The 55,133-nt window shown below is 31.4% G+C and carries 49 protein-coding genes; 35 read left to right on the forward strand and 14 right to left on the reverse strand.

The annotated features are described in order from the left end of the window. Window positions 1-94 precede the first annotated feature (94 nt). The 3 genes from ACIQZ1_RS03275 to ACIQZ1_RS03285 are packed head-to-tail and all read right to left on the reverse strand — an operon-like array spanning window position 95 to window position 2,877. Window positions 95-802, reverse strand: a complete 708-nt coding sequence (locus ACIQZ1_RS03275; RefSeq protein ID WP_396159035.1) for a head GIN domain-containing protein — start codon at window positions 800-802, stop codon at window positions 95-97. 5 nt (window positions 803-807) lie between these two features. Next, complete coding sequence (locus tag ACIQZ1_RS03280; protein ID WP_396159039.1) at window positions 808-2,541, reverse strand: PspC domain-containing protein; 1,734 nt, start codon at window positions 2,539-2,541, stop codon at window positions 808-810. 6 nt (window positions 2,542-2,547) lie between these two features. After that, complete coding sequence (locus ACIQZ1_RS03285) at window positions 2,548-2,877, reverse strand: PadR family transcriptional regulator (protein WP_396150416.1); 330 nt, start codon at window positions 2,875-2,877, stop codon at window positions 2,548-2,550. Window positions 2,878-3,076: 199 nt separating this feature from the next. Between ACIQZ1_RS03285 and ACIQZ1_RS03290 the strand changes: the two genes are divergently transcribed. From ACIQZ1_RS03290 to ACIQZ1_RS03325, 8 genes are all read left to right on the forward strand, one after another. Then, complete coding sequence (locus ACIQZ1_RS03290; protein ID WP_396159042.1) at window positions 3,077-3,532, forward strand: DUF4442 domain-containing protein; 456 nt, start codon at window positions 3,077-3,079, stop codon at window positions 3,530-3,532. A gap of 79 nt (window positions 3,533-3,611) precedes the next feature. Beyond that, a complete protein-coding gene (locus ACIQZ1_RS03295) occupies window positions 3,612-4,517 on the forward strand; it encodes a TIGR01777 family oxidoreductase (protein WP_396159044.1) in 906 nt (301 codons plus the stop codon). Between the two features lie 145 nt (window positions 4,518-4,662). Continuing rightward, window positions 4,663-5,199: a nucleotide exchange factor GrpE gene (locus ACIQZ1_RS03300; protein ID WP_353149431.1), complete on the forward strand. Its 537-nt coding sequence runs from the start codon at window positions 4,663-4,665 to the stop codon at window positions 5,197-5,199. Window positions 5,200-5,241: 42 nt separating this feature from the next. Further along, a complete protein-coding gene (dnaJ, locus tag ACIQZ1_RS03305; protein WP_396159046.1) occupies window positions 5,242-6,354 on the forward strand; it encodes a molecular chaperone DnaJ in 1,113 nt (370 codons plus the stop codon). Between the two features lie 163 nt (window positions 6,355-6,517). Then, window positions 6,518-7,438: an ABC transporter ATP-binding protein gene (locus tag ACIQZ1_RS03310; RefSeq protein WP_396159048.1), complete on the forward strand. Its 921-nt coding sequence runs from the start codon at window positions 6,518-6,520 to the stop codon at window positions 7,436-7,438. Between the two features lie 113 nt (window positions 7,439-7,551). Then, the gene (locus ACIQZ1_RS03315) at window positions 7,552-8,856 is read left to right on the forward strand and encodes an ABC transporter permease (protein WP_396159050.1); all 1,305 of its coding nucleotides are present in this window, start codon (window positions 7,552-7,554) and stop codon (window positions 8,854-8,856) included. An 81-nt stretch (window positions 8,857-8,937) separates the two neighbouring features. Beyond that, on the forward strand, window positions 8,938-10,101 hold the full coding sequence (locus ACIQZ1_RS03320; protein ID WP_396159052.1) for a sigma-54-dependent transcriptional regulator: 1,164 nt from the start codon (window positions 8,938-8,940) through the stop codon (window positions 10,099-10,101). A 42-nt stretch (window positions 10,102-10,143) separates the two neighbouring features. Next, window positions 10,144-10,752, forward strand: a complete 609-nt coding sequence (locus ACIQZ1_RS03325; protein WP_396159053.1) for a DEAD/DEAH box helicase — start codon at window positions 10,144-10,146, stop codon at window positions 10,750-10,752. A 42-nt stretch (window positions 10,753-10,794) separates the two neighbouring features. Here the strand turns inward: ACIQZ1_RS03325 and ACIQZ1_RS03330 are convergent, their stop codons facing one another. From ACIQZ1_RS03330 to ACIQZ1_RS03340, 3 genes are all read right to left on the reverse strand, one after another. Next, complete coding sequence (locus ACIQZ1_RS03330; RefSeq protein WP_396159055.1) at window positions 10,795-11,853, reverse strand: nucleoid-associated protein; 1,059 nt, start codon at window positions 11,851-11,853, stop codon at window positions 10,795-10,797. Window positions 11,854-11,901: 48 nt separating this feature from the next. After that, the gene (locus ACIQZ1_RS03335) at window positions 11,902-12,249 is read right to left on the reverse strand and encodes a four helix bundle protein (RefSeq protein ID WP_396159057.1); all 348 of its coding nucleotides are present in this window, start codon (window positions 12,247-12,249) and stop codon (window positions 11,902-11,904) included. 107 nt (window positions 12,250-12,356) lie between these two features. After that, complete coding sequence (locus ACIQZ1_RS03340) at window positions 12,357-12,908, reverse strand: hypothetical protein (protein ID WP_396159059.1); 552 nt, start codon at window positions 12,906-12,908, stop codon at window positions 12,357-12,359. 152 nt (window positions 12,909-13,060) lie between these two features. Here ACIQZ1_RS03340 and trxB point away from each other — a divergent pair, with 152 nt between their 5' ends. The 9 genes from trxB to priA all read left to right on the forward strand — a co-directional run bounded on the left by trxB (window position 13,061) and on the right by priA (window position 22,734). Continuing rightward, on the forward strand, window positions 13,061-14,008 hold the full coding sequence (gene trxB / locus ACIQZ1_RS03345; protein WP_396159061.1) for a thioredoxin-disulfide reductase: 948 nt from the start codon (window positions 13,061-13,063) through the stop codon (window positions 14,006-14,008). Window positions 14,009-14,148: 140 nt separating this feature from the next. Beyond that, complete coding sequence (locus ACIQZ1_RS03350) at window positions 14,149-14,505, forward strand: arsenate reductase family protein (protein WP_396159063.1); 357 nt, start codon at window positions 14,149-14,151, stop codon at window positions 14,503-14,505. After that, a complete protein-coding gene (locus ACIQZ1_RS03355) occupies window positions 14,498-15,394 on the forward strand; it encodes a DMT family transporter (protein WP_396159065.1) in 897 nt (298 codons plus the stop codon). The genes ACIQZ1_RS03350 and ACIQZ1_RS03355 overlap by 8 nt, the downstream gene beginning before the upstream one ends. A gap of 56 nt (window positions 15,395-15,450) precedes the next feature. Then, window positions 15,451-16,311 carry a YicC/YloC family endoribonuclease gene (locus ACIQZ1_RS03360; RefSeq protein WP_396159067.1) on the forward strand — a complete coding sequence of 287 codons (861 nt, stop codon included), beginning with the start codon at window positions 15,451-15,453 and terminating at the stop codon, window positions 16,309-16,311. Window positions 16,312-16,402: 91 nt separating this feature from the next. Continuing rightward, entirely contained in the window at window positions 16,403-16,975 is a 573-nt protein-coding gene (gene gmk / locus ACIQZ1_RS03365; protein ID WP_396159069.1) for a guanylate kinase, read from the forward strand. Window positions 16,976-17,058: 83 nt separating this feature from the next. Then, window positions 17,059-17,640, forward strand: coding sequence for a nicotinate (nicotinamide) nucleotide adenylyltransferase (gene nadD, locus ACIQZ1_RS03370; RefSeq protein ID WP_396159071.1), 582 nt, complete (start codon window positions 17,059-17,061; stop codon window positions 17,638-17,640). An 87-nt stretch (window positions 17,641-17,727) separates the two neighbouring features. After that, entirely contained in the window at window positions 17,728-18,894 is a 1,167-nt protein-coding gene (locus ACIQZ1_RS03375) for an iron-containing alcohol dehydrogenase (RefSeq protein WP_396159073.1), read from the forward strand. Window positions 18,895-19,189: 295 nt separating this feature from the next. After that, complete coding sequence (locus ACIQZ1_RS03380) at window positions 19,190-20,185, forward strand: NAD(P)H-dependent glycerol-3-phosphate dehydrogenase (RefSeq protein ID WP_396159075.1); 996 nt, start codon at window positions 19,190-19,192, stop codon at window positions 20,183-20,185. Between the two features lie 107 nt (window positions 20,186-20,292). Further along, entirely contained in the window at window positions 20,293-22,734 is a 2,442-nt protein-coding gene (gene priA, locus ACIQZ1_RS03385) for a primosomal protein N' (protein ID WP_396159077.1), read from the forward strand. Here the strand turns inward: priA and ACIQZ1_RS03390 are convergent. Beyond that, window positions 22,731-23,429, reverse strand: coding sequence for a LytR/AlgR family response regulator transcription factor (locus ACIQZ1_RS03390; protein ID WP_396159079.1), 699 nt, complete (start codon window positions 23,427-23,429; stop codon window positions 22,731-22,733). The genes priA and ACIQZ1_RS03390 overlap by 4 nt on opposite strands. 202 nt (window positions 23,430-23,631) lie before the next feature. Here ACIQZ1_RS03390 and rpsF point away from each other — a divergent pair, with 202 nt between their 5' ends. The 5 genes from rpsF to ligA all read left to right on the forward strand — a co-directional run bounded on the left by rpsF (window position 23,632) and on the right by ligA (window position 27,331). After that, window positions 23,632-23,973 carry a 30S ribosomal protein S6 gene (gene rpsF, locus ACIQZ1_RS03395; protein WP_353149381.1) on the forward strand — a complete coding sequence of 114 codons (342 nt, stop codon included), beginning with the start codon at window positions 23,632-23,634 and terminating at the stop codon, window positions 23,971-23,973. A gap of 2 nt (window positions 23,974-23,975) precedes the next feature. Beyond that, a complete protein-coding gene (rpsR, locus tag ACIQZ1_RS03400) occupies window positions 23,976-24,263 on the forward strand; it encodes a 30S ribosomal protein S18 (RefSeq protein ID WP_091312528.1) in 288 nt (95 codons plus the stop codon). Window positions 24,264-24,324: 61 nt separating this feature from the next. Next, entirely contained in the window at window positions 24,325-24,768 is a 444-nt protein-coding gene (gene rplI, locus ACIQZ1_RS03405) for a 50S ribosomal protein L9 (protein ID WP_396159081.1), read from the forward strand. A 93-nt stretch (window positions 24,769-24,861) separates the two neighbouring features. Continuing rightward, complete coding sequence (locus ACIQZ1_RS03410) at window positions 24,862-25,338, forward strand: DUF6495 family protein (RefSeq protein ID WP_396159083.1); 477 nt, start codon at window positions 24,862-24,864, stop codon at window positions 25,336-25,338. A 1-nt stretch (window position 25,339) separates the two neighbouring features. Further along, window positions 25,340-27,331, forward strand: coding sequence for an NAD-dependent DNA ligase LigA (gene ligA, locus ACIQZ1_RS03415; protein WP_396159085.1), 1,992 nt, complete (start codon window positions 25,340-25,342; stop codon window positions 27,329-27,331). Window positions 27,332-27,334: 3 nt separating this feature from the next. Here the strand turns inward: ligA and ACIQZ1_RS03420 are convergent, their stop codons facing one another. Both ACIQZ1_RS03420 and ACIQZ1_RS03425 read right to left on the reverse strand, forming a co-directional pair. Next, the gene (locus ACIQZ1_RS03420; RefSeq protein WP_396159087.1) at window positions 27,335-28,252 is read right to left on the reverse strand and encodes a bifunctional metallophosphatase/5'-nucleotidase; all 918 of its coding nucleotides are present in this window, start codon (window positions 28,250-28,252) and stop codon (window positions 27,335-27,337) included. Between the two features lie 5 nt (window positions 28,253-28,257). Beyond that, the gene (locus ACIQZ1_RS03425; protein ID WP_396159089.1) at window positions 28,258-29,019 is read right to left on the reverse strand and encodes a 5'-nucleotidase C-terminal domain-containing protein; all 762 of its coding nucleotides are present in this window, start codon (window positions 29,017-29,019) and stop codon (window positions 28,258-28,260) included. A gap of 138 nt (window positions 29,020-29,157) precedes the next feature. Here ACIQZ1_RS03425 and dapA point away from each other — a divergent pair, with 138 nt between their 5' ends. The 13 genes from dapA to ACIQZ1_RS03490 all read left to right on the forward strand — a co-directional run bounded on the left by dapA (window position 29,158) and on the right by ACIQZ1_RS03490 (window position 50,560). Continuing rightward, entirely contained in the window at window positions 29,158-30,036 is an 879-nt protein-coding gene (gene dapA / locus ACIQZ1_RS03430; protein ID WP_396159091.1) for a 4-hydroxy-tetrahydrodipicolinate synthase, read from the forward strand. Window positions 30,037-30,121: 85 nt separating this feature from the next. Continuing rightward, window positions 30,122-30,928, forward strand: a complete 807-nt coding sequence (locus ACIQZ1_RS03435) for an outer membrane protein assembly factor BamD (protein WP_396159093.1) — start codon at window positions 30,122-30,124, stop codon at window positions 30,926-30,928. Between the two features lie 8 nt (window positions 30,929-30,936). Next, a complete protein-coding gene (locus tag ACIQZ1_RS03440; protein ID WP_353078717.1) occupies window positions 30,937-31,251 on the forward strand; it encodes a DNA-directed RNA polymerase subunit omega in 315 nt (104 codons plus the stop codon). 15 nt (window positions 31,252-31,266) lie between these two features. Next, the gene (coaBC, locus tag ACIQZ1_RS03445; protein WP_396159095.1) at window positions 31,267-32,478 is read left to right on the forward strand and encodes a bifunctional phosphopantothenoylcysteine decarboxylase/phosphopantothenate--cysteine ligase CoaBC; all 1,212 of its coding nucleotides are present in this window, start codon (window positions 31,267-31,269) and stop codon (window positions 32,476-32,478) included. Next, a complete protein-coding gene (locus ACIQZ1_RS03450) occupies window positions 32,468-33,352 on the forward strand; it encodes a DUF4835 family protein (RefSeq protein WP_396159097.1) in 885 nt (294 codons plus the stop codon). The genes coaBC and ACIQZ1_RS03450 overlap by 11 nt, the downstream gene beginning before the upstream one ends. Window position 33,353: 1 nt before the next feature. After that, on the forward strand, window positions 33,354-35,006 hold the full coding sequence (gene recN / locus ACIQZ1_RS03455; RefSeq protein ID WP_396159099.1) for a DNA repair protein RecN: 1,653 nt from the start codon (window positions 33,354-33,356) through the stop codon (window positions 35,004-35,006). Between the two features lie 55 nt (window positions 35,007-35,061). Further along, on the forward strand, window positions 35,062-36,255 hold the full coding sequence (fabV, locus tag ACIQZ1_RS03460) for an enoyl-ACP reductase FabV (protein WP_396159101.1): 1,194 nt from the start codon (window positions 35,062-35,064) through the stop codon (window positions 36,253-36,255). Between the two features lie 155 nt (window positions 36,256-36,410). Beyond that, window positions 36,411-40,322 (forward strand): fibronectin type III domain-containing protein, encoded by a 3,912-nt coding sequence (locus ACIQZ1_RS03465; protein WP_396159103.1) that lies wholly within the window; start codon window positions 36,411-36,413, stop codon window positions 40,320-40,322. 221 nt (window positions 40,323-40,543) lie between these two features. Next, on the forward strand, window positions 40,544-46,531 hold the full coding sequence (locus ACIQZ1_RS03470; protein ID WP_396159105.1) for a fibronectin type III domain-containing protein: 5,988 nt from the start codon (window positions 40,544-40,546) through the stop codon (window positions 46,529-46,531). An 88-nt stretch (window positions 46,532-46,619) separates the two neighbouring features. After that, the gene (locus ACIQZ1_RS03475) at window positions 46,620-47,615 is read left to right on the forward strand and encodes a glycosyltransferase (RefSeq protein ID WP_396159113.1); all 996 of its coding nucleotides are present in this window, start codon (window positions 46,620-46,622) and stop codon (window positions 47,613-47,615) included. 1 nt (window position 47,616) lies between these two features. After that, the gene (gene coaE, locus ACIQZ1_RS03480; protein WP_396159107.1) at window positions 47,617-48,204 is read left to right on the forward strand and encodes a dephospho-CoA kinase; all 588 of its coding nucleotides are present in this window, start codon (window positions 47,617-47,619) and stop codon (window positions 48,202-48,204) included. 70 nt (window positions 48,205-48,274) lie between these two features. Continuing rightward, window positions 48,275-49,858, forward strand: coding sequence for a sensor histidine kinase (locus tag ACIQZ1_RS03485; protein ID WP_396159115.1), 1,584 nt, complete (start codon window positions 48,275-48,277; stop codon window positions 49,856-49,858). 3 nt (window positions 49,859-49,861) lie between these two features. After that, on the forward strand, window positions 49,862-50,560 hold the full coding sequence (locus tag ACIQZ1_RS03490; protein WP_291241586.1) for a response regulator transcription factor: 699 nt from the start codon (window positions 49,862-49,864) through the stop codon (window positions 50,558-50,560). Window positions 50,561-50,593: 33 nt separating this feature from the next. Here ACIQZ1_RS03490 and rlmF read toward each other — a convergent pair whose 3' ends face one another. From rlmF to thrS, 5 genes are all read right to left on the reverse strand, one after another. Further along, window positions 50,594-51,508 carry a 23S rRNA (adenine(1618)-N(6))-methyltransferase RlmF gene (gene rlmF, locus ACIQZ1_RS03495; protein WP_396159109.1) on the reverse strand — a complete coding sequence of 305 codons (915 nt, stop codon included), beginning with the start codon at window positions 51,506-51,508 and terminating at the stop codon, window positions 50,594-50,596. A 124-nt stretch (window positions 51,509-51,632) separates the two neighbouring features. Next, complete coding sequence (rplT, locus tag ACIQZ1_RS03500; protein WP_091312626.1) at window positions 51,633-51,977, reverse strand: 50S ribosomal protein L20; 345 nt, start codon at window positions 51,975-51,977, stop codon at window positions 51,633-51,635. 121 nt (window positions 51,978-52,098) lie between these two features. After that, a complete protein-coding gene (gene rpmI, locus ACIQZ1_RS03505; protein WP_140964640.1) occupies window positions 52,099-52,296 on the reverse strand; it encodes a 50S ribosomal protein L35 in 198 nt (65 codons plus the stop codon). Window positions 52,297-52,408: 112 nt separating this feature from the next. Then, window positions 52,409-52,897 (reverse strand): translation initiation factor IF-3, encoded by a 489-nt coding sequence (gene infC / locus ACIQZ1_RS03510; RefSeq protein ID WP_396159117.1) that lies wholly within the window; start codon window positions 52,895-52,897, stop codon window positions 52,409-52,411. 98 nt (window positions 52,898-52,995) lie between these two features. Beyond that, a complete protein-coding gene (gene thrS, locus ACIQZ1_RS03515) occupies window positions 52,996-54,936 on the reverse strand; it encodes a threonine--tRNA ligase (protein ID WP_396159111.1) in 1,941 nt (646 codons plus the stop codon). Window positions 54,937-55,133 lie beyond the last annotated feature (197 nt).

Raw genomic sequence — 55,133 nt, forward strand, 5'->3', positions numbered from 1 at the left:
TTACAAATTGTATCATGATATGTTGGGGTTATAGATTATTTTCTGGTGTAAAATTAAGTATAAATTATGAAATGAATGTTAAAAATAAATTAAATTATTCTACAGATATTTCACCACCGCTTGTTTCTTTACCTCGAAACTCTCTTGGTCTTTTTACCGATGAAATTGTTCCCGCACTTTCTGCTTTTGCATCTAATTTTACAATGGCATGTACTTTGATATTGCTTGCGCTTGACGCCTCAGCAAATACTTCATTTGACATTAATTCAGATGCATCTATGGAACTAGCACTTGAAGCATTTGTTTCTAATTTTAATGTTTTTCCTTTTATTGTAACATCTCCAGTACTTGAGGCATCAATTGTAATGGTTTCATATTCAGCTTCCAAATCTATTTCACTTGCACTGATAGCGTTAATATTTAAACTGTTACCTTTTATAGTATTTACTGATTTGATACTCGAAGCACTTGTTGTTTCTATTCCATTTAATTGTTTTATTTTAACTCGCACAATTAGTTCTTCACATTCTATCATATTTTTATCTAAACTTATTTTCAAAACACCATTTGAAATAGTCGTTTTAACATGATTTTGTAAATTAGAATCCGTTTCAACTTCAATATTGTTGTTTTCAGCTTGTTCAATTTCAACAGCAATTGCTTCGCTGGTTTCAATTTTTGTAAAATTCTCGGTTACCTCTCTTTTAGTTGTTGTAACCTGTCCATTTCCTTTTGTTTGATTCACAAATTCTTGACAAGAAAAAAGTGAAATAATTATGAATGTATATAATATATTTTTCATTTATGTTATTTTATAGTGATTCCATTCTTGTTGATTTTAATGCTTTCTGCATTTTCTTTTTCAACAGTTTTATTCCCTTTTTTTATAAGAATACCATCTTCATTTAAAATGATTTCTGAATTTTCTTCTAAATTTGAAAGGGTATCATTTTCAACATCATTATATTCGTTTTCTTCAATTGGACAATTAATACACAACACTTTGTTTTCTGAAACGATATACGTATAAGTATCTGAACTATGATGTAAGTTGAAATAATCATTTTCGGATCTGTCAAAGTGTTTGAAGTTTTTATCAACTTTAAAAATGGTTCCTTTAGGTAAATATAAAAACAATTCTACTTCTTGGTCATGTTTTTTATTGGCTAAATCTGTAATCCAATAATTATCTAAAATTAAGTTGTTATTTTCAATTTTAACATTGTATTTTATTTTTTCAGCTGTTTCTTTGGCTTTTTTTATACTACTTCCTTCGTCAGTTTTTTCAATTTGAAGAAAAGCAATTGGTTCGTTAGTTTCTACTATTTTTATAGATACATTATTTGAAAATATTATTTCTTTATCTGTATCATCATGAATAACTTCAAAATTTTCATGTTCGTAAATATCTTTACTATATAAATTATTTGAAACGAATTTTATATTTAAAGTATCTGAAGGTTTTAAATTAATAGCTACTTTTTTGATATCTTTTCCAGTATATGCATTTTGACTAATTTCTTTTATAGTTAAAAACAACACGGACGCCAAACCTATAATCCAAATGGCTAATAACGAATAATTTATAGTATTTCCTATTGATTTTATCCTTGAAGTTAGTAATTTTAACCCTAAGATTAATAAGTAAAATAAAGGAATTCCTACTACTATAATTAATAATAAACCTTGAATCCAAATAGGCGTTTCGAAACTAAAAGGTGTGTGAATGTGATTGTATAGGAAATTATCTGGCATAGATGAGAAAAATATCATAGCGATTCCTCCACTAATCACACTAATCAATGTAATAGAGGTAAATAGCACTATAAAAACACCAATTATCTTAGAAATTACATTAAAAATAGATGTAACAATTTCACTTATTGTGTTTCCAATTCTTTCGGCACCATTTTTTGCATTTTTTGCCATTTTATCATGGTCTAAATTTGAGAATTTTTCTGAAATTTCATTAAATCCTTCTTTTACTTTTTTCTCAATATTTGAAATGTTTATTGGTTCGCCTTTCATTTCTAGTTTTTGTGAAGTAGTTACTGCTTCTGGAATTAAAATCCATAATATAATGTATAATACTAACCCAGTACCAAATCCAAAAAATAAAATTACCATTATGATTCTAAGCCATAAAGGATCAACTCCTAAATAATGCCCTAAACCTGATAAAACACCTCCTAAAAATGAGTTATCTTTATCTCTATATAATTTTTTTATGCTACCAGTTGAGGTGTAATTGGATTGAAAATCATTTTTTGGTGATTCATCTTCAATTTTATAATCTTCAGGTTGCCCCATTATCGTTATAATATCATCTACTTCTTTCAAGCCAATAACTTGTTTAGTAGAACCTAATTTTTCTGTAAAAAGTTCAGAAATTCTACTTTCAATATCATTAATAATTTCTTCTCTACCATCTGGCGATAATGAACGTTTAACCGCATCAAAGTAGTTGCTTAATTTTCTAAAGGCATCTTCATCAATGTGAAAGAAATAACCTCCTAAATTTATACTTGTTGTTTTGTTCATGACCTATTATTTTTGATTAGTTATTGTGTTTACAGCACCTGATAATTCACTCCAAGTGTTGTTTAATTCTTTTAAAAATTCTTTTCCTTCATCCGTTAAACCGTAATATTTTCTTGGTGGCCCCGATGTAGATTCTTCCCAGCGATAGCTTAATAAATTATCGTTTTTTAGTCTTGTTAATAAAGGATATACCGTGCCCTCTACAACAAGTAATTTTGCGGTTTTTAAAGTGTCTAAAATTTCAGAAGTGTAGGCGTCTTTCTCTTTTAATACAGATAAGATACAAAACTCTAAAACACCTTTTCGCATTTGAGCTTTTGTGTTTTCAATATTCATTTGAATTTGTTTTTTTAATCATGTTAAAACGATTTAAAATTTAGTACATTACTTAGTACATTATTTTCTTATGCAAATATATATCTAAAAACAGATACCTTGTTTCGCATAGTACTAATATTTAACGTAATTTTAACATTTATATTAAGTGTTACATGCAACAATTTTTTTCTTATTTTTACATAAAATATAAATAAATATGGAGTTTACACCTTTTAAATTAAATGCATATACCTTTTTTAAATTGCCTTCCGCATTTTGGAGTGGGGTTCGAGTAAAACAAATTACAACTGATACTTGTAAGGTAAATGTAAAACACAGTTGGTTCAATCAAAATCCGTTTAAATCTATGTATTTTGCAGTCCAAGCAATGGCTGCCGAATTTACTACTGGTGCTTTAGTGATGTTTCATATCAAATTAAGTGGAAAAAATATTTCAATGCTTGTGGCTCAAAATAAAGCTGTCTTTACAAAAAAGGCTACAGGTAAAATCACTTTTACCTGTAATCAAGGAAAGGAAATTGCAGAATGTATTGATAAAGCAATACAAACAAATGAAGGACAAACTATTTGGTTAACGTCAATAGGAATAAATGAAATTGGCGAACAAGTTTCAGAAATGCAATTTCAATGGACTATAAAATCAAGAATATAATTTTTAGACATTTGTTAATCTTAGTTAATGTTTAATCTTAAAGCCTAACTTAATGTAAATTTGTGATAAAATAATATAAATGAACATTTTAATAACAGGAGCAACTGGTTTAATAGGGAAAAAAATGGTGACTTTACTTAAAAAAGACAACCACATTATTCACTATTTATCAACTTCAAAAAGTAAAATAGAACACACGTCAAATTATAAAGGATTTTATTGGAATCCAGGTAAAGGGGAAATTGATCTTGCTGCGTTTGAAGATGTTTCAGTTATTATACATTTAGCAGGTGCTTCAGTGTCAAAAAAATGGACAAAAGCTTATAAAAATGAAATAATACAAAGTAGGGTTCAAACGGCTAATTTGCTTTTAAATACGTTGAAAGCACATCCAAATAAAGTGAAACAATTTGTTGCCGCATCTGCTATAGGTATATATCCAGACGATTTAACTGCCATTTATCACGAAGATGATTCAAAAATTGATGATTCTTTTTTAGGCGAAGTAACGCAACTTTGGGAAGAAAGCACCAATTTATTTAAATCCTTACCGCTTTTGGTAACCACAATTAGAATTGGAGTGGTTTTAGCTAAAGAGTCGGGTGCATTAGTTGAAATGACTAAGCCTATAAAATATGGTTTTGGAGCTGTTTTGGCATCTGGCAAACAATATGTATCTTGGATTCATATTGACGATTTAGTTGCTATTTTTAAATATGTCATAGATCATAATTTAGAAGGTATTTACAATGCGGTTTCACCTTATCCCACAACTAATGAAGAACTAACAAAAGCAATTGCGAAAACCATACATAAGCCTTTGTTTTTACCGAATGTGCCAAAATTTATGTTGCGATTCCTTTTAGGAGAAATGCATCAAATTGTAACCAGTAGTCAACACGTAAGCTCTAGAAAAATTCTTGATTCAGGGTTTCAATTTCAATTTGCTTCGCTTAGTAAATCGTTGCAAAATCTATTAAAATAATACTTAAATTTTTTACTTTTTTATAAGAGTATTCCTATTTATCTTTTTTGGATAGATTATATTGTGCTTTTTATACTGACAATGTGTCATAAAATAAAGTATGGCAACACTTTTGCAATCTCAATTTGAAAATAAATATATAATCATGAGTCAAGAAAATACTGAAAACATCGAAAAAGAGATCCTTCAGGATGAAAATGCTATAGAAAATCAAGATGTTCAAGAAAATAATGAGCCAGAAGTGTCAGTTGAAGATCAATTGCAAGAACAAAAAGATAAATTCATAAGATTATATGCCGAATTTGAAAATTACAAAAAAAGAACTTCAAAAGAACGTATAGACTTATTCAAAACTGCTGGACAAGAAATTTTACAATCGATGTTACCCGTTTTAGATGATTTTGATAGAGCTTGGGCACAAATTTCACAATCTGAAGATGAAGCTTTAGTAAAAGGGGTAGAATTAATTCATGAAAAATTAAAATCAACATTAGTTTCTAAAGGTCTGGAAGTTGTTGAAATTAAAGCAGGTGATGCATTCGACGCTGATTTTGCAGAAGCCATTACTCAAATTCCAGCTCCAACTCCTAAATTAAAAGGAAAAATTGTTGACGTAATCGAAAAAGGGTACAAATTGGGTGATAAAATTATCCGTTTTCCAAAAGTAATTTTAGGTAACTAATATTTCTATAATCATTCTTTTAGAATGTATTAATAAAATAAAATGAAAAAAGATTTTTACGAAGTTTTAGGTATTAGCAAAAATGCTTCTCCTGAAGAAATAAAAAAAGCATATCGAAAAAAAGCCATTCAATATCATCCAGATAAAAACCCTGGAGATGCTGCTGCAGAAGAAAATTTTAAAACTTGTGCTGAAGCATATGAGGTGTTAAGTGACGCAAACAAAAAAGCGAAGTACGACCAATATGGGCATCAAGCCTTTGATGGAAATGGTGGCTTTGGTGGCGGACACGGCGGTATGAACATGGATGACATCTTTAGTCAATTTGGAGATATTTTTGGTGGTGGTTTTGGTGGTTTTGGCGGCGGAGGCGGAGGCCAACGTAGAATGAAAGGAAGCAATTTACGTATTAAAGTAAAACTTACTTTGGAAGAAATTGCCAATGGAGTAGAGAAAAAAGTAAAAGTAAAAAGAAAAGTTCAAGCTGCTGGTGTAACGTACAAAACGTGTTCTACTTGTAATGGGCAAGGACAAGTAATGCGAGTTACAAATACCATTTTAGGCCGTATGCAAACTGCTGCAACGTGTCCTAATTGTGGTGGAGCGGGGCAAATGATAGATAGTAAACCTGCCAATGCAGATAGTCAAGGTTTTATTACTGATGACGATACGGTTTCAATTAAAATCCCTGCAGGTGTTGTAGATGGTATGCAATTAAAAGTAGCTGGAAAAGGAAATGATGCCCCTGGGAAAAACAGTATTCCTGGAGATTTAATTGTAGCTATCGAGGAGATTGAGCACGAATTTTTAAAGCGTGAAGGCGAAAATTTACATTACGATTTATATATCAGTTTTCCAGAAGCAGCATTAGGAATTTCAAAAGAAATTGAAACGGTTTCAGGAAAAGTTCGTATTAAGTTAGAAGAAGGCATCCAATCAGGTAAAATTCTTCGTTTGAAAGGAAAAGGAATACCAAGTTTAAATAGTTACGGAAATGGCGATTTGCTTGTTCACGTAAATGTGTGGACACCAAAAACGTTAAATAAAGAACAAAAACAATTTTTTGAAAGTATGATTTCGGATGAAAATTTTGTGCCTAAGCCTGAAAAATCAGATAAATCGTTTTTTGAAAAAGTAAAAGATATGTTTTCGTAATTGAAAAAATAAATACATTTTAAAAATCTCAATCTAACAGATTGAGATTTTTTTTGTCCTAAATTTTAAAGTAAACTATTTATGAAAAAAATGTAATTAAATTCATAATAAGATGTAACAAAATCCCTATATTACACACTAATTCAGAAAAGAAATACTGCAAATGAATACTATTTTAGAAGTTAAAAACGTAGTGAAACAATATGGCGATTATACCGCATTAAATTCCGTTTCATTAAGTGTTCCTGAAGGAAGCATATATGGTTTATTAGGTCCAAATGGCGCTGGAAAAACCTCATTAATTCGTATCATTAATCAAATTACTTTGCCTGATGCTGGTGAAATAATTTTAAATGGTGAAAAACTAAATCCCAATCACATTTCTATGATTGGCTACATGCCGGAAGAACGTGGTTTGTATAAATCTATGAAAGTTGGTGAGCAATGTTTGTATTTGGCTCAATTAAAAGGCATGAGCAAACAAGAAGCCAAAAAACAATTAAAATATTGGTTTGAAAAGTTTGAAATAGAAACGTGGTGGGATAAAAAGCTTCAAGAACTTTCTAAAGGAATGGCTCAAAAAGTACAATTTATTGTAACGGTACTTCACAACCCAAAATTATTAATTTTAGACGAACCATTTTCTGGTTTTGATCCTGTAAATGCCAATTTAATTAAGGATGAAATTATCGAATTAAATAAAAAAGGAACTTCGATTATTTTTTCAACGCATCGAATGGAAAGTGTAGAAGAAATGTGTGATTACATTGCTTTAATTCATAAATCAAACAAGCTAATTGAAGGAAAACTGGAAGATGTAAAACGTAAATTTAGAACCAATACCTTTCAAGTTGGCGTTATGACACAAAATGTGGAAGCGTTAATGTATCAATTAACTCAAAAGTTTACTATCGGACAAACCGATTTCAAATCGTTAAACGATGATTTAAAATTGGAAGTTCAATTAGGAAATCATTCTACAAATGAATTATTGTCTATTTTATCACAAAACGGACAAGTAACCCATTTTGCAGAGAAAATTCCAAGTGTAAATGATATTTTTATTCAAACAGTAACAGAATAGATATGTTAGATTATTAGAATTTTAGAAGGTTAGATACTCTAAATTTTAATACACTTAAATATCAAATAAAACTAAAAATCTAAGAAGTCTAATCTTCTAAAAATCTTAAAATAATGAACAAATTATTATTAATCGTACAAAGAGAATTTATTGCGAAAGTGCGCAACAAATCTTTTATAGTGATGACTTTTTTAAGTCCGCTAATTTTCTTAGGGATGTCTTTTTTAATAGGCTATTTATCAAGTATCAATAAAGATGAAGCTACTAAAATTGCCATTTACGACCAAGGAAATATATTAAAAAGCAGTTTAAAATCCGATAAAGAAACGGCATTTACAGATTTGTCTTCGATGCCATTTAAAGTGGCAAAAGACACAGCAAGTAAAAGCTATGAGGGATTTTTGTTTATTCCAAAAACGGCAACTATTCAAGATTTAAAGTCTAAAGTTCAATATATTTCTGATGAAAGTGCCAGTGCGGAATTTATCTCAAACATAGAAAACGTGGTGGATTCTATCTTAACTCAAGATAATTTTAAAACTAATAATTTAGATATTTCTAAAATTGAAAAGGCTAAAGTAGAATCGACTTTGCAATTAAGTAAATATTCTGGTGATGCCAGTTTAAAAGGAATCAATGAAATTAAAATTGGATTAGGTTTTCTTTTTGGTTATTTAATTATGATGTTTATTATCATTTACGGAAACTTTGTGATGCGAAGTGTGATTGAAGAAAAAACCAATCGAATTATAGAAATTGTAATTTCATCCGTAAAACCATTTCAGTTAATGATGGGAAAAATTATTGGAAATTCATTAGCAGGAATTTTGCAATTTACCATTTGGGCTATAGTTGGAACGTCTATTTTCTTTATTGTTTCTACATTTTTTGGTGCTGAAACAGCTGCAACTGCCAATCCAGGAGCGGTAAAATTAGCTGCTGAAAATAGTGGATTAATGTCGAAATTGCCTTTGTATTTAGATGAATTAGGAAATTTACCAATTGCTACAATTATTATTTCGTTTATTTTTTATTTTATTGGAGGGTATTTCTTATATAGTTCATTGTACGCTGCCATTGGTGCCGCTGTTGATAACGAAACCGATTCACAACAATTTTTATTGCCTATTATAATGCCTTTAATGTTAGGTGTGTATATCGGATTTTTTACGGTTGCCAACGATCCTCACGGAAATATTGCTACGATTTTTTCTATGATTCCGTTTACATCACCAATTGTAATGCTAATGCGTATTCCGTTTGGCGTGCCTACTTGGCAAATTATTGTATCTTTAGTGTTATTATTTGCTACATTTGTAGGAGTGGTTTGGTTTGCGAGCAAAATTTACCGTGTAGGAATTTTAATGTACGGAAAAAAACCAACTTGGAAAGAATTATATAGATGGTTGAAATATTAGTAATAAAGCAAATAAGTTACTAAGTAGCTAAGCTTTTAATACTTTATAGCTAAGCCACTAAGAAACTTTGAAATTTAAAAAATGAGTAAAATACTTATCATAGAAGACGAAGCGCCAATTAGACGCGTTTTAAATAAAATTTTATCGGAAGAAAATGATACGTATTTGGTGCAAGAAGCTGAAGACGGTTTACAAGGAATTGAATTGGTAAAAAACGAAGATTTCGATTTGATTTTATGCGATATTAAAATGCCAAAAATGGATGGCGTTGAGGTGTTGGAAGCCATAAAAAAAATAAAATCTGAAATTCCAATTGTAATGATTTCTGGTCACGGCGATTTAGAAACTGCCATTCAAACGATGCGTTTAGGCGCTTTTGATTATATTTCGAAGCCACCCGATTTAAACCGTTTATTAAATACGGTAAGAAATGCTTTAGATAAAAAGCAATTGGTTGTAGAAAATAAAATACTTAAGAAAAAAGTATCCAAAAACTACGAAATGATTGGTGAAAGTGACGCCATTTCTCATATTAAAACCATGATTGATAAAGTAGCTCAAACCGACGCAAGAGTTTTAATTACGGGTCCAAACGGAACAGGTAAAGAATTAGTGGCACATCAATTACACGAAAAAAGCAATCGTGCACAACAAGCAATTATTGAAGTAAATTGTGCAGCCATACCTTCAGAATTAATTGAAAGTGAATTATTCGGACATGTAAAAGGCGCATTTACATCTGCTGTAAAAGACAGAGCTGGAAAATTTGAAGCAGCAAACGGCGGCACTATTTTCTTAGATGAAATTGGCGACATGAGTTTGTCAGCACAAGCAAAGGTTTTACGTGCTTTGCAAGAAAATTTGATTCAAAGAGTAGGCGCGGATAAAGATATAAAAGTAGATGTTCGTGTGATTGCGGCTACCAATAAAGATTTAAAAACAGAAATAGCCGAAGGTCGTTTTAGAGAAGATTTATATCATAGATTGGCTGTAATTTTATTAAAAGTACCAGCACTGAATGATAGACGTGAGGATATTCCCGCGTTAATTGAGCACTTCACAACTAAAATTTCTGAAGAACAAGGAACAACCAAAAAAATATTTTCAAAACAAGCAATAAAATTATTACAAGAATACGATTGGACAGGGAATATTCGTGAACTTAGAAATGTAGTGGAACGTTTAATTATCTTAGGGGGAAACGAAATCTCTGAAAATGATGTAACTTTGTTCGCTTCTAAATAAATCAGCTTTAAGCTTTAAGCTTAAAGCAAAATGCTAAATAAAATGCAATTAAAAAAAATAAACCCACTTTTACAGGAAGCATTAATTGAAAACGGCTTAACCGAAGCAAATGAAATGCAACAAGAAACGTTTTCTACTATAAAAAGTGGTGCAGATGCTGTAATTCAATCAGAGAAAAAATCTGGTAAATCAACAACAATTGTATTAAATGTAATTCAAAGATTGGAAAAACCATTTATGGAATCGCCAAGAGCTTTAATTGTTGTGGAAACAAAAGAGAAAGTTTTGGAAATGGTTGACATGTTTAAAATATACAATCGATATACACAATTACGAGTTTATGGCGCCCACGATAAAGGCGATATGGATTGGGATAAAAATCAAATTTCTTTAGGTATTGATGTATTAATTGGTACGCCAAATCGCTTAGATTTAATGTTTGCTACTGCAGGTTTTGATGTAAATAGATTGCTTATGTATGTGGTTGATGATGCCGATATTTTGTTTAAACTTCGGTTAGATGCCAAAACAAATCGAATGTCAGAAAGCATTTCAAAATCGCAACGATTGATTTTTTGTAATAAAATTTCAGATCGAGTAGAAGCAGTTGCCGATAGAACGATGATAGAACCTTTGTTTTTTGAAATGTAAAAAAAATCCTCAATTAAAATTTAATTGAGGATTTTTTTATAATTATGATTTACTTTCTTTGTTAAAGTAAACTAAGTAATAATACATTTGCTTTTCTTCGTCCCAACCTTTTTCTACAAATTTTTCTGCACTTTCTGGGTTTATGAAATCTAATTTAATTTGAATGTTGGTGTCTAATTCAATTACGTTTTTAAGTTTTCTACGAACATCTGTTACTGCAGCATTGGCAATTGGAAAATTAGAAACATCTTCAATGCTGTATTTCGCACCTTTATCAACTTTATAATTTCTGAATTCAGGAATCAAATCAGGGTTGTTTATTACATCATTTAAGAATGCGGTTTCTTCAAATTCGTCATTTTTTGCAAAATGGTTTACCGCACGATTCATAAACAACACTTCTTCTTTCTTGTCTTCAGCTGGTAAAACAACTTCTTTAGCAAAATCTTTACAAAATTGTAAGTATTTTTTAGTCATAAATGTTTCATCTTGAAAAACATCTACACTTAAAAAATGTTCTAACCAATAACGTGCATCATATCTGTTGCTATCAACAGTTAATATTTTGTACCCTTCTTCTTTTTTGTAATTAAAGATAAGACAACCTTTATCTAATTTATTTAAGTTAATCCCATCTTGTAAAATCATTTCTAAGTTACTTCCGTTTTCTTGAAATTGTAAGAAGTCGGTCTTAATTTCACTTTTAAAAACTCCAATGGCATCTACTACATTATTATCAATAGAAACATTGGTTAGATATGCGATGTATACTTCACCACTTTTAATATGGGGATGGTTGGATTGTTCAAATAAATGTTGCGTGATTTTTTTTGAAATGTTATGAATTTCACCTGGATTATTGAATACTTCAGTAGCCAAATTGAACATTTCATTGTATTCTAAATCTACCTCATGAGCAAATTGATAGTAATTTTCTTCTTTTTCACGAAAAGCTTTAAAAAAATACTCTTTTAAAATCGGCATAATTTCATCATTCAACGTATACGGATTTTCAGAAAGAAAAATTTGTTCTTCTTTGTTTTTATTGCCAACTCGGTGTATAGAAAGGTTTTCTACGTGTGTATTAAATAGGTTTATCATTTTTTATAAGTTGCTAAGTAGCTGAGATGCTAAGTTTCTTAGTTGTTTTTAATTTTCTTTGTAAATGCGACTATCATTACTTTCTAACTCTCTGGTATCTTCATACAAGTTTTTAAAAGTTTCTTCGTCTAAATAAATTATGTTTTTTGCTATTTCTAATTGTGTTTGTAATTCAAATAATGAACCAATTGATATTTTTAGAAAACGCAAAAACTCTTTGCTACTTTCTCTTCCTAATCCTTCAGCAATATTACTTGGAATTGAAATTGCACTTCTTTTTATTTGTGATGTTAATCCAAAAACTTCTTCTTTTGGAAAGTTATTTGTTACTGAGTATATTTTAGTAACCAAAACCATTGATTTTTGCCAAATTAGAAGATTTCTAAAGTTGCTCATTTTGTTTTAAATTTTATATGGCGTATATTTTTATTGGATTAAATGTTTTTTCGAGTGTTTTTCTTAGTTACCAAGAAACTTAGCTTCTTAGCAACTTAAAAAAAAAGCTAATTCCAGTTTTCTTCAAAGCCTTGATCTTCGTAAGATTCAGAATCACCATAGGCATCTAAATCATCTTCGTCTAAATCATCTTCAAACTCATTAAACAAATCTTCGTTTTCTAAATCGCCGCCTCTAAAGCCACTTGTTGTAGCTTCGTCTGGTAAAATTCCGTGAGAAAACAATAATGCAGGATAATTTACATCTTCTTTGTTTTCTTCAATAGCAGCTAATTCAACAAAAAATGTCCACATAGAGAATAAATCGTATACATACACTAATTTAGTATTTTGTTCGTGAACTAAATCGTCTAATTTATATTCGGCCATTGTTTTTATTTCACCAGGAATATCTCCTGTGTCAAACATAGGAATGCCATCTTCTTCATGCCAAGCCCAATCGTCACCACAAGTATAAAACGCACCTACTTCGGTTCCATCAAAACCAAATGCATTTACTAAAGCATTGTGTAAATCTTCTAAGCTATCTTTTGAATCAATAGCAATATCTCTAAAAATATCTTCTTCATTGTCTAAAATGGCTCTAAACTTATAAATCATAATGTGAGTTTTTAAAAAACAAAAGTAATCAATATTTAAAACTTTTATTATTGAAAATTACGATTGTTGATAAATAGTTTATTGAATTAAACGATAAAGGAAAAATTGTTTTTTGAATTTACTATTTTTGCTTAGAATTAAATTACATTATCATGTCAAACGAAATAGAAAAAGTAAAATGCCTAATTATAGGTTCTGGTCCAGCAGGATATACTGCAGCAATTTATGCCGCTAGGGCTAATATGAATCCTGTTTTATATCAAGGAACTCAACCAGGAGGTCAATTAACAACCACAAATGAAGTTGAAAACTGGCCGGGAAATCCAGAAGGAATTACAGGTCCTGAAATGATGATTGGTTTACAAAAGCAAGCACAACGTTTTGGAACAGATGTTCGAGATGGTTGGGCAACAAAAGTCGATTTTAGTTCAGAACCACATAAAGTTTGGATAAATGATTCAAAAGAAATTCATGCTGATACGGTTATTATTTCAACTGGTGCCACAGCTAAATATTTAGGATTACCTTCAGAACAACATTATTTACAAACAGGTGGTGGCGTTTCTGCTTGCGCAGTTTGTGATGGTTTTTTCTATAGAAATCAAGAAGTGGTAATTGTTGGAGCAGGTGATAGTGCTTGTGAAGAAGCACATTATTTATCTAAATTATGTAAAAAAGTTACTATGTTAGTTAGAAGTGAAAAATTTAGAGCTTCTAAAATTATGGAACAACGTGTAAAAAACACCGAAAATATTACCATTTTAATGAATCATGATACGGTGGAAGTTTTAGGTGACGGACAAGTGGTTACAGGTGTTAAAGTTAAAAACAAAACTACAAATGAAGATTTTGAAATTCCAGCAACTGGATTTTTCGTAGCAATAGGTCATAAACCAAATACCGATATTTTTGCAGAGTATATAACTTTAGACGAAACAGGCTATATCGTCAATGTACCAGGTTCATCAAAAACAAACATACCCGGCGTTTTTGTTGGTGGTGATGCTGCAGATCATGTATATAGACAAGCCATTACAGCTGCGGGAACAGGTTGTATGGCAGCCTTAGATGCGGAAAGATACTTGGCAAGTAAACACTAATATTATTAGGATATATTCATACAAAAATCGGATTTTATATCCGATTTTTTGTTATTAAATTTAAATGCGAAACATTACAACAAAAATAACTTTCATACCTTTGTGTTTTAAATTTCTTTATAGAAACTAATTTAGCACACATGCGAAAAATATATTACCTAGCTTCTTGCGATACTTGTAGAAAAATAATTAAATCATTGCCTTTAACAGCAAATTTAGAGTTTCACGATATTCGTCAAAATCCTATTACCATAGCAGAATTAGAATTTATGTACCAACTTTCAGGAAGTTATGAAGCACTTTTTAGTAAAAAAGCCCAATTATATAAAGAAAAAGGACTAAAAAACATAATGCTAACAGAAGACGATTATAAAAAATATATTCTGGAACATTATACTTTTTTGAGTCGCCCAGTAGTGATTTTAGAAAATGAAATTTTCATAGGAAATAGTCAACCAAATATATTAAAATTGCAAAAAGCTTTAAGCGATGAATAGTCGTTTTTGGGCGTTGATTTGCGCTTGGATTGTAGCTATCATTTATGGAGTAACTTTTACAGTTGCCAAAGATGTAATGCCTAAGTATATTGATGCTTATGGTTTTATTGTTATGCGAGTTGCCGGTGCTACTATATTGTTTTGGTTAGTTTCATTTCTTGGACCAAAAGAAAAAATTGCTAAAAATGATTTTCTTCGCATTGCCGCTTGTGCTTTTTTTGGTGTTGCTTTTAATATGTTAACTTTTTTTAAAGGATTAAGTTATACCTCACCAATTATGTGTGCCGTTTTAATGGTAACTACTCCTATGATTGTTTTAATTCTCTCATCGTTACTTATGAAAGAAAAAATGCAATCGAAAAAAGTCATTGGTATACTTTTAGGATTAGCAGGTACAATAACCTTAATTTTATATGGTAAAGATTTAAATAATGCACCAAATGCCACTTTAGGAAATTTATTAGTATTTGTAAATGCCGTTTCATATGCTTTTTATTTAATTTTTGTTAAGAAGTTAATGGACAAATACAACGCATTTACGTTTGTAAAATATATTTATTTGTTTGGTTTTTTTATGGTGTTACCTTTTGGATATCAAGAGCTACAAGAGGTAAGCTGGCACGAAATCCCTATAGATATTAGTCTAAAAATTGGTTTTGTAGTTATTTTTTCTACCTTTTTTACGTATTTACTAAACTTAATTTCGATGCGAAATTTGAAACCAACAACTGTTGCTGTTTTTATTTATTTGCAACCTTTTTTTGCTACGATTTTTGCCATTGGTTTAGGAAAAGACAATTTGAATCTGGTGAAACTAGTTTCAGCAATATTAATATTTGTTGGAGTTTATTTGGTGATTCTGAAAAAGAAGGAGACTCGTTACGACTAATCACTTTTTAAAAATCACTAAAAAAACTTATCTTTACACTTTATTAGAAAAAATATATGATATTATCAATGACCGGTTTTGGTAAAGCAAGTTTGCAATTAGCTACCAAAAAAATTACAGTCGAAGTTAAATCTTTAAATAGCAAAGGACTCGATTTAAATACCCGTATGCCTTCTGTTTATAGAGAAAATGAATTAGCATTAAGAAATCTTTTAGCTCAAAAGTTAGAGCGAGGAAAAGTAGATTTTTCATTATATGTTGAGGTAACTGGAGAAGAAACATCTTCAAAAATCAATGCACCTATTGTAAAAGCATATATGGCGCAAATGAAAGCTATTTTACCAGATGCGAACGAAACAGAATTAATGAAAATGGCTGTAAGAATGCCAGATACCATGAAAACGGAACGTGAAGAAATTGATCCAAATGAATGGAAACAAATTCAAACCGTAATTGATGAAGCTATCGAAAATATGTTGTCTTTCAGAACTTCTGAAGGTGCTTCTTTAGAGAAAGAATTTACTTTACGTATCGAAAATATAAGAAATTATATGAATCAGGCATTGGCTTTAGATCCAGAAAGAGTAACCGCTATAAAAGAACGTTTACAAACCGCAATTGACGAGTTAAAAGTGAATGTAGATACAAATCGTTTTGAACAAGAATTGATTTATTATTTAGAAAAATTAGATATTACGGAGGAAAAAGTTCGTTTAACCAATCATTTAGATTATTTCTTACAAACGTTAAACGGAAGTGAAGCCAACGGAAGAAAATTAGGATTCATCACACAAGAAATGGGTCGAGAAATCAATACTATGGGATCCAAATCAAACCACGCCGAAATGCAAAAATTGGTAGTAATGATGAAAGACGAATTAGAAAAAATTAAAGAGCAAGTTTTAAACGTTTTGTAATTTTTTTGTCATTCTGAACTTGTTTCAGAATCTAAAAAAAATGCGACTCTGAATCAAATTCAGAGTGACAACACATCATATATAAAACACAATGAATCAAGGTAAATTATTAGTATTCTCTGCTCCTTCAGGATCAGGAAAAACAACAATAGTAAGACATTTATTAGAACAAGAAGATTTAAATTTAGAATTTTCTATTTCATGCACCACACGTGAACCAAGAGGTGAAGAAGTACACGGCAAAGATTATTATTTTATTTCTTTAGAAGAATTTAAAAAACATATTAAAGCGGAAGATTTCGTGGAATGGGAAGAAGTGTACCGAGATAATTTTTACGGAACTTTAAAAAGCGAAGTGGAACGTATTTGGGCGAAAGGTAAAAATGTAATTTTTGATATTGATGTAGCGGGCGGACTTCGAATAAAATCGAAATTTAAACAAGAAACATTAGCGGTATTTGTAAAACCACCAAGTATCGACGAGTTAAAAATTAGACTAAAAAAACGTTCTACAGAAAGTGAGGATAAAATTAATATGCGTATTGCAAAAGCTTCTGTAGAATTAGCCACAGCGCCGCAATTTGATACCATCATAAAAAATTACGATTTAGATGTCGCTAAAGTTGATGCGTATAATTTAGTTAAGGAATTTGTGAATAAATAGGTAAAAGGTAATGGGTATATGGTAAAAGGTATTTAATACTAATTAGCCCAACACCCAACACCCAACACCCAACACCAAAAAAAATGAAAATAGGTTTATATTTCGGAACGTTTAATCCAATTCATATTGGGCATTTAATTATTGCCAATCATATGGCGGAGCATTCTGATTTAGATCAAATTTGGTTGGTGGTAACTCCGCACAATCCACACAAACAAAAAAACACCTTGTTAGACGACTATCATCGTTTGCATATGGTGCATTTGGCAACGGAAGATTTTCCAAAAATTAAACCTTCGGATATTGAGTTTAAATTGCCACAGCCAAATTATACAATAAACACTTTGGTACATTTGCAAGAGAAACATCCTAATTACGAATTTTCTTTAATTATGGGTGAAGACAATTTAAATTCCCTTCATAAATGGAAAAACTACGAAGCCATTTTAAAACATCATCACATTTATGTGTATCCTCGATTAAATTCTGGTGAAATAGAGAAGCAATTTGTCAATAGTTCCAAAATTCACAGAATTGATGCACCAGTTGTCGAATTATCATCAACATTCATCCGTGAAAATATTAAAAATGATAAAAACGTAATTCCAATGTTACCTCATAAAGTTTGGGAATATGTAGAACATAATTTGTTTTATAAGAAGTAATGGAATTAATTTGCCAAATCTCTTAACATTCCTTTACCATTTGTACTTTGCTTTAAGTAGTATCTTTGTTAACTAAATTAATAGATCATGTTAAACTTCGAGTTATACAATCCTACCAATTATATTTTTGGTAAAAATCAAATAGAAAAATTAGCAAATTTAATTCCAGCTAAGGCAAGAGTACTTTTAGCGTATGGCGGGGGTAGTATTTTTAAAAATGGCATTCATACGCAAGTTACGGAACACTTAAAAGGTTTTGAAGTTATTGAATTTGGTGGTATTGAACCCAATCCACGTTTTGAAACACTAATGAAAGCAGTTGAAATTATTCGTACTGAAAAAATCACTTTTATTTTAGCTGTTGGTGGTGGAAGTGTTATTGATGGGGTGAAATTTATTTCAGGTGCTGTTAATTATGAAGGAAATGCAGTTGATATTCTTAAAAACAGAATTTTATTTAAAGATATTTCAAAAGTAATTCCATTCGGAACGGTATTGACATTACCTGCTACGGGTTCTGAAATGAATTCGGGTGCTGTAATTACGATAGATGCCACACAAGAAAAACTAACTTTAGGCGGAAGTGCTTTGTTTCCTCAATTTTCTATTTGTGATCCAACGGTAATTCAATCGTTACCCAAAAGACAACTTCAAAACGGAGTGGTAGATGCTTTTACACATGTTTTAGAGCAATATTTAACCTATCCACAAGAGGCAATGTTACAAGACCGAATTTCAGAAGGTATATTACAAACATTAGTTGAAATAGGTCCAAAAGTAGTTGAAAATCCTAACGATTATAAATTAGCGTCTAACTTTATGTGGTGTGCTACAATGGCTTTAAATGGTTTAATTCAAAAAGGAGTAGCATCAGATTGGGCAACACATATGATTGGTCATGAATTAACCGCTTTATACGAAATTGACCATGCAAGAACATTAGCGATTATTGGTCCGAACTTATATCGAGTGATGTTTGATTCTAAAAAAGAAAAATTAGCACAATTTGGTGAAAGAGTGTTTAATATAAAAGGAAATTCAACGGAAGAAATTGCTGAAAAAGCTATAGAGAAATTGGTATCGTTCTTACAAGAAATGGGAATGGAAACCAAACTTTCTCAAGCAACTAAAAATTATTCCGACACCGCTAATTTTATTGTAAATCGCTTTGAAGAAAGAGGTTGGAAAGCCTTAGGTGAAAAACAAAATATTACTTTAGAAAAAGTAAAAGAAATTGTTGAAATGAGTTATTAATGAAAGTGAAAAGTAGCAAAGTAGCAAAGTAACAAAGTGAAAAGTAAAAAAAAGCGTCCAAGAAATTTATCTTGAGACGCTTTTTACAAACAAAAAACTACTAACTAAACTACTTTTATTATTTTTTAATCGATATAATATCATTTTCAATAGTCGTGCCAGAAAATACATATTCACAAATAATTAACATTATTTAAGGTTTTTTAATATAGATTTTGTTATACATATTCAAATTGATATTACTATTGCATATTGACATCCAAAAGTGTATTTTTGGAGTTCATAATTTTAGAACATGGAAAGCAACAAAAAATTTGCAGTTATTGGAGGCGGAAGTTGGGCTACAGCAATTGCCAAGATGTTATGTGAAAATCAAGAAAAAATTGCTTGGTATATGCGTAGTACTTATGCTTTGGAGCATTTGAAACAGCAAAAACACAATCCAAATTATTTAAGTTCAGTAGCTTTTGATACTAATAAATTATTACTTACAAACGATATTAATGAAGCCATACAATTTGCGGATGTAGTAATTTTTGCTATTCCATCTGCTTTTTTAAGTGCCGAATTAGAAAAAATGACAATATCTTTAGATGGCAAAATAATTTTTTCTGCTATAAAAGGAATCGTTCCAGAAACAAGTTTAATTGTAGGCGAACATTTTCATAATATATTTTCTATTCCATACGATAATATTGGAGTCATCACCGGACCTTGTCATGCAGAAGAGGTAGCTTTAGAACGTTTATCGTATTTAACCATTGCTTGTTCTGATGAAAAAAAGGCGAAATATGTAGCTAAAAATTTGGCTTCGTATTATATAAAAACTAAAACGTCTGATGATATTGTAGGCACCGAATATGCAGCAGTTTTAAAGAATATTTATTCTATTGCAGCCGGTATTGCTCATGGTTTAGGTTATGGAGATAACTTTCAAGCGGTTTTAATGAGTAACGCCATTCGTGAAATGAAAAAATTCATCAGAAAAGTGCATAAAATGAAACGTAATATTAACGACTCTGCCTATTTAGGTGATTTGTTAGTAACAGGTTATTCCGTTTTTTCAAGAAACCGAATGTTTGGAAACATGATAGGGAAGGGCTATACCGTAAAATCTGCTCAAATGGAAATGAGTATGGTGGCAGAAGGGTATTACGCTGTAAAAAGTGCTTATACTCTTAATCAAGAATACAAAGCTAAAACGCCAATTATTGACGCAGTTTATCAAATTTTGTATGAAGGTAAAAACGCTAAAAATATTTTTAGTAAATTAACCGAGAAGTTGGATTAGTTAAAAGATTTAAGGGAAAAGGCAAAAGTTTCGTTTAACTTATTTTATCCTTAAATCCAATGCCTAATACCTTAAACCCTTCACCCAAAACCCAATACCTTTAATAAATGTACTTCATCAATGTCATTCTTCCTTTAAATCTTGATAAAACGTTTACGTATTCCGTAAATGTGGAAGAATACAAGTTTTTGCAACCAGGAATGCGCGTTACGGTTCCGTTTGGAAAAACAAAAGTGTATACGGCTTTAGTTGTAGAAAAGCATACCAATCCTCCTGTTTTGTATGAAGCTAAAGAAATTAGCCAAATTATTGATGAGGTTCCAATTGTAAATGAAATTCAACTAAAACATTGGCATTGGATTGCCTCGTATTATATGTGTTCGATTGGCGAAGTTTTTAAATCAGCTTTACCTTCTGGATTGATTTTAGAAAGCGAAACGATGATTTCTTCTTCGCATACAGAATCGGACAAAACGCTTGCCACAGATGAAGAATTTTTAGTTTTAAACGCTTTAGAAAATAAATCATCCATAACGATTTCAGAAATTTCTCAGATTTTAAATAAGAAAAATGTAATTCCAATTGTTCAAAGCTTGTTAGTTAAAGGATTATTGTCAATGCAAGATGAGGTTCAAGATACTTACAAACCCAAATTGGTAAAATATATTAAACTTCAAGAAGAATTTTTACGACAAGAAAAATTACAAGAATTACTTGAGATATTAGGGAATGCAAAAAAGCAAAAAGAAATTGTTTTAACGTATTTTCAATTGCAAGCGACAGAGAAAAAGCCAATCGCAGCAAAATTATTAATTGAAACATCTGGCGTTAGCTCTGCGGTTATTAAATCATTAGTCGACAAACAAATTTTTGAAGAATATTATATCAATACAGATCGTGTTTCCTTCGAAAAAGAAGCCGATTACGATATTCATTTAAGTGAATCTCAAACTACAGTTTTAGAAAGTATTCAGGATAAATTTACTCAATTTGATGTCAATTTATTTCACGGAGTAACCGCTTCTGGTAAAACGGAAGTATACATAAAACTAATTGAAGCATTTTTACAACAAGACAAGCAAGTATTATTTTTATTGCCAGAAATCGCTTTAACTACGCAATTAGTGCAACGATTATCCGCTTATTTTGGAAATCAAATTGCGGTTTTTCACTCTAAATATAATTCAAATGAACGTGTTGAGGTGTACAATCACGTGTTGCAAAACTCTGAAAAAGCAAAAGTCGTTTTAGGTGTTCGAAGTGCCTTGTTTTTGCCGTTTTCTAATTTAGGTTTAATTGTGGTGGATGAAGAACATGAAGCAACATATAAGCAACAAGACCCAGCGCCACGATATCATGCCCGAGATGCTGCTATTGTTTTAGCGAAATTTCATAATGCGAAAGTTTTATTAGGAAGTGCAACGCCAAGCTTAGAATCGTATCATAATGCTAAAACCAATAAATATGGTTTAATTGAATTGTTTACCCGATTTAATAATGTGGTGTTACCTGAAATTCATTTAATCGATTTAAAAGATAAATATTTCCGCAAACGAATGGATGGTCATTTTTCTGATGAATTATTGGAAAGAATGAACGAAACATTAGCAAATGATGGACAAATAATGCTATTTCAAAATCGCAGGGGTTATTCGCCTTATATAGAATGTACTACTTGCGGACACGTGCCTCAATGTCCAAGTTGCGATGTAAGTTTAACCTATTACAAGTATAAAAATCATTTAAAATGTCATTATTGTGGACATAACATGGCAAAACCAACGCATTGTCACGCTTGTAATTCCTTAGATATTTCTGCAAAAGGCTTTGGCACCGAACAAGTCGAATTAGAATTAGTGAAATTATTTCCTAATAAGAGAATTGCGCGAATGGATCAAGACACCACTCGTGGAAAATTTGCTTTTGAAAAAATGATTGATGCTTTTAAAAATCAGGAAATTGATATTTTAGTTGGCACTCAAATGTTAGCCAAAGGGTTAGATTTTGAAAACGTAACTTTAGTGGGGATTTTAAATGCAGATAATTTATTAAATCAGCCGTATTATCGTGCCTATGAACGAGCGTATCAAATGATGGTACAAGTAGCAGGGCGTTCGGGAAGAAAAGCCAAAAAGGGGAGTGTGGTGATTCAGACTTATAATCCTATGCACAATACCATTCAGCAAGTGGTAAATAATAATTATACAGCGATGTTTAATGAGCAATTATATGAAAGACGTAATTTTCAATATCCACCTTACTTTCGTTTGTTGCAAATAAAATTAAAGCATAGAGATTATGAAAAACTTCGAGAAGGATCAACTTGGTTATATAATGTGCTAAAACAGCATGTGGCAGTTCCTATATTAGGACCAGAAGAACCAGCAATTAATAGGATTAGGAATGAATATATTCGAACTATTCTTATTAAAATTCCAAATAATGCTAATCTTATTGGAACTAAAAATATAATTAAAAAAGCATTGGTAAGTTTTGAAGCTACATCGCAATATCGAGCAATCAAAACAACTATAAATGTAGATTATTAATAATTTTCTAAAATAGAAATAATTTCTTCTTTTTTATTTCTACTTAACGGGATTTTTTCTACGCCAATTTCTACTTGTTTGCTATTAAATCGATCGACTTTATCTAAATTAATAATGTACGATTTATGAATTCTAAGAAAATTCTCTTTTGGAAGCTCTATTTCAAAAGATTTCATAGTAGATAATACTAAGTGAGTGTCTTCGTATGTAACTACTTTAATATAATCACCAAAAGCTTCTATCCATTTTATATGAGAAGTATAAACTTTTATTTTTTTAAGATTACTTTTGATAATTAGATGCGCTCCATTGTCGTCATGAGTTTGGTCATGCTTTAAATGGTGCATTTCTATTGCTTTTTTTGCAGCAACTAAGAAACGAGTTTTTTTTATGGGTTTTTGTAAAAAATCTAATGCGGAATAATCAAAAGCTTTAACAGCATAATCCGCTTTTGAAGTAATAAATACAATTAATGGCTTAATTTTTAAACCATCAATTAAATCAAAACCAGTAATGTGTGGCATTTCAATGTCTAAAAAAATTAAATCAACAGTATTATTTGTAATATAATTCTTAGCTTCTAATGCGTTTGAAAAATCACCACCTAATACTAAGTTAGGATGTTCGGAGATTAATTTAGCAATAGTAATACGTTGAATAGAACTGTCATCAACAACAATAGTGTTTAATTTCATATATTGGTATTTATTACATTAAAAAGATGTAATTTTTAAAAACTAATTTTTGTAAAACTAAAAATTTATTTGATTAACACCATAAAAATATATAAAAAAACAACAGAAAACTAATATTGTAAAAAAATAAATACTTTTTTAATGGATTTGTAAATTAAATATAATTGTATATCTTTGCACCCAATTTAAAAAATACGTACAAATGAAAAATTACGAAACTGTTTTCATTTTGAATCCCGTTTTATCTGATGTTCAGGTAAAGGAAACAGTAAGCAAATTTGAAGATTTTCTTACTTCTAAGGGTGCCAAAATGGTATCAAAAGAGGATTGGGGCTTAAAAAAATTAGCCTATGAAATCCAACACAAAAAAAGTGGTTTTTACCATTTATTTGAGTACCAAGCTCCAGCTGAATTAATCATTTCTTTGGAAACTGAATTAAGAAGAGATGAAAGAATCATGAGATTCTTAACTGTTTCTTTAGATAAACATGCTGTTTCTTGGGCAGAAAGAAGAAGAGAAAAATTAAAAACTAAAGCAAACTAATCATGTCAATAGCTAACAACGGTAAAAAAGAGGGAGATATCAGATATCTTACTCCTTTAAATATTGATACTAACAAACAAAAAAAATATTGTCGTTTTAAAAAATCAGGTATCAAGTATATCGATTATAAAGATGGTGACTTTTTATTAAAGTTTGTAAATGAGCAAGGTAAAATTTTACCAAGACGTTTAACGGGTACTTCTTTAAAATTTCAAAGAAAAGTTTCTGTAGCTGTTAAAAGAGCACGTCATTTAGCTTTAATGCCTTACGTGGCGGATTTATTAAAATAATATTAATCATTTGTTGTTTCGATAAAATCGGAACTAACTTATAAAAATAAAGGACAACAAAATGGAACTAATTTTAAAACAAGACGTTCAAAATTTAGGTTTTAAAGATGATGTAGTAACTGTAAAAAATGGTTACGGTCGTAATTTCTTAATTCCTCAGGGAGCAGCTATTTTAGCAACTTCTTCTGCTAAAAAAGTTTTAGCCGAAAATTTAAAACAAAAAGCACACAAAGAGGCTAAGGTTGTTGCAGACGCAAAAGCTACTGCAGAAGCAATCAAAGCCTTAGAGATAAAAATTACTGCAAAAGCTGGTGGTGAAAAATTATTCGGATCAATTACTAATGCAGATATCGCGCAAGCTTTAGAAGTAAACGGACAATCAATTGATAGAAAATTTATTACTTCTGGTATTGTTAAAAGAACAGGTAAATACAATGCAACTATCCGTTTACACAGAGAAGTTATCATTGAATTAGCTTATGAAATTGTTGCTGAAAAAGCATAATTTTTTTAAAATATTTCTTTAAAAAAAGCGTTGCATTTGCAACGCTTTTTTTATTTTTACGGAACTTAAAGTTTTTATACTAAATATTCGTAAATGAAATATACCCGATTAACAAAAGAACAATTAGAAGAACTTCATCCTGAGTTTATTACTTTTTTAGCAACTCAAACTATTGACAAAAAAGAATGGGACGATTTAAAAAAGAATACACCTGAAATTGCTTTGCAAGAAATTGATGTGTTTTCTGATTTAATTTGGGATAAAGCCATTACAAATGTTCGTTTTGTAGATCATTTTTCAAAAAATCACATTTTTCTTTTTAAATGTCACGATACTTATTTAGAATCAATTATAGTAAATACCTCAGAAGCATCTGTTGATTTTTTTACTACGGAAGGGTTAGAATGGTTAGGAAATAATCTTTTTTCTGATGTTGTTACTATTCAAACAGGAAAAAAAGAAGTTATCGAAAATCGTAATGAAGAAGTTTTTAAAATAATTGAAAACGGTGGAATTATCAGTAAAGGTGACTTGTATAGTAAACTAATTACATTAATTAATGTATCATAATATGACTGTTTTAGAAACTATTCAATCTTTAAGAGCAGAATTAAATTTGCATAATTACAACTATTATGTTTTGGATAATCCTACGATTTCAGATTTTGATTTCGATTTTAAATTAAAACAATTACAAGATTTAGAAGCAGCCAATCCTTCTTATTTCGATGAAAATTCACCAACGCAACGTGTCGGTGGAGCTGTTACCAAGAATTTTAATACGGTTGAACATGAATATAGAATGTATTCGCTTGATAATTCGTACTCTAAAGAAGATTTATTAGATTGGCAAACAAGGTGTCAGAAAATTTTAGGTGATGTAGATTTAGAATTTACTTGCGAATTAAAATATGATGGGGCTTCCATAAGTATCACCTATGAAAACGGAAAATTAGTCCGTGCAGTAACACGTGGCGATGGTTTTAAAGGTGATGATGTGACTCAAAATATTAAAACTATAAAATCAGTTCCGTTACAATTACATTCTGGTTATCCTGAAAAATTTGATATTCGAGGTGAAATCATTTTACCTTTCGCAGGTTTTGAAAAAATGAATCAAGACTTAATTGAAATTGGTGAAACACCTTATTCAAATCCAAGAAATACAGCTTCGGGAAGTTTAAAATTACAAGATAGTGCAGAAGTGGCAAAACGACCATTAGAGTGCTTATTGTATGGAATGATTGGCAATAATTTAGCAATTAAAACACAATATGAAAGTTTAGAATTGTCAAGAAAATTAGGATTTAAAGTGCCAAATCAGAGTAAATTAGCCAATAATATTGATGAAGTTTTTGAATTTATTGAATATTGGGATAAAAACAGACACAATTTACCTTACGAAACAGATGGAGTAGTAGTAAAAATTAATAATATTCATTTTCAGGAAGAATTAGGTTATACAGCAAAATCGCCTCGTTGGGCTATGGCGTATAAATTTAAAGCGGAACAAGTAAGTACTGTTTTGCAATCTATTTCTTATCAAGTAGGTCGAACGGGAGCAATTACTCCTGTGGCAAATTTAGAACCTGTTCAATTAGCTGGAACCATTGTAAAACGTGCTTCTTTGCATAATGCAGATCAAATTTCTAAATTAGATATTCGTGTAAACGATGAAGTTTTTGTGGAAAAAGGTGGCGAAATTATTCCAAAAATAATTGGCGTTGCTAAAAGAGGAGCTCAAGAAAATCCAACCATTTACATTACAAATTGCCCAGAATGTGATACGAAATTAACTAGAAGTGAAGGAGAAGCGAATCATTATTGTCCAAATTTCTATGGCTGTCCACCACAGATTATAGGCAGAATACAGCATTTTATTACTCGAAAAGCTATGAATATTGATGGATTAGGTGGTGAAACGGTCGCTTTATTATATAATGCTGGTTTGGTGAAAAATTACGCTGATTTATATGATTTGAAAAAAGAACAAATTGTGGTTTTGGAAAGAATGGCTGATAAATCTGCCGATAATCTAATTTCAGGAATTGAAAATTCAAAAGCAATTACATTCGATCGAGTATTATATGCATTAGGAATACGTTATGTAGGTGAAACGGTTGCTAAAAAACTAGCGAAACATTATAAAAATATTGACAACTTGGCTAAAGCTGATTTACTTGATTTAGTTGCAGTTGATGAAATTGGAGAACGAATTGCGCAAAGTGTAATGGATTTCTTCCAGAATTCAGATAACATAGCTATAATAGATAAATTAAAAGCAGTAGGCATTCAGTTTGAATTAAATGAGATTTCTTCAGCAGTTTCAAATATTTTAAAAGGAAAAACATTTGTTGTTTCTGGTGTTTTTGAAGTTTTCTCTCGAGATGATTTGAAAAAAGCTATCGAAGATTATGGCGGAAAAGTAGGAAGTTCTATTTCTGCGAAAACGAATTATGTTATCGCTGGAGCCAATATGGGACCTGCTAAATTAGAAAAAGCCAACCAGTTAAAAATTGAAATTATTGACGAATATCAATTTCAAAAAATGATAAACGATTAAGAATTAAATTATTACAATATTTTTTTCTTTACTGATGTATTTGGTTTCATCGCTAAAATAAAAATCAATTCGACCTAAATTTATTCCGTAGGCACCAACTTGGTTGATTACTACCTGTTTACCAACTTTATTTGTTTTTATTACAGGTTTGTCTAAAAAGGTGTGGGTATGCCCACCAATTATTAAATCAATATCTTGTGTAGCTGCTGCTAATTTAAGATCTGAAGGCTTGTCTTTTTCATTTTTGTAATCATACCCAAGATGCGACAAACAAATTATTAAATCGCATTTTTCAGTTTCTTTAAGTGTTTTAGTAATATCTGTAGCGACTTCTACAGGGTTGTTGTATTTGGTTTCTTTATATAGTTTTTTGTCTACTAAACCTTCTAATTCAATACCTAAACCGAAAACACCAATTTTTATTCCGTTTTTTATAAAGGTTTTGTAAGGTTTTACAATTCCGTTTAATTCTGTGTTTTTAAAATCATAATTTGCAGAAACAAAGTCAAAATTGGCATGTGGTAATTGAGCAAAAAACCCATCAATTCCATTATCAAAATCATGATTACCTAATGTTGCCAAATCGTATTTCATCATACTCATTAGCTTAAATTCCAATTCGCCTCCATAATAATTAAAGTAAGGCGTGCCTTGAAAAATATCACCAGCATCTAAAAGCAATACATAATCTTCTTCTTTTCTAATTTGTTCAATAATATTTGCGCGTCTAGCTACTCCACCCATCGAAGGATTTCTTGGATGATTTTCTGGGAATGGATCAATATGACTGTGCACATCATTGGTATGCAAGATGGTTATTTTTTTCTCTTTTATAGTTGAAAAACTTGACAATGATAGTCCGCTAAGTGAAAGTAATGCTGAAGTTGCAGCTGTATTTTTAATGAAATTTCTTCTTTTCATAGGAGTTATTCTTTAATGATTCTTTGAACGGTTGAAACTTCAATAGTTTTGTATTTGTAAAAATAATCTATCAATACGTTTCTTATTTTATAATTTAAATCAAAACTACCTTCGTTTTTAAGAAAGAAAGTCATATTGTCTCCACCATTAGCTAAATAATCAGATGTGGCTACATAATAAATTGTGTTATTTTCGATGGCTTTTTCATTAAAAAGAACTTTAGTAATAGTATTTTCTTTATCTATAAATATTTTTAAACCGTTAAGTGGGTGTGGTTTTTTTTCTTTGATAATCTGATTTGCCATTGCTATAATTTCTTCACCTTTAAGCGCTACAACAATTAAGTTATTTTCAAAAGGCATAACCTCAAATGCATTTCTTTTAGTAATATTTCCTTTAGGAATGATAGATCTTATTCCACCACTATTTAAAAGTACAATGTCAATTGGTTTGTTTTGTTGTTTTTTAAAAACTGGAGCAGCAAATTCCATACAAGCATCGGCCATAAGGTTCCCAATATTACTTTGCCATTCGCCCTTAGTTTTGTCTAAAGTTTCATTGGTAAAAGAAATTACACTATCTAAATCGGTATTTATATGCGCTCTATAAGGCGAAATATAAGATTCAATAATCTCATTTGAAGTGTATTTTGAAGCGACTTCAATTTTTTTTCCTTCAATTTGGTAATTGGTATATTTTTTTGTTTTACAAGAAACAACTCCTAATAATGTTAAAGTTGTAACAAAAATTATGTAAAGAGGTTTCATATTTTTACTTTTGAATGTCATTTATTCGAATAGATTACTTTATTTTTGTAAAAGATGTAAAGTTACAATGATTTATAAAATTATTCTGAATTTATTTCTGAATTATTCATATATTTTAATAAACTAAAAAAATATAATATGCAATCATTAATAGGAACTGGTGTAGCTTTGGTAACGCCTTTTAAAAAAGATTTTTCTGTTGATACGGAAGCGTTAACTAAAATTACAAACCACGTAATAGAAGGTGGAGTAGAATATTTAGTAATATTAGGTACAACTGCTGAAAGCGCTACTTTAAATACTGAAGAAAAAGAAGTTGTTATACAAACTATTGTTGCTGCAAATAAAGGTAGAGTACCAATGGTTTTAGGAGTAGGAGGTAACAATACTGCAAAAGTGGTTGAGGAATTAAAGACAAGGGATTTGTCGCAGTTTGCAGCCATTTTGTCTGTTTCGCCTTATTATAATAAACCTACACAAGAAGGAATTTATCAGCATTTTAAAGCCGTTTCTGAAGCGTCTCCAATAACAATTATTGTTTATAATGTACCAGGAAGAACATCAAGTAATATGTTGCCTGCTACTGTGATACGATTAGCAAACGATTTTAAAAATATTATTGGAATTAAAGAAGCTGCTGGCGACATTGTGCAAGCAATGAAATTAATTCAAACCAAACCAGAAGGTTTTTTAGTAATTTCTGGTGATGATATGATTACTTTACCAATGGTTTTAGCTGGTGGAGCTGGCGTAATTTCTGTAATTGGAGAAGGTTTTCCAAAAGAATTTTCAGAAATGGTTCGATTGGGATTAAACAAAAAAGTAGATGAAGCTTATAAATTACATTATAAATTAGCCGATTCTATTGATATGATTTTCGAACAAGGTAATCCTGCTGGTATCAAAGAAGTCTTTAAACACCTTGGTTTATCTGAAAATACCGTGCGTTTGCCGTTAGTAAATGTAGATGAAAATTTGTCTGTAAGATTAGCTAATTTTATTAAAAACTTAGGATAAAAATCTTTTTTGTAAAACGTAAAAATATATCTACCTTTGCAGTTGCTTTTTAAAACTGCATAAAAGGCATAATGCAACATCAAATATGAACAAATTTATATACATACTTTTAGTAATTCTTTCTATTTCATCTTGTAGCCCTTATCAAAAGGCTATGAAATCAGATGATGTAGAATTTAAAACAAAAGTATTTACTGAACAAATTGAAAAGAAAAAGTATTCTAAAGCAATACGATTGTTTGAACAATTTGCTTCAGCATTAAGAGCAAAACCTCAAGGGGAAACCGTTTTTTATAGTTATTCTCAGGCATTATATAATACTAAACAATATATCTCTGCAGCTTATGAGTTTGAGAGATTTGCAAGCAGTTACCCAAAAAGTCCATTGGCTGAAGAAGCTGCTTTTTATGGAGCAGAATGTTATAGTAGGTTGTCTCCTAAATATAGTTTAGATCAAGTAGATACGGATAAAGCATTAAGTAAAATTCAAGTTTTTGTAAATAAATATCCAAATTCAACTTTTTTACCTAAAGCAAATGAAATTGTAAAAGAACTATCTGAAAAATTAGAATTAAAAGCATTTGAAATCGCAAAACAATACAATACAATTGGTGAATTTACAAGAGATTATAATGCTGCAATCATTGCATTAGATAACTTTGTCTTTAATTTTCCAGGTTCAAAATATAAAGAAGATGCATTGTATTATAAATATGATGCTATGTATAAATTAGCAACAAATAGTGTTCCTTCTAAAAAACAAGAAAGATTAAATTCAGCTAAAACGTATTATCAAAATTTAGTTAAATTTAAAGCAGATACCAAGTATTTAGAACAATCAAATAAAATGCTTGAAACCGTAGAAAAAGAATTGAAACAATATACAAATTAATCATTATTATGGATTTAAAGAAAACAAATGCTCCAGTAAACACAGTAACTTACAACAAAAGTGTAATTGAAGAACCAACTGGAAATGTATATGAAGCAATTACTATAATAGCAAGAAGAGCCAATCAAATTAATTCTGAAATTAAAAAAGAATTATTAGATAAGCTTGATGAATTTGCTACTTATAATGATAGTTTAGAAGAAGTTTTCGAGAATAAAGAACAAATTGAAGTTTCTAAATATTACGAAAAATTACCTAAACCACATGCTTTAGCTGTTCAAGAATGGTTAGAAGATAAAATTTATCATAGAGATACTAAATAATTTAAACTTTAATCAATGTCTGTTTTAAAGGGTAAAAATGTTTTGCTGGGTATCTCTGGCGGAATTGCAGCTTATAAAACAGCCTCATTGGTAAGATTACTTATAAAAGCAGGTGCTCATGTACAAGTTGTCATGACACCTGCTTCTGTTGATTTTGTTACACCCTTAACTTTATCGACACTTTCAAAAAACCCAGTATTCTCTACTTTTTATAATCAAGATGATGAAAATGCAACTTGGAACAATCACGTAGAATTAGCAATTTGGGCCGATTTTATGCTTATAGCTCCAGCTACAGCGAATACACTTTCTAAAATGGCTTCAGGAGCTTGCGATAACTTGCTTTTAGCTACTTATTTATCTGCAAAATGCCCAGTATATTTTGCTCCTGCAATGGATTTAGATATGTACATTCATCCCACAACGAAAACGAATTTTGAAACTTTAAAAGGATTTGGAAACACTATAATTCCTGCTGAAAGTGGTGAATTAGCTAGTGGTTTAAGTGGCGAAGGAAGAATGGCCGAGCCCGAAAAAATAATTCAATTTATTGAAAAAGATATTGAAAATAAATTACCACTAAAAGGAAAAAAAGTTATAGTTACTGCAGGTCCTACTTATGAAGCTATAGATCCAGTTCGATTTATAGGTAATCATTCCACTGGAAAAATGGGGTATGATATTGCCCTTGCAGCTGCCAATTTAGGTGCAGAAGTCGTATTGGTTTCAGGTCCTACATATATGCAATTGCAACATAGTTTAGTGACAATTATTAGAGTTACTTCAGCTGACGAAATGTTTGCTGCTTGTCATAATTATTTTGAAAATACTGATGTAGTAATTGCAGCAGCAGCTGTTGCCGATTATAAGCCAAAAAATATTGCTTCTCAGAAAATAAAAAAGGATGAAGCTACGTTTACAATAGAATTGGAAAAGAATAAAGATATTTTATTATCTTTAGGTCAAATTAAAAAGAATCAATTTTTAATAGGTTTTGCTTTAGAAACAGAAAATGAGATTGAAAATGCTAAAAGTAAAATCATAAAAAAGAATTTAGATGTTATTGTCTTGAATTCTCTAAACGATGAAGGTGCTGGATTTGGAAAACCAACCAACAAAGTAACGTTTATTGATAAAGATTTTAATATATTTGATATTCCATTAAAATCAAAAGAATTAGTTGCCGAAGATATTGTAAACCTAATTGTAAAAAAATATGCGAATTAAATTTTTAGTCTTCCTTTTTTTAAGTGTTATTTGTGCTAATTCACAAGAATTAAAAGCGATTGTATCTATTAATACAGATCAAGTTACCGGTGTAAATCCTCAAATTTTTAAGAATTTGGAAAAACAGGTTTTTGATTTTTTAAACAATACCAAATTTTCTGAAAAAGTAGTGAAACAAAATGAAAAAATAAATTGTTCGTTTTTCTTCATCGTAACTAAATTTGAAAGTAATAATTTCGAAGCGTCTTTGCAAGTAAACTCTTCGCGTCCAGTTTATAATAGTACATTTACTACTCCAATTCTAAATATTAACGATAAAGATGTAAGTTTTAAATACATTGAATTTGAAAATTTAATTTATGATCAAAATGCATTTACATCAAATTTAGTTTCGATCTTATCGTTTTATGCTAATGTTATTATCGCTTCTGATGCAGATACATTTTCAGATAAAGGAGGAACAGATTCTTATGAAACAGCTTTAAATATTACTAATGTAGCCCAATCAAGTGGGTTTTCAGGTTGGGTGCAAACGGGTAAAAAAACAACACGATTTAATTTGATTTCAGATTTAATGTCTAATACATATGATGCATACAGAGAAACGTTGTATGAATATCACATCAATGGATTAGATAAAATGGCTGACGATTTAAAACAAGGAAAATTGGGGATAGTAAATGCTATTGATACTTTACTTAAAGTGCACAAAGTAAGGCCAAATTCGCTTTTAGCCCGAACTTTTTTTGATACTAAAACAGACGAAATTGTAGATATTTTTAATGGCGGACCAGGTATTGATACAGTTAAGGTTAGAGAAAATTTAGCCACCATTTCTCCGTTAAATTCTTCCAAATGGAATAAAATAAGGTAATATGCTTTTATCTTTATCTGTACAAAATTATGCCTTAATTGAGCAACTTAATATTAATTTTTCCAATCAGTTTGCTACCATAACAGGGGAAACTGGTGCGGGAAAATCGATATTATTAGGTGCTTTGGGTTTAATTATGGGAAATCGTGCCGATTTAGCTTCCTTAAAAGATAAAGAAAAGAAATGCGTAGTGGAAGCCAGTTTCGAAATCTCAAAGTACAATTTGAAATCTCTTTTTATATCTAATGATTTAGATTATGAAGACACCACAATAATTAGACGTGAAATTTTACCTTCTGGAAAATCTCGTGCTTTTATAAATGATACACCTGTTAACTTATCGGAATTACAACTTTTAGCAGAAAATTTAATTGATATTCATTCGCAGCATCAAACTCGCGAATTAGAACAGCAAAATTATCAGATTTCTATTTTAGATGCTATGGGTTCGAATGCCCAAAATCTAAATGAATATACCATTTTATTATCCGATTTCAAACTAAAATCTAAAGAATTAGAACAGGCAATTGCTGATAAAAACGCACTATTTACCGCGCAAGAATACAATACTTATTTATTAAATGAATTATTTCAAATAGGTCTTCAGACCAACGAACAAGAAGAATTAGAAACAGAATTATTAAGTTTAAATAATTCTGAATTAATTACTGAAACGCTAAGTAAATTAGTTTCAAGTGCAACTGACGAGCAATTTGGATTTATTTCTTCAATTAAAGATTGTAAAATTGCATTGCAAAAAATTGCTGGCTTTTCTTCTTCGTATGCAGAAGTATTTGAAAGATTACAATCTGCATTAATTGAATTAGAAGATATTGCAGATACTACATTTCATTTAGCCGAAAAAAACACGTATAATCCTGAACGTTTAGAATTTATTTCAAACCGATTACAAACTATTTACGATTTACAAAAGAAACATCAAGTTACTTCAATAGAAGAATTGTTAGAAATACAAAATCAGCTTTCAGAAAAAGTACTTTTAGTAGACAATTTAGATGAAAAAATAGCTAAATTAAATAGTTATTTAGCTAATAAAACTACTGAATTAAATTCAGTTGCTAATCTGATATCACAAAATAGAGGTAAGGCAATTCCGGTTTTTGTATCCAAAATTTCTGCTATTTTGCAGGAATTAGGTATGCCAGATTCGCAATTTAAAATGGATTTAAACACTTCAAATTCATTTCTTTCTAACGGAAAAGATGAATTAGAACTTTTGTTTTCTGCTAATAAGGGAACTAGTTTGGGTTCGTTTAAAAAAGTAGCGTCTGGCGGAGAAATGTCAAGAATTATGTTGGCTATTAAAGCAATTATAGCTGATTTTTCTAAATTACCTACCATTTTATTTGATGAAATAGATACTGGAGTTTCAGGTGAAATCGCACTAAAAATGGGAGAAATTATGAAAAAAATGAGTGCCAACCGACAAGTTTTTGCGATTACACATTTACCTCAAATTGCTTCAAAAGGGGATTCACAATATAAAGTTTTAAAAGAAACTATTTTAGAGAATACCATTTCAAAAATTGTAAAATTAAATTCAGAAGAGCGAATAATAGAAATTGCAGAAATGTTGTCAGGTAAACAAATTACAGAATCGGCAGTATCTCATGCAAAAACATTATTAAATTAAAATGTATACTTTTGTATCAAGTTTATAAATACAACAATAATAAAAATATAAAATTATGATTATCGAACCAAGAATGCGTGGATTTATATGTTTAACAGCTCATCCAGTTGGTTGTGCACAGAATGTAAAAAATCAAATTGAATATGTAAAATCAAAAGGTAAAATTGAGGGTGCAAAAAAAGTTTTAGTAATTGGTGCTTCAACAGGTTTTGGTTTAGCGTCAAGAATTACAAGTGCATTCGGTTGTGATGCAGCAACTATTGGTGTTTTCTTTGAAAAAGAGCCAAGTGAAGGAAAAACGGCTACGCCAGGGTATTATAATTCTGCTGCTTTTGAAATAGAAGCTGCAAAAGCAGGATTATATGCAAAAAGTGTGAATGGAGATGCGTTTTCAAATGAAATAAAACAGCAAACCATCGATATTATTAAAAAAGATTTAGGTCAAGTAGATTTAGTAATATATAGTTTGGCTTCTCCAGTTCGTATGCATCCTGTTACAGAGGTTTTACACCGTTCTACGTTAAAACCAATTGGTGGAAAATTTTCTAATAAAACGGTAGATTTTCATACCGGAAATGTTTCAGAGGTTTCTATCGAACCTGCAAATCAAGAAGATATTGATAATACAGTTGTGGTAATGGGTGGTGAAGATTGGTCAATGTGGATGAATGCTTTAAAAGATGCAGGCGTTTTAGCAAATGACGCCATGACATTAGCATATTCTTATATTGGTCCAGAAGTTACTGAAGCGGTATACAGAAAAGGAACAATTGGTCGTGCAAAAGATCATTTAGAAGCTACAGCTTTTGAAATTACAAAACAATTAGAAAGCGTAAATTGTAAGGCATACGTTTCAGTAAATAAAGCACTAGTAACGCAAGCAAGTTCAGCTATTCCAGTAATTCCATTATATATTTCATTATTGTATAAAACAATGAAAGCGGAAGGCATTCACGAAGGTTGTATTGAGCAAATGCAACGATTATATTCAGAAAGATTATATAGTGGTAATGCTATTCCAACAGATGAAAATGGTAGAATTAGAATAGATGATTGGGAAATGCGTGATGATATTCAAGAACAAGTGTCTACTTTATGGAAAGTTGCCACTACTGAAAATTTATCAGAAATTGGTGATTTGGCAGGGTATAAAAAAGACTTTGATAGTTTATTCGGATTTGGTTTTGAAGGTGTTGATTATCTTGCAGATACAACAGAAATGGTTTTTATTCCCAGCATATCAAAATAAATTTTTTAAAATTAATATTATAAAAAAATCCCGAGAAATCGGGATTTTTTTGTTTTTCATCGATGTTTTTTGTTTTTCATCGATTAATTAACAATTGTTAAACAAAATCCACTTATATTTTGTTTATTTACTATACTAACATAAAATTTATTATAATGAAAAAAATTACACTTTGGTTATTTGCCTTATTTACATGTTGGCAAATGACAGCTCAAACGGGCACAGTGGTAGTTGGAACGAATGATGGTACCCCAAATACTTCATTCGGATATCCTTCACCATTACAAGATTATTACAAAACCCAAAGAATGCAAGTGCTTTACACTGCTTCAGAATTAACTGGAGCCGGTCTAGTCGCAGGTAATATTACCGAAATTGGATGGGTAGCTACAGCATTAAATTTAAGTACTTTACAAGAGAATTATACGATTTCTCTTAAAAGTACTACTTCGACTGTTTTAACATCTACTTTTGAAACTGGTGCTACTTTAGTTTATGGACCAACGGATTTCACTCCTTCTTCAACAGGAAATGTAGTATTTACATTAACATCTCCATTTACTTGGGATGGTACTTCTAATCTTATTGTTGAAGTTTGTGCAGGATTGGCAACTGGTAGTTTTACTGAAAATGTAAGTTGTGCCAATTCAACTACTACCGCTATTCAAACGGTTTATTACAGAAATGACTCGGCAACTTCACCTTGTACACAAGCTACTGGTACTACTACAAATGATAGACCCTTATTAGTAGTTTCAGGAAACGTGGCTTCTTGTTTGGCACCTTTAAACGTTGTGAGTGCAAATATTACGGCTTTTACTGCAGACGTTTCATGGGATGCAGCTACACCAACACCAGGAATTGGATATGAATATGTGGTTTCAACTACAAACACAGCTCCAATAGCTGCAGGAACTGCAACTACAAATATTTTTGCTAGTTTGTCTAGTTTATTACCACAAACAACATATTATATCTTTGTAAGATCAAATTGTAGTACGGGTCAATTTAGTGGTTGGAATGGTCCAAGTTCTTTTACAACAGCTTGTGCACCTGTAACTACTTTTCCTAGTGTTGAACCATTTGATACTTTTTTACCAAATGCATGTTGGTTGAAAGGAGATAATGGAGATTTAACTGCAGGTCCAGCAACATTTGGATCAAACGGATTTTATCAAGACGGTTTTGCTAACAACGGATTTACAGGCTCATTTGCTTATAATATTTATTTAGATTCAGCAAATGATTGGATAATTTCTCCTCAATTTACTATTCCAGCAAGTGGTTATGAATTAAAATTTGATGCTGCTGCAGCAAATTATGGTGCTACTACTGCTGTTACAGATTGGGAATCAGATGATTCTGTAGAAGTGCTTGTAAGCTCAACTGGTACAACAAACTGGACTGTTTTATCAACTTTTAATACCTCGAACGTCCCTTCAAATACTGGTTCTGTTAATATTATTGATTTAGATGCTTACTCAGGTCAAACAGTTAGATTTGCTTATAGAGTTTTAGAAGGAACTACTAATGGATCTTCTGATTTTGAATTTTCAGTTGATAATTTTCAAATTCGTTTAACGCCATCTTGTATAGAGCCATTAGGTTTAGTTTCAGCTTCTATTACTTCTACTGGCGCTTCAATTTCTTGGGATCCAACATCTCCTGTACCTTCAGTAGGATATGAGTATTTTGTTTCTACTACAAATACTTTACCTACTACAGCTGGTACTGCAACAACTAATACTTTCGCAGTTTTAACAGGTTTAGCACCTGCTACAACATATTTTATTTTTGTAAGAGCTAATTGTGGATCTGGTGCATTCAGTCCTTGGTCTACTTCAATAACATTTACAACAGCTTGTGCTTCAGTAACTAGTTTTGTTCAAAATTTTGATGCAGTGACTTTACCAGGTTTTCCAGTTTGTTGGGAAAAAATTGGTACGGGTGGTTCAGCGTATATAGATAATTTTAATGCTAATTCTACTCCAAATGTATTATATATGGCATCTTGGTCTACAACAAGTTTAGCAGTAGTTAAAATGCAACCAGTTTCTAATTTAGGAGCAGGAACTCATAGATTAAAATTAAAATTAAGAGGTAGTTGGTCTACTGGAGGAATTATTGAGTTTGGTTACTTAACGAATCCGATGGATGCCACTACATTTGTTCCTTTAACTACTATGACTGCTGCAACTTTGACTTATGAAAATATGTCATTTTCACCGCCTGTAGGAACGTATTCAGATTACCCAGCATTCAGACATACAGGAGCACCATCAAATAGTTTGCTAATTGATGATGTAGTTTGGGAAGCAATTCCTTCATGTATAGAACCAACAGCTTTAGTATACGCGAACATTACTTCTTCTGGTGTAGATGTTTCTTGGACAGCACCTGCAACTTCTCCAGCAAATGGATATGAATATGTAGTTTCTACATCTGCAACATTACCAACAGCATCAGGAACTGCAGTTACAAATACATTTGTTTCAGTGTCTGGTTTAACACCGCAAACCACATATTATATTTTTGTTAGAGCAATTTGTTCAACTTCAGATGCTAGTCCATGGGTTGGTCCAGTTTCATTCTTAACTGCTTGTGTACCTGTTACATCTTTACCATGGATTGAAAATTTTGACACAGTAACTACACCAGCTTTTCCTCCATGTTGGTCTGAAGAAAATGGAGATTATACAACTTCAGATTCTACTTTTGATAATACGGCTTATTCTGGTACAAAATATTTAAGAGACGCATGGTCTGCTACAAATGAGTTTATGTGGTCGCCAGGATTTCAATTAACTGCTGGAACTTCTTATGATTTTTCTTCATGGATTCAAGGTGATGGTGGATCAGGATGGGTTGTTGATTATTTTGTAAATTCTAGTCAAATTTCTACAGGCGCTACTCAATTAGGAGCTACTTATAATGTCCCTGGAACAGGTACTTTATCAATTCAACCATATGCTAAAATTACTCGTACTTTTGTGCCAACTACATCTGGAGTATATTATTTTGCATTCAGAGTAAATCAACCTAGTTTTTCACCAAATTACGTTGCATTTGATGATGTTGAATTAAAAGTTACACCAAATGTTATACCAACTTGTGCAACTGGATTAACTTCAACTCCAAATACTACTTGTGGAAATTTTGCTAATCAATTATCTTGGACTGCAACACAAGATGCTACAGGTTATTATGTTACTATTGGAACTACTTCCGGTGGTTCTGATATTGCTAATGCGGTGTCTGTTAGTGCGAATAATTATTCTTTCACAGGTACTGTAAATACTCAGTATTTCTGGAAAGTGGTTCCATTTAGTGGAGCAGGATCTGCTACAGGATGTACAGAACAATCTTTCACTACTGTTGCAACTGGATGTTATTGTGCGTCAGTTCCTTCATCAGTTGATGGTTCAGGTATTTCTAATGTAACACTAGGTACTACACCTTTTGTTAATACAGGTGTTTCATATACAAATAATAGTGCTACTCCTGTGGCATTAGAACCTGGAATTAATTCTAATGTTCAAATTACTTTTGCAACTGGCTATGATTATGATATTAACATTTGGATTGACTTCAATAATGATTTCGATTTTAATGATGCAGGTGAATTAGTAAAAACAGGTATTGCTTGTACTAATGCAAATCCAAATACAGTTGATGCTTCATTCTTGATGCCATTAACCGCACCTACAGGTGCACACAGAATGAGAATTGGAACAGCAGATAGTGGTCAAGTTCCACCTGCACCATGCTATAATGGTTCTTGGGGTGTTACTATTGATTTTACAGTAGATACAACATTAGGTTCAAATTCATTTGATACCACAAATTTTGTTGCGTATCCAAATCCAGTAAAAGATATATTAAATTTATCATACAAATCTGCAATAAGTAATGTAAAAGTAATTAACTTATTAGGTCAAGAAGTTGTAAATGCTAAAGCAAATACAAATGATGTACAAGTTGATATGTCTGCATTAAACGCAGGAGTTTACATAGTTAATGTAACTGTTGATGATACAGTTCATTCTATTAAAGTGATTAAAGAATAATTATTTTCAAATAATTTTTTACTTAAAAGTCCCGATTTATCGGGACTTTTTTGTTTTAAGAATATTACTTTTTATTGCTAATTTGTTAAAAAACAATTGATTTTTATTGTAATACGCATTTTAACGATTTTATTTACACTTTATCGGATTGTTAATAAATTGCTATGTAATAATCAAATTAATTTTCTTTTATTTGTAATATAAACTATAATAACTAAATTATGAAAAAAATTACTTTCTGGCTCTTCGCACTCTTTACATGTGTGCAAATCCAGGCCCAAGTAAGTTTGTATACCTTTGCTCAAGGTAATGAAACCTACTCGGAAATCACAGGAGGTACTGTGCTAGGTACGGCTACCACTACGACAAGTTTTGATTCGCAAAACTGGACGATTCCTGCAGCTTCTATTCCATTTAATTTTAATTTCAATGGAGTAGATTATACAGGATGTACAGTAAACGGAAATGGTTTCATTACTTTTGGGGCAACAGCTCCTACAGCATCATCTGGAAGTCCGATTTCAGCTACAACAGCTTATGCAGGAGCTATTTCTGCATGGGGTGGCGATTTATGTGGAGCATTTATAGCTAGTTTAATTACTAGTGAAACAAGATGGGAAGTTGTCGGTACAGCTCCAAATAGAGAGTTTGTGATTCAGTTTAAAAACTGGAGACCAACTTATTCTTCTAGTACAACAGAGGTGCCTTTCATGAATTTTCAAATTCGTTTGGCAGAAACTACCAATCAAATTAAAATTGTTTATGGTCCTAATGGGTATGTAATAGGTTCAGCAGCAGCTTCTGGAACTAGACAAATAGGTATAAGAGGTGCAGCTGCAACTGATTTTAAAACTAGAACAAATACTACTACGCAATCATTTACTTCATCTATTGCAGGTACAGCTAATAGTTCATCGCAAGCATATAATACTTCTGTAGCTACTCCAGGTATGCCTACTAATGGTTTAGTGTATACGTATACGCCACCAGTTGCTTGTACAGGTACACCTGTGGCAGGAACAGTGGCGCCATCGGTTCAAAATTTATGTACAGGTGCTACACCTGCAGCTTTAACGTTAACTGGAAACAGTGAAGGTTTTACAGGGCTTACATTTCAATGGGAAACATCAGCAGATAATACAACTTGGGCAAATGCTACAGGTGTTTCTGCAACAACTATGGTATATTCGCCACCTGCATTTGCAGGACCAACAACTGTGTATTACAGATGTAAAATTACATGTACTGGTAGTACTCTATTTTCGTACTCAAACGTAGTAACAGTAAATCCAGCGGGTACTCCAGTAGGACAAGCAACAGGATTAAACTTTACTAACATTGGTTATTTTGGCTTTACAGCTAACTGGACTAATTCGGATGGAAACAGACGTGTGGTGTATATTAGTGACGCTCCAATTGTTGATCCAGTTGATGGACCAGGTGCGGCTTTAGTAGCAGCAACTGCTTACACAGGAACAGGACAACAAGTAGTTTATGATAATACAGGTTCTTCAGTTACGGTATCTGGATTATTACCAAATACGCAATATTATGTAAAAGTAATTCAATACTTAAGATGTGGTTCGGCTGCTCCTTTTGATTTTTACTTTAATGCCACGTCAGTGTCAAATGCTAGTACAGTAACTACAAATCCTCCAACGGCAGTGCCTTGGACAGAAGGATTTGCAACTACTACTACTCCAGTAAACTGGGTAAATACTAGTTTTTCAATTTCTAATACTATAGCAGCAATAAATCCTGCTTTAGCTACTAGTTATGTTTATAGAAATTCTTATACTTCTTCTACAACTGGAAATTTTGTTACTCCAATTTTTGCTGCTATTCCAGCTAATTATAGATTTGTATTTGATTATAAGAACGCAGATTTTTCTTCACCTTATGGTCCAACTCCTGCTAATAGTAATAATATTGTAATTGCTATTTCTACAAATAACGGTACTTCGTATACAGATGTGGTAACCGTGCCTAATAATGGATTTGCTGGATGGCAAACGATTACTCAAGATTTAGCAGCTTATGTAGGGCAATCAATCAGAATTAAAGTGACTACAACTTGGGCTTCTGGAGATTCATACATTGCATACGATAACTTTAAAATCGAGGCAATTCCAACATGTGAGGCACCTTTATGGAGTAGTTTAGCGGCAACAAGTGTTACTGCTTCTACAGCAACAATTTCGTGGACAGCTTCAACTTCTACACCAGCTAATGGTTACGATTATTATGTAAGTACTACAAATACAAATCCATTAAGCACAGATATTCCAACTGGTTCAGTAGCTGCAGGTATTGTTACAGCTAATTTAACTGCACTTACAGGAAACACTACTTATTATGTATGGGTACGTTCTAATTGTGCTACTTCAGATATCAGCACTTGGTCTGGGCCAATTGCTTTTAAAACATTATGTACTAATGTAACAGCTTTTGTTCAAAATTTTGATGGTGTAACTTCGCCAGCAATGCCATCTTGTTGGGATAAAGTTGGAACGTTAGGTTCTTGTACGACTTCTACTACAACACCAGTAGGTTCAGCGCCTAATGTAATATACTTTTACGGTACATCAACAGCTGCGCCTACAATGCGTATGCAACCCGTTTCTAATTTAGGAGCAGGAACACACCGTTTGAAGTTTAAAATGCGTTCTAGTTCTGCAACAACATTGCCAAGTATTGATTTTGGTTATTTAACGAATCCATACGATGCAACTACATTTGTTACATTGACAAGTTTAGCAACTACAGGAAATACTATGGTAGATTATGTTTATGCTCCACCAGCTGGAACCTATTCGGATTATCCAGCTATAAAAATGAACGGTTCTGTATACGGAACAGTTTATTTAGATGATTTTGTTTGGGAACCTGTTCCATTATGTACGGATCCTTCAGCTATTGTTTTTGCTCAGGTAGCTGCTACAACTGCAGTTATTTCATGGGATGCTCCAGCTACAGTTCCGGCAGTAGGATATGAATATGTAGTTTCTACTACAAATACTCCACCTACAGCTGCAGGTACTGCAACTACGAACACATTTGCTTCTGTATCTGGTTTAACGCCAAATGCTGCACAATACGTATTTGTACGTTCAATCTGTTCTACAACAGAGGCTAGTCCATGGGCGGGTCCAGTTACTTTTACTACTTTATGTGCTAACGTAACAGCGTTTACTCAAAATTTTGATGGTGTTACTGCTTCGTCATTGCCTTCAGGTATGCCAGCATGTTGGACTAAACTAGGTACTGCAGGTTCTTGTTATACAACAACTACTACGCCTACACCTTCTGCGCCAAATGTAATTTATTTTTATGGTTCATCTACAGGTGCCCCAACTATGCGTATGCAACCGGTTTCAAATTTAGGAGCAGGAACACATCGTTTGAAATTTAAAATGCGTTCAAGTTCTACAACTATATTTTCAACAGTGGAATTTGGTTACTTAACAGATGCAAATGACCCATCTACGTTTGTAGCATTGTCTTCATTTACTCCTGCAGCTTCAACTTTTGCTGATTTTGTATATGCTCCACCAGCTGGAACTTATTCTGATTTTCCTGCTATGAAACATACAGGAACTGTTGCAGGTACATTATATTTTGATGATTTTGTTTGGGAAGCAATTCCAACTTGTCCAGATCCTTCAGCTATAGTAAGCGCTAATGTTACATCTTCTTCGGTTGATATTTCATGGGATGCGCCAAATCCAGCTCCAGCAATAGGATATGAATATGTAATTTCTACTACAAATACACCTCCAACAGCTGCTGGAACTTCAGTAACTACTACTTTCGCGCAAGTTACTACAGGATTGCTACCATCAACTCAATACTATGTTTTTGTTAGAGCAGTTTGTTCTACTACAGATGCAAGTCCATGGGCGGGTCCAATTACTTTCACAACTTCTTGTGCGCCAATTACTGTATTGCCTCATGTAGAGCCATTTGCTACTTTTTTACCTTCAATTTGTTGGATTAAAGGAGATAATGGTAACTTAACTACTGGTCCGGCAACTTTTGGAACAAGTAATTGGTTTGAAGATGGATTAGGAAATAACGGAACTACAGGTGCTGTTAAATACAATTTATTTGTTGCTTCAGCTAATGATTGGATAATTTCTCCTCAATTTACAATTCCTGCAACTGGTTGGGAATTAAAATTTGATGCAGCTGCAGCAAATTATGCAGCTACTACAGCTGTAAACAATTGGGAAGCAGATGATTTTGTTGAGGTGTTAGTTAGTACTTCAGCTTCAGGATTAACAAACTGGACTACTTTGTATACATATAATAATACAAATGTACCGGCTCCGGCAGGTGTTCCTAATATTATTGATTTAGATGCATACAGTGGTCAAACAGTTCGTTTTGCATATAGAGCAGTTGAAGGTACTGCAGATGGATCTGCTGATATTGATTTTAGTTTTGATAACTTTGAAATTCGTTTATCTCCTGCGTGTCCTCAACCTACAAATGTTTTAGTTGCTAACGTAACTTCATCTGGAGCTGATGCCTCTTGGGATGTGATGTCAGGTGCAGCTTCTGGTTATGAATATGTAGTGTCAACTTCTGCTACACCACCAACAGGTGCAGGTACAGCTGTTACAACTGCTTTTGTGACTTTAACAGGTTTAACACCTCAAACACCTTATTATTTATATGTAAGAGCTAATTGTGGTTCAGGTTCATTTAGTGTATGGTCTGTTCAAACATTTACTACACAATGTGCTCCTGTTACAGCTTTACCTTGGATTGAGAGTTTTGAATCTGTAACTACACCGGCTTTTCCACCGTGTTGGTATGAAGAAAATGGAGATTATACAACTTCATCTGATACTTTTAACAACACTGCGTACTCTGGTACCAATTATTTAAGAGATGCATGGTTTGCTACAAATGAGTTTATGTGGTCGCCAGGATTTCAATTAACTGCTGGAACTTCTTATGATTTTTCTTCTTGGATTCAAGGTGATGGTGGTTCAGGATGGGTTGTTGATTATTTTGTAAATTCTAATCAAATTTCCACAGGAGCTACTCAGTTAGGAGCAACCTACAACGTTCCTGGAACAGGTACTTTATCAATTCAACCATATGTTAAAGTTACTCGTACTTTTGTACCAACAACTTCTGGTGTGTATTATTTCGCATTCAGAGTAAATCAACCTAGTTTTTCACCAAATTATGTAGCATTTGATGATGTTGAATTAAAAGTTACACCAAATGTTATTCCATCTTGTGCAACTGGATTAACTTCAGTTCCAAACACAACTTGTGGTAACTTTGCTAATCAATTATCTTGGACTGCAGCACAAGATGCTACGGGTTATTATGTAACTATTGGAACTACTGCGGGTGGATCTGATATTGCTAATGCAGTTTCTGTAAGTGCTACCAATTATTCTTTCTCAGGCACTGTAAATACTCAGTATTTCTGGAAAGTGGTTCCATTTAGTGGAGCAGGATCTGCTACAGGATGTACAGAACAATCTTTCACTACTGTTGCAACAGGATGTTATTGTGCATCAGTTCCAACATCTAATGATGGTTCAGGAATTACGAATGCAACAGTTGGTACAACTCCGTTTGTTATTGCTGATGTAATGTATGTTAATAATACAGCTACAGCAGTAGCAGTTGAACCAGGAACAAATACAAACGTTCAACTTACTTTTGCAACTGGTTATACTTATGATATCAATGTATGGATTGACTTCAACAATGATTTTGATTTTGATGATGCAGGTGAATTAGTAAAAACTGGTATTGCTTGTACTAATGTAAATCCAAATACAGTTGATGCTTCATTCTTGATGCCATTGACTGCACCTACAGGTGCACACAGAATGAGAATTGGTACTGCAGATACTGGTCAAGTTCCACCAGCGCCATGTTATAGTGGTTCATATGGAGTTACTTTAGACTTTACAGTAGATACAACATTAGGTTCAAATTCATTTGATACTTCAAACTTTGTAGCGTATCCAAATCCAGTAAAAGATGTATTGAATTTATCATACAAATCTGAAATTAGTAATGTAAAAGTAATTAACTTATTAGGTCAAGAAGTTGTAAATGCTAAAGCAAATACAAATGATGTACAAGTTGATATGTCTGCATTAAATGCAGGAGTTTACATTGTTAATGTAACTGTTGATGATACAGTACATTCTATTAAAGTGATTAAAGAATAATTATTTTTAATAATTTTTTACTTAAAAGTCCCGATTTATCGGGACTTTTTTGTTTTTATATATATCTTTGTTCTTATAAAATATGACCATGTTATTTTCTTTAATTATACCTATTTTTAATAGACCTGATGAAATTGACGAACTTTTAGAAAGTTTATCGAAACAAACCTATAAAGCTAATTATGAAATAGTAATTATTGAAGATGGTTCATCTATTACTTGTGAGCATGTAATTCAAAAATATAAAGATTTAAATGTTAATTATTTTTTTAAATTAAATTCAGGCCCAGGTGATTCCAGAAATTATGGTATGCGCGTAGCTAAAGGGGATTATTTTATCATTTTAGACTCAGATTGCATAATTCCATCTAATTATTTACAAACAGTTGATGAAGAACTAAAAAAAGATTTTGTAGATTGTTTTGGTGGTCCAGATGCGGCATTGGATTCTTTTTCAAATATTCAAAAAGCTATAAATTTCACTATGACTTCTTTTTTAACAACAGGTGGAATTAGAGGTGGAAGTGAAAAAATTGATAAATTTCAGCCCAGAAGTTTTAATATGGGCTTATCAAAAAGAGCATTTGAAGCATCAAATGGTTTCGGTAATATTCATCCTGGTGAAGATCCTGATTTGTCAATTCGATTATGGAAATTAGGGTTTAAAACAAAATTAATTTCTAAAGCTTTTGTATATCATAAACGAAGAATCGATTGGAATAAATTTTATACGCAAGTAAACAAATTCGGTTTAGCAAGACCTATCTTAAATTTTTGGTATCCAGAATATGCAAAAATTACATTTTGGTTTCCAACTTTGTTTTTAGTAGGATTTTTGTTTTCTGCTTTAGTTGCAATTTTCAACTTTCCTTACTTTTTATTTGTATATGTTTTTTATTTTATTCTGTTGTTTCTTTCTTCGTTGAAACAAAATAAATCTATTGAAATTGCTTTTTATAGTTTGGTAGCAACTTTAATTCAGTTTTATGGATATGGAAAAGGATTTTTAATTTCATATCTTAAAATTCATATTTTAAAACAACAACCTGAAATTGCTTTTCCAAAACTATTTTTTAAAAAATAAAATGACAAAAATAATTGGACTTACTGGTGGAATTGGAACAGGTAAAACTACTGTAGCTAATTATTTTGCTTCAAAAGGTATTCCTGTTTATATTGCTGATGAAGCTGCGAAAGAAATAATGAATACTAAAAAAGTTATTCAAGAAGTTCAAGCTCTTTTTTCGGAAAATGTAATTTTAGATAACGGTCAACTAAATAGAGAATATATTCGCGACTTGGTGTTTTCGAATAAAGATAAATTAATACAACTAAATTCAATTATTCATCCGAAAGTAAAACGCGACTTTGACAATTGGTTGTCTCAACATCAAGATGCTCCATTTGTAATTAAAGAAGTAGCCATTTTATTTGAAACGAATGGTCAAAACTATTGTGATGCCACTATTTTAGTTACAGCACCTTTAGAAACCCAAATTCAACGTGTTTTGGAAAGAGATAAAACGTCAAAAGATATTATTTTACAAATAATTCAAAACCAACTTCCTGAAGAAGAGAAAATTAGATTAGCTACATACATTATTGAGAATGAAAATTTAGAAAAAACGTATGAAATAATCGATATTTTAATAAAAAAATTAAATAATATTTAAATTTTAACATAATTGTTAAATATTGGTTAATTATTTCGCTTGCTCTTAATTCCGCCCTAACTTTGCTATGATGAATAAAACGAGGTTTAGAATATTAGTTTTTTTAATGAGTATTTCTTTGATAGGAATTATTTTAGTTCAATTATATTGGATTAATAGTTCGTTTCAAAAAAATGACGATCAATTTAAACACCACGCATTAGTAGTTTTAAGCAATGTTTCTGAAAAACTAAACAATAAAGAAATGGTTGATTTCTATACGTCTTATAAAAAATTTAAAGACAGTACTGGAAGAGAACCCATGCAAGAGCAATTAAAACAACTTTTTTATTATGAAAAAGATTCTAATACTAAAGAAGTTTTAATTTATTCGAATACAATTATACCTGAAGATTTTGGTATAGATGGTTCGTTCTTTGATAAGAATGCTAGCACAATAAAAATTAGGGAATATCAAGCAAAAAGAAAAACTCAAGTTTACAAAGATAATTCTTTAGAAGGTAGCGAAACCAATATGGGTAAAAAGCCTAATGTTACGATTCAAAAAAATGGTAGGTTAGGTATTTTAGACCGTGTTCAATTTGAACTTTTGTTTAGAGATATTGTTTCTCAAAGACAAATTCATAAAAGAATTTCTTCAAAATTAGTTAATGATGTTTTGAATTTTGAATTATATAAATCAGAATTAAAAACACCTTATGAGTTTGCAGTATATAAAAATGGTTTAGCTACAAAAATAAAATCAGAAGAGTTTAGATATGATAAATGCACGACTTATAGTGTACCTATTTTATTAGATGCCGAAGGAAAATCAGATTATAAATTATTACTTAGATTTCCCAATAAAACAAATTTTGTATTCTCGTCAATGTTGCCGATGACAATTTTAACATTATTATTTGTTGTAATAATTTTAGTAACCTATACCAGTGCTTTAAAACAATTAATCATGCAAAAACAGATATCTGAGATAAAAACAGATTTCATAAACAACATGACTCATGAATTTAAAACACCAATTGCTACAATAAATTTAGCTTTAGATGCAATTAAAAATCCGAAAATTATTGATGATAAAGAAAAGGTGCAAAAATACCTTCAGATGATAAAGGACGAAAACAAACGAATGCATGCCCAAGTTGAAAATGTTCTTCGAATTTCGAAATTAGAAAGAAACGAATTAAATATTGATAAAGAACCACAAGAAATTACGGATTTTATTGAAGACGCAATTGATCATGTGAGTTTAATTTTAGAAGATAGAGAAGGGGAAATACATACTCATTTTAATGCTACCAGAACTACTGTGCTTTTAAATGATATACATTTCACAAATGTATTGGTTAACATTTTAGATAACGCCATGAAATATTCGATAGAAAAACCAATTATTAATGTGTACACAGAAAATATTAAAGATTATATACTTGTTAAAATAGTAGATAACGGAATAGGAATGACGAAAGCTGTACAAAAAAAGGTTTTTGAAAAATTTTTTAGAGAGCATACGGGCGACTTACATAATGTAAAAGGTCACGGGCTTGGTTTAGCTTATGTAAAACAAATTATCGATGACCATAATGGCGAGGTTTTTGTTGAAAGTGAAAAAGGAAAAGGAAGTACATTTATAATTAAATTGCCATTAATAAATTAAGATATGGAAGCAAAAAAAATATTATTAGTAGAAGATGATCCAAATTTTGGTTCAGTCTTAAGAGATTATTTATCTTTAAATGATTTCGAAGTTACATTAGCTAAAAACGGAATGGAAGGTTTCGAGAAGTTTAAAAAAGACACTTACGATTTATGTATTTTAGACGTAATGATGCCGTATAAAGACGGTTATACTTTAGCGCGAGAAATTAGAGAAAGAAATACAGAAGTGCCAATTATCTTTTTGACAGCTAAAACATTAAAAGAAGATGTTTTAAAAGGTTATAAAGTTGGAGCTGATGATTATTTGAACAAACCGTTTGATTCAGAAGTGTTGCTGATGAAAATCAAAGCGATTATTCAAAGAAAAGCATCTGAAACAAAACCAGATTCAACTATTTTTGAGTTTACTATTGGTAAATTCCATTTAAATTCTAAATTACGATTTTTAACTTTTGATAATCAAGAGCCAATTAAATTATCGCCAAAAGAATCTGAATTGTTAAAAATGTTAGCACTTCATGAAAATGATTTAATGCCAAGAGAATTGGCATTAACTAAAATTTGGAGAGACGATAATTATTTCACGTCAAGAAGTATGGACGTATACATCGCTAAACTTAGAAAATATCTAAAATTAGATGAACGTGTAGAAATATTAAACATACACGGAGAAGGTTTTCGTTTAGTTATAAATTCATAAAAAAAGGCTACCATTTGGTAGCCTTTTTTTTTATTAAAACTGCCAGCAAATAATTTGTGTAGTTTTGTTTCCGTTTGTTAAATGAAGTGTAGTACTGTTTTTTACTTCTACTTTCTTCATTTGTTTGTACAACGGCTTCAAGTTTGATCTCTTAGAAATAATAGCACTGAACCATTTACATTGACTTTTAAAGTGAACACTTTCATAAATCATGTTGGTTACAAATGCCAATTCGCCACCTTCGCACCATAATTCGTTGTTTTGACCACTGAAATTTAAAACAGGTTTGTCAGCTACTTTCTGACCTAAACTTTTGTTTTTTCGTAACGAGCCTTTAGCCGCTTCTTCCGCAGAAGAATGAAAAGGCGGGTTGCAAATAACAAAATCAAAAACTTCTTCAGATTCTAAAATGTATTTTAAAACATTTCGTTTGTTATCGTTAAATCGAACGGTTACGTTATCTTTTAATTTTGGATTTTTACTTAAAATGGTTTCTGCAGATAGTAAAGATTGTTTGTCCACTTCTGTTCCTACAAATGTCCAACCATATTCGTGGTTTCCGATAATAGGATAAATACAATTTGCACCTACGCCAATATCTAAAATTCTAACGGCATTTCCTGTAGGAACCACTCCGCCATTTGAAGCGGCTAATATATCTGCAATATGATGAATGTATTCGGCTCTTCCTGGAATAGGAGGGCATAAGTTGGTTTTTGGGATGTTCCAGTATTCTAAATTGTAAAAATGCATTAACAACGCTTTGTTTAAGGCTTTTACAGCAATTGGATTAGAAAATTCAATTGACTTTTCACCTGCTTTATTTAAGAATAAATGTAAGTTTAAATCGGGATGCGTTTTGATTAATTGAGCAAAGTCATATCTGCCAATATGTTTGTTTCTTGGATGTAAACCTTCAAAAGAAAGGTTAGTTTCATTATTTTCCATATATTGTTGTAAGTGGCAAATTTACAATTAATAATACAGTTTTGCATTATTATAAGAAACAAAAAATCCCAACCTTTCGATTGGGATTTTGTATAAGTAAGATATAAATATGATTAAACGTTGATTATTTCACTTTATTTACGATAGCTGCAAATGCTTCTGAGTGGTTCATAGCTAAATCGGCAAGAACTTTACGGTTCAATTCGATGTTGTTAGCTTTTACTTTACCCATAAACTGAGAATAGCTCATTCCGTATTGTCTTGCACCAGCGTTAATACGCATAATCCATAATGCACGGAAATTTCTTTTCTTTTGCTTTCTATCACGGTAAGCATAGCACATTGCTTTTTCTACCGCATTTTTAGCGACTGTCCAAACGTTTTTACGTCTTCCGAAGAATCCTTTTGCTTGTTTTAATACTCTTTTTCTTTTAGCTCTTGTAGCTACTGAATTTACTGCTCTTGGCATAATTTTAAATGTTTTTTGTAGTAAGGCGACTTTATTAGTACTTTCAACTTCTGTTGTCAGGCTTAGCCTGTCGAAGTCTGCCCACTCCAGGGTTATTAATTAGTTTTAACCAAACAACGTATTAAATAATATTTAATTGTTGTTTAATGCTTTTCTCATCTGTTTTATGAACTAAACCAGAATGAGTTAAAGCTAATTTACGTTTTTTAGATTTTTTTGTCAAAATATGACTCTTAAAAGCGTGTTTTCTTTTGATCTTTCCAGAACCAGTAACTTTAAATCGTTTCTTAGCACTAGATTTTGTTTTCATTTTAGGCATTTTTTCCTAGGTATTTAATTTATTCTTACTTACTATCTTGATAGCTTTTAGTAATATATAGTAGGCATTAGGCTTTTGATAGCTTATGACTTATTACATATTGCTTGTAGCTTTATTTTACTTTTTTCTTAGAAGCAATGTAAATAATCATACGTTTTCCTTCTAAAACTGGCATGCTTTCTACTTTTCCGTATTCTTCTAAATCTTGAGCCAAACGTAATAATAAAATTTGTCCTTGCTCTTTGTAGATAATAGATCGTCCTTTAAAAAATACAAATGCCTTTAATTTTGAACCTTCTTGTAAGAATTTTAAAGCATTTTTTTTCTTAAATTCATAATCATGTTCATCAGTTTGAGGTCCGAAACGAATTTCCTTAATTACAACCTGACTAGATTTTGCTTTTAATTCTTTTTCCCTTTTCTTTTGTTGGTATAAGAATTTTCCATAATCCATCAATTTACAAACAGGTGGGTCTGCGTTTGGGGAAATTTCAACTAAGTCTACTTCTTGTTCCTCTGCAAATCGTAATGCATCAGCCATTTTGTAAACGCCTGGTTCAATGTTTTCACCTACTAAACGCACTTCAGCTACACCTCTAATTAAATTATTAATACGATGTGATGCTACTTTTTCTACTCTAGGAGTGTAACTCCCTCTTCCTCTTCTAATTGCTATGACTCTGTAATTTTAGTTAAACTTTAAAATTGTTTCAATGTTTTGCTTATTTCTTCATTTACAATTTTTGCAAATTCTTCAATTGTAACTGTAATATTTCCTTTTCCTTCTTGTCCATTTCGACGCACAGAAATGGTACCATTTTTTTCTTCTTCTTCACCAACTATTAACATAAATGGCATTTTTTGCATTTCTGCTTCTCTAATTTTCTTACCAATTGTTTCGTTTCGGTTGTCAATTAGGGCGCGAATTTCGTGAATTTCTAGCAAATCTAAAACTTTTTTCGCATATTTTTCATATTTCTCACTTAAACTTAATATAATTGCTTGTTCTGGCATTAACCAAAGTGGGAAGTTTCCAGCTGTATGCTCTAATAAAATAGCTATAAATCGTTCCATTGAACCAAACGGCGCTCTATGAATCATTACTGGTCTATGTAATTTATCATCAGTGCCTTTATATGATAATTCAAAACGTTCTGGTAAGTTGTAATCTACCTGTATAGTTCCTAATTGCCAACTTCTACCTAATGCATCTTTTACCATAAAGTCTAACTTCGGACCATAAAAAGCAGCTTCTCCAGCTTCTATAACGTAATTTAAACCTTTGTCTTTTGCAGCACTAATAATAGCATTTTCTGCTTTTTCCCAGTTTTCAATACTACCTATGTATTTGTCAGGATTGTTTAAATCTCTAACAGAAACTTGCGCTGTAAAATTTTCAAATCCTAATGAACCAAATACATAAAGTACTAAATCAATTACATTTTTAAATTCCGCATCTAATTGATCTGGCATACAAAAAATATGTGCATCATCTTGAGTAAATCCTCTTACACGAGTTAAACCGTGTAATTCTCCTGACTGTTCGTATCTATAAACGGTACCAAATTCAGCATAACGTTTTGGTAAATCTTTGTACGACCATGGTCTTGAGTTGTATATTTCACAGTGATGCGGACAGTTCATAGGTTTTAACAAAAATTCTTCACCTTCAGCTGGAGTAGTTATCGGTTGAAAACTATCTGCGCCATATTTAGCATAATGCCCAGACGTAACATATAATTCTTTCTGACCAATATGAGGCGTAACCACTTGTTCGTATCCTGCTTTCTTTTGGGCCTTCTTTAAAAATTGCTCTAATCTATCTCGTAAAGCAGCTCCTTTTGGAAGCCATAATGGTAAGCCTTGTCCAACACGTTGTGAAAAATGAAACAAATCTAATTCTTTACCTAACTTTCTATGGTCGCGTCTTTTCGCTTCTTCTAATAACTCTAAATAGTCTGTTAAATCTTTCTGTTTTGGAAATGAAGTTCCGTAAACACGTGTTAATTGCTTGTTTTTTTCATCTCCACGCCAATACGCTCCAGCAATGCTCATTATTTTTACAGCTTTAATAATTCCTGTATTCGGAATGTGTCCACCACGACATAAATCTGTAAATGTAGCATGATCACAAAAAGTAATAGTTCCGTCTTCTAAATTAGAAATTAATTCTGTTTTATATTCGTTGTCTTTATATTTCTCTAATGCTTCGGCTTTAGTTACAGCACGCATTTTAAATTCGTGTTTTTCTCTTGAAATTTCTAACACGCGGTCTTCAATCTTTTTAAAATCAGCATCGGTAATTTTATGATTACCAAAATCTACGTCATAGTAAAACCCATTATCAATTGCTGGTCCAAGAGTTAGCTTAATACCGGAGTACATCTCTTCAAGAGTTTGTGCCATTACGTGTGAAGTTGAATGCCAAAATGCTTTCTTTCCTTCTTTGTCATTCCATGTATATAAAGTTAGTGTACCGTCAGTGGTTAACGGGGTAGATGTTTCTATCGTCGTGTCATTATAATTAGCTGAAATCACATTTCTAGCAAATCCTTCGCTAATATTTTTAGCAACATCCATCGGAGTTACGCCTTGCGAAAACTCTCTTACCGATCCATCGGGTAAAGTAACTTTAATCATGGTTTAATTTTTATTGAGGTGCAAAGATAATACAATCCAATATTTCCTACAATATATATAGGTATTGTTTTTTAGCAGCTCTTTCCTGCTCTCCGCTATATCTTTTTGCATAGTGGTCTTTTGAAAAATAAAGCCCACTATACAAAAAGGATGCCGCTACTATCAGGGCTATTGCCTTGTTTTTCCAGTTGAATTTT

It is taken from the genome of Flavobacterium sp., from assembly GCF_044341185.1.
Taxonomy (GTDB): Bacteria; Bacteroidota; Bacteroidia; order Flavobacteriales; family Flavobacteriaceae; genus Flavobacterium.

Bases quoted from the DNA above. Each gene is read 5' to 3' on its own strand.
- ACIQZ1_RS03275 (WP_396159035.1), bottom strand. From the start codon at position 802: ATGAAAAATATATTATATACATTCATAATTATTTCACTTTTTTCTTGT.
- ACIQZ1_RS03280 (WP_396159039.1), bottom strand. From the start codon at position 2,541: ATGAACAAAACAACAAGTATAAATTTAGGAGGTTATTTCTTTCACATT.
- ACIQZ1_RS03285 (WP_396150416.1), bottom strand. From the start codon at position 2,877: ATGAATATTGAAAACACAAAAGCTCAAATGCGAAAAGGTGTTTTAGAG.
- ACIQZ1_RS03290 (WP_396159042.1), top strand. From the start codon at position 3,077: ATGGAGTTTACACCTTTTAAATTAAATGCATATACCTTTTTTAAATTG.
- ACIQZ1_RS03295 (WP_396159044.1), top strand. From the start codon at position 3,612: ATGAACATTTTAATAACAGGAGCAACTGGTTTAATAGGGAAAAAAATG.
- ACIQZ1_RS03300 (WP_353149431.1), top strand. From the start codon at position 4,663: ATGAGTCAAGAAAATACTGAAAACATCGAAAAAGAGATCCTTCAGGAT.
- dnaJ (WP_396159046.1), top strand. From the start codon at position 5,242: ATGAAAAAAGATTTTTACGAAGTTTTAGGTATTAGCAAAAATGCTTCT.
- ACIQZ1_RS03310 (WP_396159048.1), top strand. From the start codon at position 6,518: ATGAATACTATTTTAGAAGTTAAAAACGTAGTGAAACAATATGGCGAT.
- ACIQZ1_RS03315 (WP_396159050.1), top strand. From the start codon at position 7,552: ATGAACAAATTATTATTAATCGTACAAAGAGAATTTATTGCGAAAGTG.
- ACIQZ1_RS03320 (WP_396159052.1), top strand. From the start codon at position 8,938: ATGAGTAAAATACTTATCATAGAAGACGAAGCGCCAATTAGACGCGTT.
- ACIQZ1_RS03325 (WP_396159053.1), top strand. From the start codon at position 10,144: ATGCAATTAAAAAAAATAAACCCACTTTTACAGGAAGCATTAATTGAA.
- ACIQZ1_RS03330 (WP_396159055.1), bottom strand. From the start codon at position 11,853: ATGATAAACCTATTTAATACACACGTAGAAAACCTTTCTATACACCGA.
- ACIQZ1_RS03335 (WP_396159057.1), bottom strand. From the start codon at position 12,249: ATGAGCAACTTTAGAAATCTTCTAATTTGGCAAAAATCAATGGTTTTG.
- ACIQZ1_RS03340 (WP_396159059.1), bottom strand. From the start codon at position 12,908: ATGATTTATAAGTTTAGAGCCATTTTAGACAATGAAGAAGATATTTTT.
- trxB (WP_396159061.1), top strand. From the start codon at position 13,061: ATGTCAAACGAAATAGAAAAAGTAAAATGCCTAATTATAGGTTCTGGT.
- ACIQZ1_RS03350 (WP_396159063.1), top strand. From the start codon at position 14,149: ATGCGAAAAATATATTACCTAGCTTCTTGCGATACTTGTAGAAAAATA.
- ACIQZ1_RS03355 (WP_396159065.1), top strand. From the start codon at position 14,498: ATGAATAGTCGTTTTTGGGCGTTGATTTGCGCTTGGATTGTAGCTATC.
- ACIQZ1_RS03360 (WP_396159067.1), top strand. From the start codon at position 15,451: ATGATATTATCAATGACCGGTTTTGGTAAAGCAAGTTTGCAATTAGCT.
- gmk (WP_396159069.1), top strand. From the start codon at position 16,403: ATGAATCAAGGTAAATTATTAGTATTCTCTGCTCCTTCAGGATCAGGA.
- nadD (WP_396159071.1), top strand. From the start codon at position 17,059: ATGAAAATAGGTTTATATTTCGGAACGTTTAATCCAATTCATATTGGG.
- ACIQZ1_RS03375 (WP_396159073.1), top strand. From the start codon at position 17,728: ATGTTAAACTTCGAGTTATACAATCCTACCAATTATATTTTTGGTAAA.
- ACIQZ1_RS03380 (WP_396159075.1), top strand. From the start codon at position 19,190: ATGGAAAGCAACAAAAAATTTGCAGTTATTGGAGGCGGAAGTTGGGCT.
- priA (WP_396159077.1), top strand. From the start codon at position 20,293: ATGTACTTCATCAATGTCATTCTTCCTTTAAATCTTGATAAAACGTTT.
- ACIQZ1_RS03390 (WP_396159079.1), bottom strand. From the start codon at position 23,429: ATGAAATTAAACACTATTGTTGTTGATGACAGTTCTATTCAACGTATT.
- rpsF (WP_353149381.1), top strand. From the start codon at position 23,632: ATGAAAAATTACGAAACTGTTTTCATTTTGAATCCCGTTTTATCTGAT.
- rpsR (WP_091312528.1), top strand. From the start codon at position 23,976: ATGTCAATAGCTAACAACGGTAAAAAAGAGGGAGATATCAGATATCTT.
- rplI (WP_396159081.1), top strand. From the start codon at position 24,325: ATGGAACTAATTTTAAAACAAGACGTTCAAAATTTAGGTTTTAAAGAT.
- ACIQZ1_RS03410 (WP_396159083.1), top strand. From the start codon at position 24,862: ATGAAATATACCCGATTAACAAAAGAACAATTAGAAGAACTTCATCCT.
- ligA (WP_396159085.1), top strand. From the start codon at position 25,340: ATGACTGTTTTAGAAACTATTCAATCTTTAAGAGCAGAATTAAATTTG.
- ACIQZ1_RS03420 (WP_396159087.1), bottom strand. From the start codon at position 28,252: ATGAAAAGAAGAAATTTCATTAAAAATACAGCTGCAACTTCAGCATTA.
- ACIQZ1_RS03425 (WP_396159089.1), bottom strand. From the start codon at position 29,019: ATGAAACCTCTTTACATAATTTTTGTTACAACTTTAACATTATTAGGA.
- dapA (WP_396159091.1), top strand. From the start codon at position 29,158: ATGCAATCATTAATAGGAACTGGTGTAGCTTTGGTAACGCCTTTTAAA.
- ACIQZ1_RS03435 (WP_396159093.1), top strand. From the start codon at position 30,122: ATGAACAAATTTATATACATACTTTTAGTAATTCTTTCTATTTCATCT.
- ACIQZ1_RS03440 (WP_353078717.1), top strand. From the start codon at position 30,937: ATGGATTTAAAGAAAACAAATGCTCCAGTAAACACAGTAACTTACAAC.
- coaBC (WP_396159095.1), top strand. From the start codon at position 31,267: ATGTCTGTTTTAAAGGGTAAAAATGTTTTGCTGGGTATCTCTGGCGGA.
- ACIQZ1_RS03450 (WP_396159097.1), top strand. From the start codon at position 32,468: ATGCGAATTAAATTTTTAGTCTTCCTTTTTTTAAGTGTTATTTGTGCT.
- recN (WP_396159099.1), top strand. From the start codon at position 33,354: ATGCTTTTATCTTTATCTGTACAAAATTATGCCTTAATTGAGCAACTT.
- fabV (WP_396159101.1), top strand. From the start codon at position 35,062: ATGATTATCGAACCAAGAATGCGTGGATTTATATGTTTAACAGCTCAT.
- ACIQZ1_RS03465 (WP_396159103.1), top strand. From the start codon at position 36,411: ATGAAAAAAATTACACTTTGGTTATTTGCCTTATTTACATGTTGGCAA.
- ACIQZ1_RS03470 (WP_396159105.1), top strand. From the start codon at position 40,544: ATGAAAAAAATTACTTTCTGGCTCTTCGCACTCTTTACATGTGTGCAA.
- ACIQZ1_RS03475 (WP_396159113.1), top strand. From the start codon at position 46,620: ATGTTATTTTCTTTAATTATACCTATTTTTAATAGACCTGATGAAATT.
- coaE (WP_396159107.1), top strand. From the start codon at position 47,617: ATGACAAAAATAATTGGACTTACTGGTGGAATTGGAACAGGTAAAACT.
- ACIQZ1_RS03485 (WP_396159115.1), top strand. From the start codon at position 48,275: ATGAATAAAACGAGGTTTAGAATATTAGTTTTTTTAATGAGTATTTCT.
- ACIQZ1_RS03490 (WP_291241586.1), top strand. From the start codon at position 49,862: ATGGAAGCAAAAAAAATATTATTAGTAGAAGATGATCCAAATTTTGGT.
- rlmF (WP_396159109.1), bottom strand. From the start codon at position 51,508: ATGGAAAATAATGAAACTAACCTTTCTTTTGAAGGTTTACATCCAAGA.
- rplT (WP_091312626.1), bottom strand. From the start codon at position 51,977: ATGCCAAGAGCAGTAAATTCAGTAGCTACAAGAGCTAAAAGAAAAAGA.
- rpmI (WP_140964640.1), bottom strand. From the start codon at position 52,296: ATGCCTAAAATGAAAACAAAATCTAGTGCTAAGAAACGATTTAAAGTT.
- thrS (WP_396159111.1), bottom strand. From the start codon at position 54,936: ATGATTAAAGTTACTTTACCCGATGGATCGGTAAGAGAGTTTTCGCAA.